At 49.9% G+C, this 54638-nt stretch carries 46 protein-coding genes, 1 other RNA gene and 1 pseudogene; 14 read left to right on the forward strand and 34 right to left on the reverse strand.

Going from position 1 to position 54638, the window contains the following annotated elements; translation table 11 throughout:
- Positions 1 to 388: pseudogene (locus WCN91_RS13895) on the forward strand (IS30 family transposase); the annotation flags it as partial.
- Positions 389 to 497: 109 nt separating this feature from the next.
- Here WCN91_RS13895 and secF read toward each other — a convergent pair.
- The 5 genes from secF to queA all read right to left on the reverse strand — a co-directional run bounded on the left by secF (position 498) and on the right by queA (position 6462).
- Positions 498 to 1442, reverse strand: coding sequence for a protein translocase subunit SecF (gene secF, locus WCN91_RS13900; protein WP_342679979.1), 945 nt, complete (start codon positions 1440 to 1442; stop codon positions 498 to 500).
- A gap of 12 nt (positions 1443 to 1454) precedes the next feature.
- Positions 1455 to 3314: a protein translocase subunit SecD gene (gene secD / locus WCN91_RS13905; RefSeq protein ID WP_342679980.1), complete on the reverse strand. Its 1860-nt coding sequence runs from the start codon at positions 3312 to 3314 to the stop codon at positions 1455 to 1457.
- A 13-nt stretch (positions 3315 to 3327) separates the two neighbouring features.
- Entirely contained in the window at positions 3328 to 3666 is a 339-nt protein-coding gene (yajC, locus tag WCN91_RS13910) for a preprotein translocase subunit YajC (protein ID WP_342679981.1), read from the reverse strand.
- Between the two features lie 79 nt (positions 3667 to 3745).
- Positions 3746 to 4870: a tRNA guanosine(34) transglycosylase Tgt gene (gene tgt / locus WCN91_RS13915; RefSeq protein ID WP_105214796.1), complete on the reverse strand. Its 1125-nt coding sequence runs from the start codon at positions 4868 to 4870 to the stop codon at positions 3746 to 3748.
- A gap of 548 nt (positions 4871 to 5418) precedes the next feature.
- Positions 5419 to 6462 (reverse strand): tRNA preQ1(34) S-adenosylmethionine ribosyltransferase-isomerase QueA, encoded by a 1044-nt coding sequence (gene queA / locus WCN91_RS13920; RefSeq protein ID WP_342679982.1) that lies wholly within the window; start codon positions 6460 to 6462, stop codon positions 5419 to 5421.
- A 140-nt stretch (positions 6463 to 6602) separates the two neighbouring features.
- Here queA and WCN91_RS13925 point away from each other — a divergent pair, with 140 nt between their 5' ends.
- Positions 6603 to 9104, forward strand: coding sequence for a two-component system response regulator (locus tag WCN91_RS13925; RefSeq protein ID WP_342679983.1), 2502 nt, complete (start codon positions 6603 to 6605; stop codon positions 9102 to 9104).
- Positions 9105 to 9393: 289 nt separating this feature from the next.
- Positions 9394 to 9597, forward strand: coding sequence for a hypothetical protein (locus WCN91_RS13930; protein WP_342679984.1), 204 nt, complete (start codon positions 9394 to 9396; stop codon positions 9595 to 9597).
- Positions 9598 to 9704: 107 nt separating this feature from the next.
- Here the strand turns inward: WCN91_RS13930 and WCN91_RS13935 are convergent, their stop codons facing one another.
- From WCN91_RS13935 to secA, 3 genes are all read right to left on the reverse strand, one after another.
- Positions 9705 to 11792 carry a M13 family metallopeptidase gene (locus WCN91_RS13935; protein WP_342679985.1) on the reverse strand — a complete coding sequence of 696 codons (2088 nt, stop codon included), beginning with the start codon at positions 11790 to 11792 and terminating at the stop codon, positions 9705 to 9707.
- A gap of 94 nt (positions 11793 to 11886) precedes the next feature.
- Positions 11887 to 12276, reverse strand: a complete 390-nt coding sequence (gene mutT / locus WCN91_RS13940; protein WP_342679986.1) for an 8-oxo-dGTP diphosphatase MutT — start codon at positions 12274 to 12276, stop codon at positions 11887 to 11889.
- Between the two features lie 56 nt (positions 12277 to 12332).
- Positions 12333 to 15035 carry a preprotein translocase subunit SecA gene (gene secA, locus WCN91_RS13945; protein WP_342679987.1) on the reverse strand — a complete coding sequence of 901 codons (2703 nt, stop codon included), beginning with the start codon at positions 15033 to 15035 and terminating at the stop codon, positions 12333 to 12335.
- A 435-nt stretch (positions 15036 to 15470) separates the two neighbouring features.
- Here secA and WCN91_RS13950 point away from each other — a divergent pair, with 435 nt between their 5' ends.
- Entirely contained in the window at positions 15471 to 15977 is a 507-nt protein-coding gene (locus WCN91_RS13950) for a DciA family protein (RefSeq protein WP_342679988.1), read from the forward strand.
- A 210-nt stretch (positions 15978 to 16187) separates the two neighbouring features.
- Here WCN91_RS13950 and lpxC read toward each other — a convergent pair whose 3' ends face one another.
- From lpxC to WCN91_RS14040, 18 genes are all read right to left on the reverse strand, one after another.
- Complete coding sequence (gene lpxC, locus WCN91_RS13955; RefSeq protein ID WP_342679989.1) at positions 16188 to 17099, reverse strand: UDP-3-O-acyl-N-acetylglucosamine deacetylase; 912 nt, start codon at positions 17097 to 17099, stop codon at positions 16188 to 16190.
- A gap of 86 nt (positions 17100 to 17185) precedes the next feature.
- Complete coding sequence (gene ftsZ / locus WCN91_RS13960) at positions 17186 to 18451, reverse strand: cell division protein FtsZ (protein ID WP_342679990.1); 1266 nt, start codon at positions 18449 to 18451, stop codon at positions 17186 to 17188.
- A gap of 22 nt (positions 18452 to 18473) precedes the next feature.
- Complete coding sequence (gene ftsA / locus WCN91_RS13965) at positions 18474 to 19703, reverse strand: cell division protein FtsA (protein ID WP_342679991.1); 1230 nt, start codon at positions 19701 to 19703, stop codon at positions 18474 to 18476.
- A complete protein-coding gene (locus tag WCN91_RS13970) occupies positions 19700 to 20479 on the reverse strand; it encodes a cell division protein FtsQ/DivIB (protein WP_342679992.1) in 780 nt (259 codons plus the stop codon). Before WCN91_RS13970 ends, ftsA begins: the two co-directional genes overlap by 4 nt.
- Positions 20480 to 21391, reverse strand: coding sequence for a D-alanine--D-alanine ligase (locus WCN91_RS13975; RefSeq protein WP_342679993.1), 912 nt, complete (start codon positions 21389 to 21391; stop codon positions 20480 to 20482). It lies immediately after the preceding gene.
- Positions 21388 to 22860: a UDP-N-acetylmuramate--L-alanine ligase gene (gene murC / locus WCN91_RS13980; RefSeq protein ID WP_342679994.1), complete on the reverse strand. Its 1473-nt coding sequence runs from the start codon at positions 22858 to 22860 to the stop codon at positions 21388 to 21390. The genes WCN91_RS13975 and murC overlap by 4 nt, the downstream gene beginning before the upstream one ends.
- Complete coding sequence (gene murG / locus WCN91_RS13985; protein WP_342679995.1) at positions 22860 to 23915, reverse strand: undecaprenyldiphospho-muramoylpentapeptide beta-N-acetylglucosaminyltransferase; 1056 nt, start codon at positions 23913 to 23915, stop codon at positions 22860 to 22862. The genes murC and murG overlap by 1 nt, the downstream gene beginning before the upstream one ends.
- Positions 23912 to 25132, reverse strand: a complete 1221-nt coding sequence (gene ftsW, locus WCN91_RS13990) for a putative lipid II flippase FtsW (RefSeq protein WP_342679996.1) — start codon at positions 25130 to 25132, stop codon at positions 23912 to 23914. Before ftsW ends, murG begins: the two co-directional genes overlap by 4 nt.
- Positions 25129 to 26463, reverse strand: a complete 1335-nt coding sequence (murD, locus tag WCN91_RS13995; RefSeq protein WP_342679997.1) for a UDP-N-acetylmuramoyl-L-alanine--D-glutamate ligase — start codon at positions 26461 to 26463, stop codon at positions 25129 to 25131. The genes ftsW and murD overlap by 4 nt, the downstream gene beginning before the upstream one ends.
- On the reverse strand, positions 26464 to 27546 hold the full coding sequence (gene mraY, locus WCN91_RS14000) for a phospho-N-acetylmuramoyl-pentapeptide-transferase (RefSeq protein WP_342679998.1): 1083 nt from the start codon (positions 27544 to 27546) through the stop codon (positions 26464 to 26466). It lies immediately after the preceding gene.
- A complete protein-coding gene (locus WCN91_RS14005; RefSeq protein ID WP_342679999.1) occupies positions 27546 to 28931 on the reverse strand; it encodes a UDP-N-acetylmuramoyl-tripeptide--D-alanyl-D-alanine ligase in 1386 nt (461 codons plus the stop codon). The genes mraY and WCN91_RS14005 overlap by 1 nt, the downstream gene beginning before the upstream one ends.
- Positions 28928 to 30397 (reverse strand): UDP-N-acetylmuramoyl-L-alanyl-D-glutamate--2,6-diaminopimelate ligase, encoded by a 1470-nt coding sequence (gene murE, locus WCN91_RS14010; protein WP_342680000.1) that lies wholly within the window; start codon positions 30395 to 30397, stop codon positions 28928 to 28930. The genes WCN91_RS14005 and murE overlap by 4 nt, the downstream gene beginning before the upstream one ends.
- On the reverse strand, positions 30390 to 32213 hold the full coding sequence (locus tag WCN91_RS14015; protein WP_342680001.1) for a peptidoglycan D,D-transpeptidase FtsI family protein: 1824 nt from the start codon (positions 32211 to 32213) through the stop codon (positions 30390 to 30392). Before WCN91_RS14015 ends, murE begins: the two co-directional genes overlap by 8 nt.
- On the reverse strand, positions 32210 to 32536 hold the full coding sequence (ftsL, locus tag WCN91_RS14020; RefSeq protein WP_105188517.1) for a cell division protein FtsL: 327 nt from the start codon (positions 32534 to 32536) through the stop codon (positions 32210 to 32212). The genes WCN91_RS14015 and ftsL overlap by 4 nt, the downstream gene beginning before the upstream one ends.
- The gene (rsmH, locus tag WCN91_RS14025) at positions 32533 to 33471 is read right to left on the reverse strand and encodes a 16S rRNA (cytosine(1402)-N(4))-methyltransferase RsmH (protein WP_342680002.1); all 939 of its coding nucleotides are present in this window, start codon (positions 33469 to 33471) and stop codon (positions 32533 to 32535) included. The genes ftsL and rsmH overlap by 4 nt, the downstream gene beginning before the upstream one ends.
- A 23-nt stretch (positions 33472 to 33494) precedes the next feature.
- Entirely contained in the window at positions 33495 to 33953 is a 459-nt protein-coding gene (gene mraZ, locus WCN91_RS14030) for a division/cell wall cluster transcriptional repressor MraZ (RefSeq protein WP_342680003.1), read from the reverse strand.
- A gap of 499 nt (positions 33954 to 34452) precedes the next feature.
- Complete coding sequence (locus WCN91_RS14035; RefSeq protein ID WP_342680004.1) at positions 34453 to 35433, reverse strand: glutathione S-transferase family protein; 981 nt, start codon at positions 35431 to 35433, stop codon at positions 34453 to 34455.
- A 9-nt stretch (positions 35434 to 35442) separates the two neighbouring features.
- Entirely contained in the window at positions 35443 to 36276 is an 834-nt protein-coding gene (locus WCN91_RS14040) for a pirin family protein (protein WP_342680005.1), read from the reverse strand.
- Between the two features lie 270 nt (positions 36277 to 36546).
- On the opposite strand from WCN91_RS14040, the gene WCN91_RS14045 reads away from it, so the two are divergent.
- Together WCN91_RS14045 and WCN91_RS14050 are read left to right on the forward strand one after the other, a co-directional pair.
- Positions 36547 to 37179: a response regulator gene (locus tag WCN91_RS14045; RefSeq protein WP_342680006.1), complete on the forward strand. Its 633-nt coding sequence runs from the start codon at positions 36547 to 36549 to the stop codon at positions 37177 to 37179.
- On the forward strand, positions 37166 to 38755 hold the full coding sequence (locus WCN91_RS14050) for an MASE1 domain-containing protein (RefSeq protein ID WP_342680022.1): 1590 nt from the start codon (positions 37166 to 37168) through the stop codon (positions 38753 to 38755). Before WCN91_RS14045 ends, WCN91_RS14050 begins: the two co-directional genes overlap by 14 nt.
- Here WCN91_RS14050 and WCN91_RS14055 read toward each other — a convergent pair.
- Positions 38752 to 39306: a hypothetical protein gene (locus WCN91_RS14055; protein WP_342680007.1), complete on the reverse strand. Its 555-nt coding sequence runs from the start codon at positions 39304 to 39306 to the stop codon at positions 38752 to 38754. The two genes, WCN91_RS14050 and WCN91_RS14055, sit on opposite strands and share 4 nt — an antisense overlap.
- Positions 39307 to 39642: 336 nt before the next feature.
- On the opposite strand from WCN91_RS14055, the gene WCN91_RS14060 reads away from it, so the two are divergent.
- Positions 39643 to 40146 (forward strand): DUF2860 family protein, encoded by a 504-nt coding sequence (locus WCN91_RS14060; protein ID WP_342680008.1) that lies wholly within the window; start codon positions 39643 to 39645, stop codon positions 40144 to 40146.
- A gap of 186 nt (positions 40147 to 40332) precedes the next feature.
- Complete coding sequence (locus WCN91_RS14065; RefSeq protein WP_342680009.1) at positions 40333 to 41736, forward strand: MBL fold metallo-hydrolase RNA specificity domain-containing protein; 1404 nt, start codon at positions 40333 to 40335, stop codon at positions 41734 to 41736.
- Between the two features lie 69 nt (positions 41737 to 41805).
- On the opposite strand, the gene rnpB is transcribed toward WCN91_RS14065, so the two are convergent.
- An RNA gene (gene rnpB / locus WCN91_RS14070) (RNase P RNA component class A) lies at positions 41806 to 42190 on the reverse strand.
- A gap of 40 nt (positions 42191 to 42230) precedes the next feature.
- Positions 42231 to 43100, reverse strand: coding sequence for a 16S rRNA (cytidine(1402)-2'-O)-methyltransferase (gene rsmI / locus WCN91_RS14075; protein WP_342680010.1), 870 nt, complete (start codon positions 43098 to 43100; stop codon positions 42231 to 42233).
- A gap of 66 nt (positions 43101 to 43166) precedes the next feature.
- Between rsmI and WCN91_RS14080 the strand changes: the two genes are divergently transcribed.
- The 4 genes from WCN91_RS14080 to dolP are packed head-to-tail and all read left to right on the forward strand — an operon-like array spanning position 43167 to position 46617.
- Positions 43167 to 45119, forward strand: coding sequence for a penicillin-binding protein activator (locus tag WCN91_RS14080; protein WP_342680011.1), 1953 nt, complete (start codon positions 43167 to 43169; stop codon positions 45117 to 45119).
- Entirely contained in the window at positions 45085 to 45456 is a 372-nt protein-coding gene (locus WCN91_RS14085; protein WP_342680012.1) for a YraN family protein, read from the forward strand. The genes WCN91_RS14080 and WCN91_RS14085 overlap by 35 nt, the downstream gene beginning before the upstream one ends.
- Positions 45457 to 46047: an SIS domain-containing protein gene (locus WCN91_RS14090; RefSeq protein ID WP_342680013.1), complete on the forward strand. Its 591-nt coding sequence runs from the start codon at positions 45457 to 45459 to the stop codon at positions 46045 to 46047. It abuts the gene before it with no gap.
- The gene (gene dolP, locus WCN91_RS14095; protein WP_342680014.1) at positions 46048 to 46617 is read left to right on the forward strand and encodes a division/outer membrane stress-associated lipid-binding lipoprotein; all 570 of its coding nucleotides are present in this window, start codon (positions 46048 to 46050) and stop codon (positions 46615 to 46617) included.
- 124 nt (positions 46618 to 46741) lie between these two features.
- On the opposite strand, the gene WCN91_RS14100 is transcribed toward dolP, so the two are convergent.
- The 5 genes from WCN91_RS14100 to WCN91_RS14120 are packed head-to-tail and all read right to left on the reverse strand — an operon-like array spanning position 46742 to position 51584.
- Positions 46742 to 48835, reverse strand: a complete 2094-nt coding sequence (locus WCN91_RS14100) for a type IV pilus secretin PilQ (RefSeq protein ID WP_425416042.1) — start codon at positions 48833 to 48835, stop codon at positions 46742 to 46744.
- Positions 48819 to 49355, reverse strand: coding sequence for a pilus assembly protein PilP (locus WCN91_RS14105; RefSeq protein WP_342680016.1), 537 nt, complete (start codon positions 49353 to 49355; stop codon positions 48819 to 48821). The genes WCN91_RS14100 and WCN91_RS14105 overlap by 17 nt, the downstream gene beginning before the upstream one ends.
- Positions 49355 to 49954: a type IV pilus inner membrane component PilO gene (locus WCN91_RS14110; RefSeq protein WP_342680017.1), complete on the reverse strand. Its 600-nt coding sequence runs from the start codon at positions 49952 to 49954 to the stop codon at positions 49355 to 49357. Before WCN91_RS14110 ends, WCN91_RS14105 begins: the two co-directional genes overlap by 1 nt.
- Positions 49951 to 50517: a PilN domain-containing protein gene (locus WCN91_RS14115; protein ID WP_342680018.1), complete on the reverse strand. Its 567-nt coding sequence runs from the start codon at positions 50515 to 50517 to the stop codon at positions 49951 to 49953. The genes WCN91_RS14110 and WCN91_RS14115 overlap by 4 nt, the downstream gene beginning before the upstream one ends.
- Positions 50505 to 51584 (reverse strand): pilus assembly protein PilM, encoded by a 1080-nt coding sequence (locus WCN91_RS14120; protein ID WP_342680019.1) that lies wholly within the window; start codon positions 51582 to 51584, stop codon positions 50505 to 50507. Before WCN91_RS14120 ends, WCN91_RS14115 begins: the two co-directional genes overlap by 13 nt.
- 133 nt (positions 51585 to 51717) lie before the next feature.
- Here WCN91_RS14120 and WCN91_RS14125 point away from each other — a divergent pair, with 133 nt between their 5' ends.
- Positions 51718 to 54303, forward strand: coding sequence for a penicillin-binding protein 1A (locus WCN91_RS14125; protein WP_342680020.1), 2586 nt, complete (start codon positions 51718 to 51720; stop codon positions 54301 to 54303).
- A gap of 140 nt (positions 54304 to 54443) precedes the next feature.
- A partial coding sequence (locus tag WCN91_RS14130; RefSeq protein WP_342680021.1) for a transposase occupies positions 54444 to 54638 on the forward strand: 195 nt, incomplete at its 3' end.

Raw genomic sequence — 54638 nt, forward strand, 5'->3', positions numbered from 1 at the left:
CCATAGTCAGCCTGGTTGAGCGCAAAAGTAAGCTGTATCTGATACGTAAAGTACCAGCAAAGTGCGCGGCTGATGTGAGCCGAGCTATGGTCGGCATGCTGTGGCGTTATCGCCGTCACGTTCATACCATAACTGTGACCACGAACAGGTTGCAAAGAAACTGAAAACGGATATCTATTTCGCTAATCCATACTCTTCATGGGAACGTGGATTAAATGAAAACTTTAACGGCTTGCTGCGCCAATACATACGCAAAGGCACTGACTTACGCACGGTAACAGACAAGCAAATTGCAGAGATTGAACGCGCGTTAAATGCCAGACCGAGAAAATGTCTGGGGTATAAACAGCCAGCAGTCGTATTCGAAGAATTACGTAAGGCGGCTTAATTTAGCGAGTGGTGCACTTCGGAGTTGAATTCGCGTCGGCCTACAGGCGAAAAAAATGCCGTTGGGAAGCGGCATTTTCTATATCACAGTACAATCGCAAAAAAGACGATTAAGGCATGGCGTCTAGGTCCGCACCTTCTTTTTCTACTTCTACCGGGATCAAATCTTCTTTGCTTACGCCAAGCAGCACGGCAACCGAGCTGGCAACGTACACTGAAGAGTAAGTACCGATGAACACACCAAATAGTAAGGCCGTGGCAAAACCGTGAATGGTCTGTCCGCCCCATACAAACAGAGCAACCAATACCAGGATAGTGGTGATTGAGGTTACCAAGGTACGGTTCAGAGTCTGCGTTAGTGAAATATCGATGATCTCCAAGGTGTCATCGGTACGCACTTTACGGAAGTTCTCACGAATACGGTCTGATACAACTATGGTATCGTTGAGTGAGTAACCTATTACCGCCAAGATTGCCGCTAATATGGTTAAGTCAAACTCAAGACCAAGTAATGAGAACAAGCCCATGGTTAACACCACATCGTGGAAAAGCGCGAATACCGCACCCAGTGCGAAGCGCCACTCAAAGCGCATCGCCACATAAAGCAGAATACAGATAAGCGCCGTTAACATAGCCAAACCGCCCTGCTCTTTAAGGTCTTCCCCCACGCTCGGGCCAACAAACTCGATACGACGCATCTGCGCATCGGCATCCACTTGTTTCATTGCCGTCATCACCTGGTTACCAATAACCTCGGCCTTTACGCCTTCACCCTGAGGTGGCAAGCGTACCAGCACGTCTTTACTGGAGCCAAATAGCTGTACCGAGGCATCGGCAAAGCCATTTTCGGCGAGTACCTTACGCACATTGCTTAGTTCGGCCGGTTGTGAAAAACCTACCTCAACGGCGGTACCGCCGGTGAAGTCCAAACCAAAGTTAAGGCCTTTAACGAAAAGCGACGCTAAAGAAGCAAGGATCAGCAAGATGGAGAAGCCCATTGCCAATTTGCGTGCTTTCATAAATGGCAAGGTGCCCTTTACTTTTAATAATTGCATGCTTAGTTGCTCCTATATCGACAGCTTTTCAATGCGTTTGCCGCCAACGATCAGGTTGATCACTGCACGGGTACCGACAATGGCTGTAAACATTGATGTCAAAATACCAATGGCTAGCGTTACCGCGAAACCGGCAATCGGGCCTGTACCCACTGCAAACAGAATAACCGCGGCAATCAGGGTGGTGATATTGGCATCAAAAATGGTGCTAAAGGCGCTGTCGTAACCGAAGTGAATCGCCTGTTGCGGGCTGCGGCCATCGGCCAGCTCTTCACGGATACGCTCGAAAATAAGTACGTTGGCATCAACCGCCATACCTACTGTTAGTACAATACCGGCAATACCTGGTAACGTCAGGGCTGCGCCAGGGATCATCGACATAACACCGACAATCATAATCAAGTTAGCAGCAAGCGCCAGGTTGGCAACCATGCCGAACCCCTTGTAGTACAGCAACATAAAGGCAAGCACAAAGGCAAAACCAAGGACAACTGCTGTCATACCCGCTTCGATGTTTTCCTGACCCAGGCTTGGACCTACGGTACGCTCTTCAACGATTTGAATCGGTGCAACCAGGGCACCAGCGCGCAGTAGCAAGCTTAGGTTATGAGCTTCGGCCGGGCTATCAAGACCGGTAATACGGAAGCTGCGGTTTAAACGCGCTTGAATGGTAGCCACGTTGATAACCTCTTCCACCTTGATCGGAGGCAGGGCTTTACCATTGGCATCCACTTCACCGGATGGCTTGTACTCGATAAATACCGTGGCCATAGGTTTACCAATAGCACGCTTGGTAAAGGCATCCATCTTGGCGCCGCCTTTAGAATCAAGGGAGATATTTACCTGCGGACGCTGGTATTCATCCAGGCTCGATTGTGCACCGGTAATATGACTACCTTCTAAGATCACGCGCTTTTTAAGCACTACGGGACGACCGGTACGATCCATGATGATCTCTGTGCCCGGTGGCACACGACCTTGCATGGCCAGGCCCGGATCGGCATCTTGATCCACTTCACGGAACTCTAGGGTAGCCGTAGCACCTAGGATTTCTTTAGCACGCGCCGTGTCTTGTACGCCCGGAAGCTGAACAATAATGCGCTCAGCACCTTGGCGCTGTACATTTGGCTCGGCTACACCAATTTGGTTAATACGGTTCCGAATAATGGTTTCGTTTTGCTTGATAGCGTAGTCGCGCAGCTCTTTGATGCGCTGCTCGCTCATGCTTACCACAAAACCATTGTCGTTATTGCTGTCGTCGCTAAACACATAGCCCTGATAACGACCCTGCAGGAATTTCTCCGCCGCGCCTTTATCTTCTTCGTTGCGCATCACTACCTGCACAGAATCACTGCCGGCAACACGACGAATGGTACGATAACGTAACTTTTCTTCACGTAAATCCGAGCGGAAGTCCTGCTCCATCTGGTTAAGTGCATTGTCCATAGCGGTCACCATGTCTACTTCCATGGTGAAATGCACACCACCACTTAAGTCAAGACCCAGCTTCATTGGATTACCGCCGATCGACTTCAACCACTCGGGTTGCGCCGGGGCCATATTAATGGCTGAGATGTAGTCTTCACTTAAATTGTCGCGCAAGATGTCCTGAGCTTTTAGTTGTTCTTCTACGTTCTTAAAGCGAACCAGGATCTGCCCGTCTTCGAGCTTGCTCGATTTGGATTCAATTTTATTTTTACTAAGGATGGTATTTACCGTATCCAGTGCACTTAAGTCTGCGTCGGCACCTTTGGCGCCCGTTACCTGAATGGCAGGGTCGCGACCATAGATGTTAGGGGTGGCATATAGCACCCCTACCGCAAGCACTAAAAGCACGAGTAAATACTTCCATAAAGGATACTTATTTAACACGTATCTTTCCTTTTTATAGTGACTTCATGGTGCCTTTAGGTAGCACTGCAGAAATTGAGGCTTTCTGTACAGTCACTTCAGCTTGGTCGTTTAAAGCGATAGTTACGAAGTCTTTGTCTTCGGTTACCTTAGTGATTTTACCCACTAGACCACCTTGAGTAAGGACTTCATCACCCTTGGCCAGGGCGCCCATCAGGCTCTTGTGCTCTTTTACACGCTTGGCCTGTGGACGGTAGATTAGGAAATAAAATACCAAGCCGAAAATGGCCAGCATGATTAGCATTTCATAACCGCCACCAGCAGGTGCGGCACCAGCTGTGCTGGCATGAGCGTTTGCAATAAATAAACTCATCAGGTGTTCCCCTTCAGTATGTAACTATTAATTTTAATGTCTTAATTTACACGCAAGCCCGCACAAGGCGGGCCAGCAGTTATTCAGTTTCAGCGAGTTCAGGAACCGGCAGATTACGGCGAGCATAAAAGTCAGCTACGAATGCGTCAAGCTCTCCCGCGGCAATGGCTTCACGCAGCCCTTCCATAAGGCGTTGGTAATAACGCAGGTTATGGATGGTGTTAAGGCGCGCACCTAAGATCTCATTACACTTATCCAAATGATGCAGATATGCGCGTGAGAAGTTAGTACAGGTATGACAATCACATTCGCTATCAAGCGGCGCTGTATCGGTTTTATGCACGGCGTTGCGAATTTTCACCACACCATCTGTGATAAACAGGTGGCCATTACGGGCATTACGGGTTGGCATAACGCAGTCGAACATATCTATACCACGGCGTACCGCTTCGACGATGTCTTCTGGTTTTCCCACACCCATAAGGTAGCGAGGCTTTTGCTCCGGCATCTTGTAGGCGCAGTGATCCAGGATATTGATCATGTCTTCTTTTGGTTCACCTACAGACAGGCCACCTAGGGCATAACCGTCGAAGCCAATTTCTTCCAAACCTGCTTGCGATTGTGCGCGCAGCTCTGGATACATGCCGCCCTGGATAATACCGAATAAGGCCGACGGATTGTCGCCATGACCTTCTTTAGAACGTTTTGCCCAGCGCAGCGACAGCTCCATAGAATCTTTTGCCTGCTTTTCGGTTGCAGGATACGGCGTACATTCATCGAAGATCATCACAATATCTGAACCTAGATCGCGCTGCACTTGCATCGCTTTTTCTGGGCTTAGCATGATTTTTTCGCCGTTCACCGGTGAGCTAAACAACACACCCTCTTCGGAGATTTTACGCATGGCACCCAGGCTAAATACCTGGAAGCCGCCTGAGTCGGTCAGAATTGGCTTATCCCAACCCATAAAGTCGTGCAGATCACCGTGCTGTTTGATGATCTCAGTGCCCGGGCGCAACATCAGGTGGAAAGTATTGCCCAGACAAATATGCGCTCCCGTGCCTTTTAGCTCTTCAGGAGTCATGCCCTTAACCGTGCCGTAAGTACCCACGGGCATAAATGCTGGTGTTTCAACTACACCACGGTCAAAAATCAAGCGGCCTCGACGGGCTTTGCCATCGGTTGTATCTAATTCAAATTTCATAGGAACCTCAATCGGTCGGAAAAACAGTCCAACTCTACTTATACCAATTCACTTAAATAGCTAATCATTCTAGCGGGCTAAATATCATGCTAACTGTGTTGGAGTGTTTCTATGTAGAATAACAACATAAGAAAAATTCCACCTTGTTATCATATCATTTATCCAGCGCTATCTCTGATCACATACTTAACAGAATTGGTATTAACTGTTGCGAACTTAGACGCAATTTAACCGTCCGATTCTACCTTTTTTGGCACGGCAATACTATGAATTGGGGCAAATCGAAAAAATAAAAGGGGGCGACGAGTGAACGACGATTAAGTATCGTCGCAGCACGAGAAGGTGGAGGCATGGATGCCGACAGGAACCCGCCTTCATGGATGAATTATTAGCACCCAAGCTAATTCGTTCCCATTTGGGTTCCATCATCTCCACAACAAGAGCTTAATTTTTAGGTCGCCGCTTCGCGTTTTTTAGGTCGGCCTTTAGGCCGACATGGTGGAAGTTGTGCATATTTGTCGGGATAAAATCCCGACCTACAACCCGGCCTACAGCTGACTTGTTTGCTTGGTTAAGAACATGGCATCGCCATAACTAAAGAAGCGATAACGCTCTTTAATGGCCTCGTGGTAGGCATCCATAATATGCGTTTGCCCCGAGAAGGCGCTGACCAGCATGATCAGAGTAGACTCGGGTAAGTGGAAGTTGGTGATCATGGCATCGACCACATTAAATTTATAGCCGGGGAAGATAAAAATATCTGTGTCGCCAAAGTAGCTTTTAAGCTCGCCGCCACCGATTTTCGCCGCCGACTCTAAAGAACGCACCGAGGTTGTGCCCACGGCGATAACTCGACCACCACGCGCCTTGGTAGCCTGCACTGCAGCCACCACTTCTTCTGGTACTTCAATGTATTCCGAGTGCATATGGTGATCGCTAACGCTCTCTACACGCACCGGCTGAAAGGTGCCAGCTCCCACATGCAGGGTAACAAAGGCCATCTCGACATTTTTGTCTTTGAGCTGCTGCATCAGGGCTTCATCAAAGTGCAAGCCAGCGGTCGGCGCCGCCACGGCACCGGGTTTTTCACCGTAAACGGTCTGATAGCGCTGTTTATCTTCGTCGTTATCCGGACGGTCGATATAAGGCGGCAAAGGCATATGACCAATTTGCTCCAGGGTCTCCAGCACTGAACCCTCATCTTTTAATTCCAGTTCGAATAACTCGCCCTGACGGCCAAGCATTTCCATTTCTGCTTTGCCTTCAAGAAGTAGCATGGTGCCAGGCTTAGGTGACTTGCTTGAGCGCACATGGGCCAGCACTCGCTTGTCATCCAATACCCGCTCAACCAGCACTTCCACCTTACCGCCGGAAGCCTTATTGCCGTGCATACGCGCCGGGATCACCTTGGTATTGTTAAAAACTAACAGATCGCCGGGCTCAATAAAGTCGATAATGTCTTTGAAAATATGATGAGAGGTCGCCCCACTGTTACCATCCACTTTAAGCAAACGGCTTTGGCTGCGCTCCTTTTGGGGAAAACGGGCAATTAACTCTTCGGGTAAATCAAAACTAAAATCGGCCACACGCATGCTGGGCTCTCCAAGGTGCTGAAAATCGCGCCAAGTCTAGTGATTCGCCAACCCGAAATCAAGCGCACTAACTTGTCTGCGCTTTTGATTCACTATAACCTACAGCTATTACATAAATTTAAGTCACTTAGGTAGTATCCATGGCAACGCCACTGAGTTTAATGATCATCAATGCCAATGCGGCCGAACGCGAGGTGCTTAAGCGCACCTTAGGGCGCTTGGATGTCTTTGAGGTGATAGAACAAAGTGATTCGCAGCAAGCCCTGCAACTGCTGAAAGAGCGCTCCGTCAGCCTGGTGATCACCGGCTTGAATGTGGGTAAAATCGATGGTTGGCGCTTTTCTCGCATGGTGCGCTCGGGGTTGTTAAAAACACCTAAACATACTCCCATAGTGCTAACTCCGCCTTTTTACTGCGAACGGATCGCAGAAACCACGGCGCGCAGCTATGGCATAGATGCGGTGGTGCCCATAGAGCGTCAGGATCTACTGCCGCAGGCTCTAGCCAAGGCGCTCTCAACACAACTGGAAAAATCGAGCCGCTTAAAACTTTTGCTACTGGAACCCGAGCCTTTCAAAGCCCAGCAAATGAGCGATGCTTTAGCACTTAACTTTGCCGTGCAGGTGTGTACCGATGCCACCCATACTCTCAACACTTACCTACAGGGAAACTATGCCATAGTGCTGCTTGATGCCTCTATTGCCAACGCCGCCTGTGCCAACACCCTGGTGCAGAACATTCTCGCCCATAATCCCAGTCAGGCCATAGTGACCATTATCGATAGCCAAGATGCAAATTATGCCGAGCAATTGCTTTTAAGTGGCGTGACCGACTTTATCCGGCGCCCCTACGATAACGCTTTATTAACTAAGGTCTGCGATCACGCCGCTCGCCGCGAGGACTTTATCGCCAGCTATGGCGAGTTTGAGAAGAAGGTGGCACAGCTGAGTCAAAGTCAGCAAAAATACAAAGAGCTATACTCGGCACACCAGCGCATTTTAATGCATCTCAATACCGTGGTGATGGAGCTCGACGAACAAGGGCGCATCAGCTTTCTAAACCCGGCCTGGGAAACCAATACCGGCTTTGGCCTCAAGCAGAGCATTAGCACGCGCTTAGAAGATTATTGCAGTGAGGCCCACAAACCCAGACTCAATACCGCCCTAGACAGCATTTTTAAGGCGCAAGCAAAGCGGCGTAAAATTGAGCTGCAGCTGCAAGCCAATAATGGCCAGCTTATTTGGTTTGAGTGTCGTTTTCAGCATGTCAGCGATCATAGTCATGGCACTGCGATCACCGCCTCTATCGACAATATTGAAGAGCGCAAACAGGCGGAGCTCAAGCTGCAACACCTGGCTCTTCACGACACCCTGACCGGGCTGCATAATCGTTATTATTTCGACCTGCAGCTTAGTGCCTTGTGCCAGGCCACCATAGGTGACGACCTTCATGCCTTGATCTATATCGACCTTGACCACTTTAAGATCATCAACGACAGCAAGGGCCACCAAGAAGGCGACACAGTGCTAAAGGAAGTGGCCGAGCTGTTCTTACAGCATATAGAAGAGCAGTACCTGATGTTCCGTATCGGCGGCGATGAGTTTGCCATCATATTACCCAACACCCCTTTGCTCGATGCTCATATGGTCGCCGAAAGCATCTGTGTCGCCATTGATGGTCATGAATTTCAATGCCAAGAACAGATTTACTCCATCAGTTGCTCCATTGGCGTGACCCAGATCTCGGCGCAAAACAATGACGCCAATGAATGTTTAAAACAGGCCGATATCGCCCTGTATATTGCCAAGAGTCAGGGTCGCAACCTGGTACATTGCTACGATGCCAGCGATTCGCACAGTAATGCCATGCAATCTGGACTGGAATGGGTTCACAGCGTACGCTCAGCGCTACAACAAGACAGTATCGAGCTGCACTATCAGCCGGTATGGGATATCAAGCGCTCACGCATCGCCTATTATGAGGTTTTGCTGCGCCTGCGTATTGACGGTGAGCTTGTCTACCCCAATCACTTTATTCCCGCCTTGGAAATGCTTAACGACAGCTACTTGATGGACCAATGCGTGGTGCGTTCGGCCATTCGCGATCTAAGCGAACACCCAGAAATTCAACGTGTTGCCATCAACCTTTCGGCGCAATCCCTGCTGGACGATCGCCTGCTTCCGCATATTAAAACCATGCTCAGCGACCATGGTGTTGACCCTAAACGGGTGATTTTTGAAATTACCGAAAGCGCCAGTGTTGGCAACCTGGAGGCTACGCGCGAGATGATCCTTGCCCTGAACGCCCTAGGCTGTGACTTCTCCATCGACGACTTCGGTACTGGCTTTAGCACCTTCGACTACCTTAAACGCCTGCCGGCCCAGCATGTTAAAATCGACGGCTCTTTCGTCCGCGATATGCAGCGCGACCCCATAGATTACGCCCTAGTTAAGGCTATTAATGATATCGCGGCTTCCCTGGATAAAGGCTCGGTGGCCGAATATGTGGAGAACAAGGAGATCTACCGAATGCTCAAAGAGATAGGTGTAGATTATGCTCAGGGTTACTTTATTGCCAAACCGGCACCGCTTCATGCCTTAGAAAACAATCAAAAAATAATTGCTGCAAAAACATCAGACTAACCTCAAGCTGGTTGTTTTTAAGCCAACAAGCCTGTTGCTATGCAGCTGCTTGTCTATACTGAGTAGTTCATGGTCTGTCTGAACCCCTCTGTGCATTTGCCGAGAGTAAAGGCTAAGACGGCCAATACCAAATAATATAAATGCGCTACCCGTGCCAATTAAAACGGCACAACAACAAAACTAATAATGGCCCAACAATGGAATGTGGCAAACCAGGTTACTGGTTCAGGAACTCCGCGTCGCCGCCTGTATTCAGGGGTGTGGAAGACTACAAATAAAGGAAATCGGCATGCTTTTTTTAGTTACTCTACTTTTGTGCGTCAACTTCTTTATAGCCGGGCAATGCTATGTGCATGCCAAACGTAAAGGCTATCCGGTTAAACTCTTTTTGGCCCTGGGTCTGGTGCCCTACTTTAACTTGCTGGTATGGGTATATCTGCTGTTTCTCCCAGCGTTGGAAAAACATCAATTTAGCTCAAAAACAACCCTGTAGATGGTGGCAAACAGGCGTTCTACAAATAACAAAGGCGCCGCCCTGTTATCCTTGCCTTTATTTGGCGAGGATAACAAGACTGGCGCCTTGGCAGTAATTAGCCGAACTTACCAGATCTTAACGCGATCTTCCGGCTTAATGTACATTTCGTCGCTTTCTTTCACGTCGAATGCCTTATAGAACTCAGGCATATTTGGTAGCACACCGATAACACGGTAGTGACTTGGCGAGTGCGAGTCCGTCATCAGGCGGTTGCGCAGCTCTTCATCACGGTACTTACGACGCCAGATCTGCGCCCAACCCATAAAGAAGCGTTGATCGCCGGTGTAACCATCAAGTACCGGTGCATCTGCGCCACCCAGTGATAACTGATAGGCTTTATAGGCTACGGTTAGGCCGCCTAGGTCACCTATGTTTTCGCCCAGCGTCAGCTGGCCGTTCACGTTCGCGTCTTCAAACGGTGCATATTCGTTGTATTGCGATACCAGTTGCTGGCCACGCTCCTGGAACTGTGACAAGTCTTGCTCGCTCCACCAGTTACGCAGGTTGCCATCACCATCGTATTTCGAACCCTGATCGTCGAAGCCATGACCTAGCTCGTGACCAATTACCGCACCTATGGCGCCGTAGTTCACCGCGTCATCCGCTTCCAGGTTAAAGAATGGCGGTTGTAGGATAGCCGCAGGGAACACGATTTCGTTGTTCACCGGGTTGTAGTAAGCATTCACCGTTTGCGGCGTCATAAACCACTCGCTGCGATCCACCGGCTTGCCCAGCTTGTTACGCATATCATCGTATGCCCACTCACTGTAACGAATAAAGTTACCTGCCAAGTCGTCCGCTTTAATCTCTAGCGCCGAGTAGTCTTTCCACTTGTCTGGGTAACCAATCTTAGGCGTGAACTTGTTCAGCTTCTCTTTGGCCGCCACTTTCGTTTCCGCACTCATCCACTCAAGACCGTCGATGGCTTGGTCGAAACCCTTGATCAGGTTGGCAACCAACTCTTCCATGCGTGCTTTTGCTTCAGGTGGGAAGTTATCTTTAACGTACACCTTGCCTAGCAACTCACCCAGTACCGAGTTGGCTGAGTCTACCGCTTTTTTCCAACGTGGTTGCTGCTCTTCAACGCCACGTAAGGTAGTGCTGTAGAAGGCAAATTTACGGTCAACAAATTCCTTGCTTAGCTCATCGGCATAGTTGCTAACAAAATGGAATGCTAGGTAATTCTGCCAAGTAGCCAGGTCGGTTTGCTCAAAGATGCCACCCAGTTTTTCAAAATAAGAAGGCTGACGTACAACCAAATCTTCAGTGTTGATTTTCGATTGCTTTAAGAACTGCGCAAAGTCGAATGTACCTGTTAGCTCGTTTGCTTCGGCAACCGTCATCTTGTTGTATGACTTGGTCGCATCGCGGCTTTCTACTCGGCTCCACTGCGCCGTTGCCAGCTCGGTTTCAAGAGCAAGAATAGCCTTTGCCGCTTGATCTGCGTTTTCAATGCCGCTTTTGGTTAGCATGTCCGTGATATAAGCCAGGTATTGCGTGCGGATGGTAGAGAACTTCTCATCATCTTTAAGGTAGTAGTCACGATCCGGTAAACCTAGGCCAGACTGAGATACATAAAGAGCGTACTGGCTTGAGTTCTTGGCATCGTTATTTACATACCAGGAAAACGGCGTGGTGCCGCCTTGAATGCGCAGATCCGCCATAAGCGATACAAGCGCTGCTTTATCAGCAACCGTAGCAATCTTATCCAGGTAAGGCTTAAGCGGTGCGATGCCCTTTTCTTCCAAGGCCTCGGTATTCATATAGCTGCTGTAGAAGGCGCCCAGCTTTTGCTCATCGCTGCCCGCTGCCGCCTTGGTATTTTTAGCCGCCGCTTCGATCACTTCTTTTAATGCCGCCTGCGACTGATCGTATAGGGCGGTGAAAGAGCCATAGTTAGACTTGTCGCCCGGAATTTCAGTGCGCTCTAACCATTTACCATTGATGTGGTAGTAAAAATCATCTTGTGCACGCACGGCGGTGTCGATGTTTTCTAAATCAATACCCGAGGTTAGTTGTTGCACTTGTTTTGTTTGTTCTGTGGCAACGCTTTGTGCTTGAGTTTCGGTCTTCGCACTTTGTGCTTGCTCACTACAACCGGTAAGTCCTAATGCCAGCGCCGTAGCTGCCGCTGCTAAGGTTACTTTATACATATTGTTATCCCATTAGTAATTATCAAAGAGGTGATCCCCAACTAGCCCATATTAAACCCATGCAGGCATAGCGAGAAACGCAGTTTGTAACAATTTATGAACATAGTTTTTCTAAGATGGCCTGGTTCGCTTTAGGGAAGGCATAAAGGTGTAAATCGCTAATTGCCACCCACCGCCCTTGCTGGCCTTCGGCACCATGAGGCTCACCACTGAAGTCGCTGACCTTATGGATATCCAGGCGCACCTGCTTATCGCCATAGTCATGCTCAATCAGCATAAAGGAGTCACTGCTGTGTACCTCAATGGCGACTTCTTCCAACAGCTCTCTGGCCAAGGCCGCCGTGGTGGTTTCGTCTGCTTCAATTTTACCGCCGGGAAACTCCCATAAGCCGCCCTGATGTTTATCGTCCGGGCGTTTACATATGTAGGTTTGCTCGCCGCGAAGAATAATACCTACGGCAACATTGACCACTTTCTGACTCATTAACTGCTCCATAAAAAAAGCGGCATAGGCCGCTTTTTAATAACTTCTTACATTGCTTAGCTTAGTTTGCCACAGCACTGCTTGTATTTCATACCCGAGCCGCATGGACAAGGCGAATTACGGCCTACCTTAGGCTCGACGTGCGCCGACATAGGCGCCGGAGCTTCACCACCCACCTGCTCGGCTTCTGCGTGTTGATACTGACGCGGTACTTCTTCAGACTTGCGATGTTGCTCTTCAACTCGTTCAACATCTTCCTCGGCACGTACTTGAACCTTGCTTAGGATGTTTACTACATCTGTTTTCAGGTTCTCTAGCATGGCTGAGAATAGCTCGAACGATTCACGCTTGTATTCTTGCTTCGGATTCTTCTGCGCATAACCACGTAAGTGGATACCCTGACGCAGGTGATCCATGGCAGCCAGGTGATCTTTCCAGTGTTGATCCAGGCTTTGCAGCATAACCGCTTTTTCGAACTGGCGAAGTACCTGAGGACCCACCATTTCTTCTTTCGCCTTATAAGCGTTAGTAGCTTCTTCAACGATGCGCTCACGCAGTTTTTCTTCAAATAGCTTGTTATCGTCGGCAAGCCATTGCTGGATAGGCAATTCAAGCAGGTAGTCCGCTTTCAAGCGATCTTCTAAGCCAGGCACGTCCCACATTTCCGCCAATGATTGCGGTGGAATGTATTGGTCGATAACGCCGTTGATCACGTCGTTACGGATAGCATCGATAGTTTCTGAGATATCACCCTCTTCCAGCAGCTCGTTACGCTGAGCGTAAACCACGCGACGCTGGTCGTTGGCCACATCATCATACTCAAGTAATTGCTTACGAATATCGAAGTTACGGGCTTCAACTTTACGCTGGGCGTTTTCAATGGCACGGTTAACCCAAGGGTGCTCAATGGCTTCGCCACGTTGCATGCCTAGTTTACGCATCATGTTAGTCATGCGCTCACCGGCGAAGATACGCATCAGGGCATCTTCCATTGACAGGTAGAAGCGGCTTGAACCGGCATCACCCTGACGACCCGAACGACCACGTAGCTGATTATCGATACGGCGAGACTCGTGACGCTCGGTACCGATAATGTGCAGACCACCGGCGGCAATAACGTCGTCATGACGCTTCTGCCATTGTTCTTTGATTTTTGCGATTTGCTCTTCGCTTGGGTTATCCAGCTTTTCGGCTTCGCTCTGCCAGTTACCGCCTAGCATGATATCGGTACCACGACCGGCCATGTTGGTGGCGATAGTCACTTTACCTGGTAGACCCGCATCGGCAACTATGTCGGCTTCCTGAGCGTGGAATTTAGCATTCAATACGTTGTGCTGAATTTTCTCTTTACGCAGGAACTGCGACAGGTATTCCGAGCTTTCAATTGAAATAGTACCCACCAACACCGGCTGACCGCGCTCTTGGCAGTCTTTAATGTCGGCCAAAATCGCTTCGTATTTTTCTTCCTGGGTCAGATAAACCAGGTCGGCACGATCATCACGGATCATCGGCTTGTTGGTTGGAATAACAACCGTGTCTAGGCCGTAGATAGACTGGAACTCGAACGCTTCTGTGTCCGCCGTACCCGTCATACCAGCTAGCTTGTCATAAATACGGAAGTAGTTCTGGAAGGTGATTGATGCCAGAGTTTGGTTTTCGTTCTGGATCTTCACGCCTTCTTTGGCTTCTACCGCCTGGTGCAGACCTTCAGACCAACGACGGCCTTCCATGGTACGACCCGTGTGTTCATCAACAATGATGACTTCATTGTCTTTAACCACGTAATCTACGTCTTTTTGATACAGCATGTGAGCGCGCAATGCGGCGTACACATGGCTTAGCAGAGTAATATTACCCGCTGAATACAGAGAGTCACCCTCTTCAATCAAACCGCGCTCGGTAAGTAGCTCTTCAACTTTAACCTGGCCGCGCTCGGTCAGGTGAACCTGCTTGCCTTTTTCGTCGATAGTGTAATCACCGTCGCCTTCAACGCCTTCTTCATCTTCTTTTTCCTGCTGTACCAGCTCAGGCACTATCAGGTTGATTTGCGTGTAAAGCTCAGATGAATCTTCCGCAGGACCAGATATAATCAGCGGCGTACGGGCTTCATCGATAAGGATGGAGTCAACCTCATCCACTACCGCAAAGTTAAGTGGACGCTGCACACGCTCGTCGATGCTGAACGCCATATTGTCGCGCAGGTAGTCAAAGCCGAATTCGTTGTTGGTACCATAGGTGATGTCGGCCGCGTAGGCGTCTTTTTTCTGCATTGGCATCATGCCAGGCACGTTACAACCAACGGTTAAACCCAGGAATTCAAATAGCGGACGGTTGGTTTCAGCGTCACGCTTGGCCAGGTAGTCGTTCACGGTAATTACGTGTACGCCCTTGCCCGATAAGCCATTAAGGTAAGCTGGCAGGGTTGCGGTCAGGGTTTTACCTTCACCGGTACGCATCTCGGCGATACGGCCTTGGTGCAACACCATGCCGCCTATCATCTGCACATCGAAGTGGCGCATGCCGTACACACGCTTTGATGCTTCGCGTACTACCGCGAAGGCTTCTGGTAAGAGGTCATCTAAACTTGTGCCGTTGTCATAACGCTCACGAAATTCAGCTGTTTTTGCTTTTAGTTCTTCATCGCTGAGTGATTCTAGTTGGCCTTCTAAGGCATTGATTAGCGCGACCGTTTTACGTAAGTTTTTAATTGTGCGGTCATTGCGACTACCAAAGATTTTGGTAAATATTTTCGTGATCATGATTTAACCGTTACATTCTCATCTGCGTTAAGCGCTCTGGATCATCCCTTGGGACGCTGCCAAGTCACTTGCGAACTTCGTTTATCCCATTTATACCGCACTCAGGTTACATAAGAGCGACTAATGTGTGGAACTGTTGAGTGTGACTGCTTGAGCGGTGTACTTTTGAGCGACATCATAACAAACTCAATGAATTGCAGCACCTAATAATACCAATTCCATAAGCACTTGCGGTAACTTGCCTTTACAACAAGCTGCCGAGTAAAAACTAATGGCATTGGTATTATCGCTGGCCTATCATAACGTTCAGAGAAATCTTTGCAAACTTAGCAATATAAAGCGGGTCTAAATACAGCAGCTGTACCGCAATCAAGACTCAAGCATTGCAATATAAGTGGTGACGATTCGGTCAAATTCAAGAGGTGGATGCCGTTTATGGCTAAAGATCGCTATGCGCCAAAACAACTCACCGAGGTGCTGGGGCAATTAAACCCGAGATTCGGTTCGCGCATCGCCAACTATGGCGCCAAAACTCGGGAGTTGGCTTCGCAGCAGCAGACCCTGCACCAGGCGGTGGGGGAAAACCTGGCGAAGAAATGCCGGGTTGCCAATATCCGCGATGGCGCCCTTATTATCGAGGCTCACAGCGCCACTGTGGCCATGAAGCTAAACTATATCAAGATGGATATTCTCTCAGCCTTTCGTCAACAGGGCTTGGTGGACTTATGCCAGGTAAAAATTGTTACCTCTCCCAATGCGGCGCAGCGCGCACCTTTGGCGCAGGCACAAGCGCAAGTTAAAAAGGCCAGCCAGGAACCCAGTAACAAGCGCGCCATGAGCGAGCAAACAGCCCACAATTTAGAATTGATTGCCGAGCATGCCCCACCCTCATTGCAGCAAAAATTAATACGCTTGGCGCAACACGGCAGGCAAAAAAAATGACGCTCTAAAGCGTCATTTTTTTATTCAATAGTTTTCTATCTGCAGGCTTATACCAATTCTGTTAAGTATGTGATCAGAGATAGCGCTGGATAAATGATGTGATAACAAGGCGGAATTTTTCTTATGTAGTTATTCTACATATAAAAATTACAACACCGTTAGCACGATATTTAACCCGCTAGAATGATTAGCTATTTAAGTGAATTGGTATTAAGCCGTATGCAGTGCCAGAGCCGGAGCTGGCATGGTCACTGACTCTTCAAATGTTGCCCATTCCCATGCCGACTCGGTCGCCATGATTTTACGCAACAATTTGTTGTTCAGGTCATGACCCGACTTATAAGCGGTAAGCTTACCAAGAATGTTGTGGCCGGTCATAAACATGTCGCCCACACAGTCCAAGATCTTATGCTTAACGAACTCGTCAGCGTAGCGTAAACCGTTTGGATTTAGCACCTTAAACTCGTCAAGAACAACGGCATTGTCCATGCTGCCACCTAGAGCCAGGTTATTGGCATGCATGTACTCTATGTCTTTCATAAAGCCGAAGGTACGGGCACGACTGATCTCTTCGATAAAGTTCTGTGGCGTAATATCCAGGCCAATGCGCTGGCGACTGTCGTTAATAGCCGGGTGATCAAAGGCGATTTCGAAATCGATATGAAAACCATCATAAGGTTCGATCTCGGCCCACTTGTCACCCTCTTCTACACTTACCTTTTCTTTGATACGAATAAAACGCTTGGCTACATTCTGCTCGGCGATACCGCCTTTTTGCAGCAGATAAATGAATGGCAAGGCACTGCCATCCATAATAGGTACTTCACCGCTATCAAGTTCAACAATCAGATTGTCGATGCCTAACGCAGCTACCGCAGCAATCAAGTGCTCGGTGGTAGATAAGCGAACGCCGTCTTTATTAGTTAAACAGGTACACAATTGCGTATCGCCCACCGCTTCCGGGGTCGTTTCGAAATCCACAACCGGATCAAGGTCCACGCGACGAAATACTATCCCAGTATTCGCGCTCGCTGGTCGGAGAGTTAAGGAAACCTTCTCACCCTTGTGGAGACCAACACCCGTGGCTTTGACTACTTCTGCAATCGTACGCTGTTTGATCATAGGCTTTCGCTCACTTACTAAACTAAAATTAGACGGCGGATTATACCACACATCGCACCAGTTAACAAATTAGTTTGTTTTTCAAACTAATCTGCTTGCTTACGCAGAAATGCCGGGATATCAAAATAATCACCCGACTCTTCCTGCTTCTTAGGTGCGGCGCTGGTCTTGCTCTCTTGGCTAGGCGCTACACTTGCCTGGCTTGTAGCCGCACTGCTGCTATAGGATGGCTCATCTACCGGCTTTGACTCTTCAAAGCTGGTTTGAGTTCCTTGCGTAGCAAAGCTTGGCACAAACATAGAAGTGCTTTGTGTACTTTGCGTTCCTTGAGCGTTCACATCAGAACCAGCGGCGCGCTTAAAGCCGTTGTCTACAACACCGAACTGAGGACGACGATCACCACCTAGACCGGTTGCTACTACGGTTACGCGCAGCTCATCGCTCATTTCCATATCGATTGCGGTACCCACAACCACGGTGGCATTCTCAGAAGCCAGAGCCTTAACATGGTTACCAACAATCTCGAACTCTTCGATAGACAGGTCCATACCCGCGGTAATATTAACCAGGATACCCTTGGCACCGGTCAGATCCACGTCTTCAAGCAGTGGGCTTGAAATAGCCGCTTCCGCCGCTTCTTGCGCACGGTCAGGGCCCGATGCCGAAGCAGAACCCATCATTGCCGTACCCATGGCCGACATAACAGTACGTACGTCGGCGAAGTCGACGTTGATAAGGCCAGCGCGAGTAATTAGCTCGGCAATACCTTGTACCGCACCGTAAAGTACGTCATTGGCTTTGGCGAAGGCATCAAGCAGGGTTGTACCCTTGCCCAATACTTTCAATAATTTGTTGTTAGGAATGGTGATCAGTGAATCAACGATTTCCGACAATTCGGTAATACCCTGATCCGCTGCCGCAGCGCGCTTTTTACCTTCGAAATCGAACGGACGCGTTACTACAGCTACGGTCAAAATACCCAGCTCTTTGGCAATGCGAGCCACAACTGGCGCCGCACCTGTGCCCGTACCACCGCCCATACCGGCTGCTATAAAGACCATATCCGCACCTTGCAGGGCGTTTTTAATGGTTTCCGCATCTTCCTCGGCACTCTTCTTACCGATTTCCGGGTTGGCTCCGGCACCTAGACCTGAAGTGATCTGTGTACCTAGTTGCACCGTGACATCAGCCGATGACTTACGTAGTGCCTGCGCATCGGTATTGGCAGTGATAAATTTCACCCCTTCAATGTGCTGCTGCACCATGTGTTCTACGGCATTACCGCCGCCGCCACCAACACCTATTACCTTGATAACAGCTTCTTCGCTGTGCTCTTCCATCATATCAAACATAGTTTACTCTCCGACTTGAGTACTAAAACTCACCTTGGAACCATTTAGTAATACGGCTCCACCAGTTACCCTCGTCTGCTTTCGCTTTTGTTGCGTTGATCGACTGCATGGTCCGACCATATTGTAACAAACCTACGGCGGTTGCAAATGAGGGATCGCTTACATAATCAGTTAATCCCGTTATCCCTAATGGACTACCGATACGTACCGGCATTTGGAAGATGTCTTCTGCCACTTCCAAAGCACCGGTCATCTTTGCACTGCCACCGGTAATAACCAATCCGGCGGCAATTTGATCTTCAAAACCGGAGCGACGAATTTCTTCGAGCGCCAGTTCAAATAATTCTCTAAAGCGCGGCTCAACCACCTCAGACAAGGTGTGGCGCGACATAATACGAGCTGGGCGTCCGCCCACGCTAGGTACTTCAATTTGCTCTTCATTGCTGGCCATTTGGCTGCTGGCACAAGCGTACTGCACCTTGATGGCTTCGGCATGAGAAATCGGAGTACGGAAAATCTTGGCAATATCGCCAGTTACCTGGTTACCGGCCACAGGGATCACCGCAGAATGACGTAAAGCGCCATTGATATAGATGGTGATATCCATGGTGCCACCACCTATATCCAGTACCGCTACACCCAGCTCTTTTTCGTCTTCGGTCAATACCGAGTAACAAGACGCCAAAGCATTGAAGATAAGCTGGTCAACCTGCAGGCCACAGCGCTCGACACATTTTTCAATGTTCTTCGCCATGTCGTTGGAGCAAGTGATGATATGGGCCTTGGCTTCCATACGCACACCGCTCATGCCCAGAGGGTTCTTGATGCCCTCTTGCATGTCGATGCTGTATTCTTGCGGTAAGGCATGAAGCATTTTGCGCTCTGCGGAAATAGGCACGGAACGAGCAATGTGGATAACGTTGTCTATGTCTTCATCGGTCACTTCGGTGTTGTTAATTGCTACCACACCGGTTTCGTTCTGACATTGAATATGCTTACCGGAAATACCCAGGTACACTGAGCTAATGCGGCAGTCGGCCATCAGCTCTGCTTCGTCTATGGCGCGACGGATCGACTCAGAAACCAGGTTCAAGTCATTTACGCCACCTTTATCCATACCATGAGATACCTGGCGGCCTACGCCGACAATGCTAAGCTTGTTGTCATCGGTGATCTCACCGACCGTAGCCACCACTTTCGAGGTGCCCACATCCAAACCGATAACAAGGTTACGTTCTACTGACTTGGTCATACCTTACTCTTTTGTTCTTCTTCCGTTACTGCCAGCGGCTTAAATTGCACCGCAAGCCCGGTATCATATCGCAAATCAACAACATCTACCTGCACATCTTGACGTTTTTTCAAGTGTGGGTAGACATCAATAAATCTTTGTACGCGTTTTGCTTTGTCATCACGCCCTAAATTAAGGCGAATGCCGTTCTCTAACCATAATTGCCAGGCAAAACGCTCCGACAGCGCCAGGCTGGATAATTTCAAACCGTTAACCGCAAACAGCTCCTCAAAGCGATTAAAGGCCTGCCAGGCTTCCAGCTCGCTGCCTTCGGGACCGAACAAGCTAGGCAATTGCTCCTTTATGCCCTGCTGTGGCGCGGTGAATACCTGACCCTTGCTATTAAGCAGTTGGTCGTCATTCCAAAGCGCCACCGCCTGATGCTCTACCACATACACCTGCAGGGTATCCGGCCATTGCTTGCGCACCGAGGCGCTGGCAACCCAAGGTAAATCTGTAACCAGCTCCTGCACCTGCTTTACATCGAGCTCAAAAAAGCTGTTCAAATCCGCCTGTTTAATGGCGTCGATAATGGCGCGCTCGGCGGTGTATTTGGGCTCACCCAAGACCTGCAGCTGCTTGAGCTGGGCGTCATTATCACGAACCAGCCAGTCGGAGAAGTTGAAGGCCAACTTCAACACCATAAACACCACCAGCAGAAAAAAGCCCAAGCCAAACAGCAAGGACCTATTGGTTCCCTGTTTTAGTCCGCTTAGCTTTTCCCTTAATGTCGCCATTTACAGAGTTTGCTCCAAAATCTTCACTACCAGGGCGGTGAAATCTACGCCCGTGGCCTTGGCCGCCATAGGCACCAGGGATTTCTCCGTCATTCCCGGTACGGTATTCACTTCAAGCAGGTAGAACTCGCCGTCATCGCCTTGCATGGCATCAACGCGTCCCCAACCCTTAGCGCCCACAAGCGCAAAGGCCTGCTCCGCCATCTCTTGCAATTGCGCCGTTTGTGCTGCGCTGAGATCCGCTGGGCAATAATACTCAGTGGTGCTTGATTGGTACTTGGCCTGATAGTCATAGAAACCGCTTGGCGTGCGCATTTCAATGACAGGCAAGGCCTTATCACTCAAGATAGACACGGTAAATTCGCGGCCGCTTAGCCACTGCTCTACTAAAACCTCGTCGTCAAACTTAAAGGCGGCTTCCAGGGCTTGTGCCAGCTCTTCGGCATTGTTGGCCTCGGCCATACCGATACTTGAACCTTCGTGCGAAGGTTTTACCATCACATGGCCCAGCTGCGCCATAATCTCAGCACAATCAAAGCCTTGGCTTTGCGACACAACTTTATAAGGAGCGGTGCGCAGGCCAGCCACCTGAAACAAGTGCTTACAGCGGATTTTATCCATCGCCAGGGCCGAGCCCAGTACGCTTGAACCTGTGTAGGGCAAGCCCATAAATTCCAGTGCCCCTTGCAGGGTGCCATCTTCACCACCGCGACCATGCAGGGCGATAAAAACACGGTCAAAACCCTCTTGCGCAAGCTCATGCAGAGGGCGCTCAGCCGGGTCAAACAAGTGTGCATCGACACCGGCCTGAACCAGAGCCGCGTGCACGGCTGCGCCTGATTTAAGCGATACTTCGCGCTCGGCAGATGACCCACCTAGTAAAACTGCTACCTTGCCAAATGCCTGACTCATGATGATACCTGCTGTAACTTTTCAATCTGTAATTCGGTTGCGGCCAGCTTTTTCACCAACTGACCTATGTTGCCCGCACCTTGGGTGATCACCAGATCATCATCGGCCAAGGTGGTGGCTAATACGCTTGCCAACTCGTTGTTATCCGCCACATGCAGGGGCTCTTTACCGCGCTGGCGCAGGCTGCGACACAGGCTTTTCGAGTCGGCACCGACAATCGGCTCTTCACCGGCGGCATAAACATCAAGCAAAATAAGCTGGTCAACCTCGCCCAGTACCTTAACGAAGTCTTCGTACAGGTCGCGGGTGCGGCTATAACGGTGCGGCTGATAAATCATCACCAGGCGCTTTTGTGGCCAGCCATCGCGGGCGGCCTTAATGGTGGCGGCAACTTCGCTGGGATGGTGACCATAATCATCCACCAGCATCACCTTACCGCGCTCATTGGTAAACTCGCCGTAGTGCTGGAAGCGACGCCCTATGCCTTCGAACTTCTCCAGCGCTTGTAAAATCGCGGTGTCACCTATGCCTTCATCCTTAGCAACGGCAATGGCCGCGGTGGCATTCAGGGCATTATGTCTACCCGGCATATTCAGGGTCACCTCAAGGCGCTCACCCTGCTTCGAAGTCACGGTAAAGGAGCAGGTGCTGGCATCCTGGCTGAAATCAGCCATGCGATAGTCCGCATCTTCATGCTCACCATAGGTGATCACCTGACGAGAAAAGCGCGGGATCAGCTCACGAGCCACAGGCGAGTCGATACAGACCACGGCCAAACCATAAAACGGCAGGTTGTGAATAAACTCTACATAGGTGTCCTTCATCTTTTCCAGGCTGCCCTCATAGGTATCCATATGATCTTCTTCGATATTAGTGATCACAGAAACCATGGGCTGCAGGTGCAAGAAGGAGGCATCACTTTCATCTGCTTCGGCAATTAAGAAACGACTCGAACCCACGCGGGCATTACTGCCGGCGCTATTAAGCAAACCGCCGATAATAAAGGTGGGATCCAGTTTTGCCTCGGCAAAAATACTGGCAACCAAACTGGTTGTCGTGGTTTTACCATGGGTGCCTGCAATGGCGATACCATGGCGAAAACGCATCAGCTCGGCCAACATCTCCGCGCGGCGCACAATAGGAATACGGGCGTTGCGAGCGGCGATAATTTCCGGGTTCTGTTCATTGATGGCGGTAGAAACCACCACCACGGAGGCGTCTTTGACATTATTCTGATCATGGCCGATAAACACCTCGGCACCGGCTTTAATCAAACGCTCCGTCATCGCACTTTGGGCGATATCAGAACCTGTGATGCGATAACCTTCGTAGGCCAGAACTTCGGCAATACCCCCCATACCGGCACCACCTATGCCGATAAAATGAATGGTTTCAACGCGGCGCATCGCCGGTCGTTGCCCTTGTTGTTGCGTGCCCTGCTGTTGGGCTGTGCCTGTTGATACTGTCATTAACTATACTGCTCACATTGTTTTGCAACCGCTGCGGTCGCATCGAGTTTGGCCAGCGCCTTAGCGCGCTTACCCATCTCGGTAATTAATTGGGGCTGCTGAAAATACGGCGCTAGCGCCTCAACCACGGCGGCTTGATAAAAATCCCCTTGCTGCATACACAAGGCTGCATCGCCACCGACCAAATACTGGGCATTGGCGGTTTGATGGTCGTCCACTGCATGTGGAAATGGCACAAACAGGGCCATACGGCCAGCCGCTGCTACTTCGCTCACGGTCAGCGCGCCGGCGCGACAAATAACCAGATCAGCCCAGTCATAGGCAGCATCCATATCGTCGATAAAGTCGCTCACCTTGGCTTCAAGCTGCTGCGCCTGATATTGCTCCTGCACCTTGCTGGAGCGGCCCTTGCCGGTTTGGTGCCACACGGCTAATTCATGCTTTGTCGCCAGCTCGGCAAACACAGTTGGCAAGATGTCGTTTAATACCTGAGCTCCCAACGAGCCACCCACCACCAAAATATTGATAGGCGATCTGACCTCAACCGGGGCTATATTCATCAGCGACTGACGTACCGGGTTGCCCACCACCTGAAAATCACTTTGTGGCAGAGCACCGGGAAAAGCGCCCAAACAGCTGTTGGCTAGCTTGGCCAAAAGCTTGTTACTCATGCCAGCCACGGCATTTTGCTCATGGATCACTAAAGGGATCCCTAAACTTTTCGCCGCCAGGCCCACAGGCCCGGTAACATAGCCACCCATGGCCAACACCGCCGCCGGACGACGTTGCTTTAAAATCTTACGTGCCGCAAAAAACGCCTTGGCTATCATCAAGGGCGCTTGGAACAGGCGTTTTAAACCATTGCCACGCACGCCCTGAGCACGAATAAAATCGATTTCTATGCCATGCTTGGGCACCACATCCGCTTCCATTCTGTCATCCGTGCCAATCCAAGAGACCTGCCAATCCTGCTCGCGCAGGTATTGGGCCACGGCGATGCCGGGAAAAATATGTCCGCCTGTGCCACCGGCAACTACTACCAAGGATTTGTTCATACTGCCTCCTGTACTGCTGCGGGGCTAGGTGTAGCGCGACGCTGACTGCGGCCGTGACCTCTGGAGGTCGCCTGCTTGGTCGCCATCTTGGTTTCAAAGTCGATACGGAATAACACCCCTGCGGCAATGGCCATTACCAACAAGCTGGAACCACCGTAAGAGATAAAGGGTAAGGTCAGTCCCTTGGTAGGTAAGATCCCGGCGCTGGCGCCGACATTAACCATGGACTGGAACGCAAACCAAATACCGATTCCCAGAGCTAAATAACCCTCATATTCTTTATTGGCCTTAAGCGCACGCTGACCAATAAGCAAGGCTCTAAATACCAGGGTGCCCAGTAGCACCAAGACGGTAAAGACGCCGACAAAACCCAGCTCTTCGGCCACCACGGCAAAAATAAAGTCGTTATGGGCGTGTGGCATATATTGCAGCTTCTGTACGCTGTTACCCAGGCCCTGACCAAACCAGCCACCCTGACCGTAGGCCATCAGCGACTGTACCAATTGATAACCTTTACCAAAGGGGTCGTCCCAAGGCTCTAAAAAGCCCACAACCCGGGCCCAACGATAGGGTTCAAATACGATTAAGGCGATCACCAGACCTATACCAGAAAGCATCAGGACAAAGAACTGCCACAACTTGGCACCGGCCAAAAACAGCAGGCCAACCGTGGTCACAAACATGACTACTACGGTACCAAGATCCGGCTGCAATAAAATCAAACCTGCGTACAGAACAAAGACGCTAATGGGCTTCACAAAGCCTTTAATATTCTCCTGCACCTCGTCGCGCTTACGTACCAGGTAACCGGCGAGGTAACTAAAGAAGAACAGCTTGGCCACTTCCGAGGCCTGAATATTGATGGGACCTAGGGGGATCCAGCGCTTCGAACCATTGATTTCACTACCCAAGACCAATACCGCAACCAAGAGGCCTAGGCCTAAAAACAAGAGATATGGGTTGGCGACCTTCCACCACTGCATTTTCAAACTGGTTGCCAGAGTAAACAAGAGCAGTGCCATCCCCATAAACACCGCCTGGCGCACCATAATATGGTAAGGGTTGTCGAACAGGCGCTCGCCTTCAGGCATGGAGGCACTGGTTACCATAACGAACCCCACGCCCACTAAACACAGCAGGGTATAAAGCAAGGGCACATCGTATAGCTGACCCGAGGGCTTCAGATGCAGCAGATCTTTAATGCGATCCCAGCTCATGCCTCCCCCTCATGCACTTGTTGTGCAAAGTCGTTACCGCGCACCATGTAATTGACATACATGTCCAGGCTGGCACAGGCTGGCGCTAGTAAAACTATGTCGCCATCACGGGCGCAGGCCTTGGCGCAGCGTACCGCTTCGGCCATATCACCGACCAGATGACTACCGGGCTTGAGTGCGGCAATGGCACCGCCATCTTTACCCAGGCAAATCAGCTCAGCAACCTGATTGAGTAACGGCTCTTGCAAGGGCGTTAAATCGGCACCTTTGGCATCGCCACCGGCAATTAAAATCAAGCGTCCCGGTTCATCGGCAAAGCCGTTAATCGCGGCTATGGTGGCGCCGACATTGGTGGCCTTGGAATCGTTGAAATAGCGCACCCCGTTTAGGGTATCTACATACTGACAGCGGTGATCTAAACCTGGGAATTCCTGCAGCGCCCGCTCATACACACCGGCGTCAAAGGCAAAGGCATGACACATGGCCATCACAGCCAATACATTCAAACGGTTGTGACTGCCTGGCAGCAAGCTACTGGCGCAGGGCAAAATAGGCTGCTGACGAAAAGCAAAGTAGGCTTGGCCCTGGTGCATCATAATATGGTAATCGCCCTGCTCTAAAGCAAAGCTGATACGTTCGGCGCTATTGCTTTGCAGCGGCGCCGTGTCGGCGTCTTCACTATTGAAAACGGCCAGCTCACAGCCCTGATAGATACGCTGTTTGGCATCAATATAGCCACCCATATCCTGGTATCTGTCCATATGATCTTCACACAGATTCAAAATACAGGCGCTTTTGGCCGCCAGACTGGAGGTGGTCTCCAGCTGGAAGCTGGATAATTCTAAAACATAGGCATCGGCGTCCAGGGCCAGTAAATCCAACACTGCGGTGCCGATATTACCACCCAAGCCAATCTGCAGGCCGCCGCGCTCAAGCACCTTGGCGAGCAAGGAAACCACGGTTGACTTGCCGTTTGAGCCGGTCACCGCCAGCACAGGCTTGGTATTGATGCGGGCAAACAACTCAACATCGCCTATCACTTCCACGCCGGCGGCAATGGCTTGCTGCACTTCTGGGGTGGACAATGCCAGTCCGGGGCCGATTAAAATTAAATCAAACGAGGTTAGGTCGGCATCATTCAAGGGGCCAAAACGTTGCTCCAGATGTGGCACATAAGAGTCTAACCACAACTGAGTAGGCACCTGCTGACGCGAGTCGATAAGCACTGGCGCCAATTTATGGGCATGCAAAAAACGCACAGTGCCCAGACCGGAAACTCCCAGCCCAAGCACAGCGATACGTTTATTTTTAAGCGTCTTTAAATAGCCCATTTATCTGATCTTCAATGTTGCCAATCCAGCAAGTACCAGCACGATGGAAATAATCCAAAAGCGCACGATCACACGCGGCTCCGGCCAGCCCTTTAATTCATAATGGTGGTGAATAGGCGCCATGCGGAAAATCCGCTCGCCCCGTAACTTGTATGAACCCACCTGCAGGATCACAGACAGAGCCTCCATCACGAAGACACCGCCCATAATCACTAAAACCAGTTCCTGACGTACCAGCACGGCAATAATGCCAAGCGCACCGCCCAGAGCCAATGAGCCCACATCGCCCATAAAGACCTGCGCCGGATAAGTGTTAAACCACAAGAAACCCAGGCCGGCACCAACGATGGCGGTACAGACCACAACCAGCTCACTGGTCAGTGGCAGATGCGGCAGATGCAGATAGCTTGAGAAGTTCGCGTTACCGGTCACATAAGCCATGATGGCCAGCGCTGAGGCCACTAAAATGGTTGGCACTATGGCCAGGCCATCAAGACCATCGGTAAGGTTTACGGCATTGGACGTACCCACCACCACAAAATAGGTCATGATGATGTAGAAAAGCCCCAGTTGCGGCATTACATCCTTAAAAAAGGGCACGATTAATGCGGTTTCCGCCGCCTGTTGCGAGCTGGCATACAAAGCAAAGGCAACGATCAAGGCAATCACCGACTGCCAAAAGTATTTCCATTTGGCAATCAAACCCTTAGGGTCTTTGCGTATAACTTTACGATAATCATCGATAAAGCCGACAACGCCCAAAGAGCCAATCACAAACAAGGTGGCCCACACATATTTATTGCTTAAGTCGGCCCATAACAGGGTACTGATAAAAATTGCGCCCAGAATAAGCAAACCACCCATGGTAGGGGTACCCGACTTGCTTAAATGAGACTGAGGACCGTCATCACGTACGGTTTGACCTATCTGCATGCGCTGCAAGGCGGCGATCAGTTTTGGACCAAAATACAAAGACAGCATCAACGCCGTCAAAATTCCTAAGATGGCTCGAAGCGTCAAATAAGAAAATACATTAAACCCGCTGTAAAACTGGGTTAGGTATTCAGCCAGCCACACTAACATTACTTCTCTCCCTCGCTGGCTAACTGCTTGCCATGCGCCACTAAATCTTCCACTAAAAGCTCCATGCGAGAACTGCGCGAACCCTTCACGACTACCGTTATTTTTTGATGTGTCTGATGTAAGTCCTTCAGCATTTGCTCAAGAAGTTGGTCGCGCCCAGAAAAGTGGCGTCCGGCTTGTTCATAGACATCGCTGGCGTAACGGCTTAATACGCCCAGAGAATAGACGGCTTCAATGCCTTTTTGCTTGGCATATTCACCTACTTGTTGGTGGTATTGTCGCGCACCTTCGCCGAGTTCATTCATATCGCCAAGGGCCAATACCCGGAAACCTGGCACCTGAGCCAATAAATCAATGGCTGCTTGTACCGATCTCACGTTGGCATTGTAAGTATCATCAATGACTGTAAGCTGACTTGTTACCTCGATAATGTTCACTCGCCCTTTGACCTGCGCCATATTGGCAAGACCGCTGGCCACATCCGCCAGGCTGCAGCCCAGGCTGCTGGTTAATGCCGCGGCGATAAGCACATTAGTGACATTATGCTGACCCGGCATGGCCAGAGTTACAGCAACGCGCTCATCCTTATTGCAAAGCATAAAAGAAGCACGAGCCAAGGCATCCAGGGTCACTTCTTCGGCCCACACATCCAGATGTTCTTTGGTGGAAAACTGTTTTACCTGACGAGTACCCAGGCCATCGAGCCATTGCTGTTTAAACTCGCTGTCGGCATTAATCACCGCCACGCCATCCTCGGCCAAACCAGAGAAGATTTCGCCCTTGGCGGTGGCCACCCCCTGCAGGGAGCCAAAGCCTTCCAGGTGCGCTTCGGCCACATTACAGACCACGGCCACATCCGGTTTGGTCAACGCCGTGGTATAGCCGATTTCGCCAAGGTGATTAGCACCGAGTTCAATCACAGCATATTGATGCTGCGGCTCAAGACGTAATAAAGTCAGCGGCACGCCGATGTCATTATTGAAGTTACCCTTGGTAGCCAGCACCGGACCTTTTTGCGCCAAAATAGCAGCGCACATTTCTTTGACTGTGGTTTTGCCCACGCTGCCGGTGATGGCGATAGTTTTCGGGGCAACCTCGGCTTTTACCGCGGCGCCTATCTGCCCAAGGGCAATGCGAGTATCGGCCACCACCAATTGAGGCAAGTGGGTTTCTACCGGGTGCGCTACTATCACAGCCACCGCGCCTTGGCGCTCGGCTACATCGATAAAGTTGTGTCCATCAAAATTAGGGCCTTGCAGCGCTAAAAACACCTCGCCGTCACACAGGGTACGGGTATCTGTATTGATATTACTCAGGCTGCTATTACTGCCCTGATAGCTAATACCTAAGGTTTTGGCTAGCCAATCTAAGTCCATACTGATCATGATCTTGCTCCCTGTGCCAATAACTGCTGCACCAGGGTGCGATCACAAAACGGCAATACTTGATCGCCGATAATCTGGTAATCCTCATGACCCTTACCGGCGATAAGCACTATATCGCCTGGCTGCGCCTGGGTAATGGCCAAGGCAATGGCCTTGACGCGGTCAATTTCATACTGCACATCGAGGTTAGCGCTAAAGCCGGCGCGGATATCATCGAGTATGGCTTGTGGGTCTTCACTGCGCGGATTGTCACTGGTGACCACAATACGGTCGGCGTACTTTTGCGCCGCCTTAGCCATTAGTGGGCGCTTGCCCTTGTCGCGGTCGCCACCACAGCCGAATACGCAGATGACCTTACCATGGGCATGTTGATGCAGCGCCTGCAGGGCCAGCTCGATGGCATCTGGAGTGTGAGCATAATCAACCACACAGGTCGGGCCGTTAGCAGCGCTATAGGCCTGCATGCGACCGGCAATAGGTTGCAGATGCTTGCAGGCAGTCAATAACTGCCCCAAGGGATAACCCAGCCCCAGCAAGGTCGCCAGCGCGGCACCCAGGTTATAGAGGTTAAACTCGCCAAACAGAGGTAAGGTAACTTCGCCCTCGCCCCAGCTGCTGTCGATATGCGCCTTTAAGCCGTGCGGCAGAAATTCCACCTTACTGAAATACAAATAACGGCCATGGGTTGGTGGCAGCGTTTTACGACCATACACCACCAACTCGGGGAATTCATATTTTTCCAACCAGGTTTGCGCCACCGCATCATCCTGGTTAAGCACCACCAGCTCGGCATCGCAATCACGCATCAGGATCAGCTTGGCATCGCCGTAGCTTTGCATATCGCCATGATAGTCCAGATGGTCGCGAGATAGGTTAGTAAACACCGCGGCCTTAAAACGGCTGTTAGCAACACGCCCCTGGATCAAGCCATGAGAGGATACTTCCATCGCTACCAGCTGCTTTTGTTGCTCTTTTAGCTGAGCAAAAATCTGTTGTAACTCAACGCTTGACGGCGTGGTATTAGCCAGCTCGTTAAGATTATCCAGCTCACCCCAGCCCAAGGTACCGATAATGGCACTGGGGCGTTGGCAATGCTGCGCCAGAGTAGCGATCATCGCCGTGGTCGAGGACTTACCATTGGTGCCGGTCACCCCGACCAAATCAAAGGCGTGACTGGGCTGGCCATAAAAACTCGCCGCCAGCTCGCTCAAACGCAGACTGAGGCGCTCAATGACGATAATGCGCTCATCGTCGCAATTAAGTTCACAGCGACTGTCGGCAATCACAGCACTAGCGCCTTGGGCGATGGCTTGCTCGGCAAACTGACCGCCGTCGAGTTGGTGACCTTTAATGGCCACAAACACATCGCCACGTTGAACGCGGCGACTATCTAGTTGTAATTCGTTAACCAAGCCTATCTCGGTATCTATTCCCCAAGGGGCGAGTACTTCGCGAAGATTACGCATCTCCACCTCCCTTTACTGCTAGGTTGGCTACCGGTTCTAAGTCTGGCGCCACGTTAAGGATACGCAGCGCATTGGAAATGATTTCGGCAAAGGCCGGACCCGCGGTGGCACCGCCATAATACACATCGCCACCGGGTTCATTGACCATAACTACCACGGCCAAGCGCGGATCGCTGACCGGGCCGACGCCGGCAAAATAGCCGACATATTCGTCGCCATAACCACCGGCGACCGCTTTCTTAGACGTACCTGTTTTCGCCGCGACGCGATAACCATCGACCTTCACCTTGGATGCGGTGCCGCCTTTTTCAAATACGCTTTCCATCATTTCGACAACGGCTTTGGCGTCTTGTTCTTGAAAAACGCGCTCTCCGGGTAAGGGTTCTTCTTGTTTTAATATAGTCAATGGGCGTGAAATGCCGCCGGCACCCAAGGTCGCGTAAAAGCGCGCCAATTGGGCCGTGCTCACCGAAATGGCATAACCGAACGACAAGGTGGCAATTTCAAAATCAGACCAGCGACGGTTAGGATAAAACAAACCACTGCTTTCGCCTATCATGCCGGTGCCGGTGTCGCTGCCAAAGCCAACGCGCTCGAACAGGCCGACAAAATAGTCTTTAGGCAGATCTTGTGAAATTTTCGCCACCCCCATGTTACTTGAGACTTTGAGGATCTCACGCAGCGACATCTCGCCACGGTTACGGGTGTCTTGTACCAGACTGCCACCGACGCGCATCCAGCCCGGGTAGGTGTCTATGGTGTCCTTGGCGTCGATATTGCCATAGTCCAAACCGGCCAGGATAGTCAGTGGCTTAATGGTTGAACCCGGCTCGAATAAATCGGTAATGGCGCGGTTACGACGTTTGTGCGGCGCCGCATCTTCTAAATTATTGGGGTTAAACGAAGGGCTGTTTACCATGGCGAGGATCTCGCCTGTTTTCACATCCACCACCATGGCAGAGCCTGATGTGGCCTTGTAGGTCAAGACCGCAGACTTAAGCGCTTTGTAGGCAATAACCTGAATACGCTGGTCGATAGACAGCTGAATATCTTCCGGTTCCACGCGCTGACGCTCGTCCAGAACAGCCACTTCGCGGCCACGGGCATCCTTACGTATGGTGCGACGCCCTTCGGTGCCGGTCAACGCTTCGTCATAGAGCTTTTCAATGCCCTCGATACCATGGCCGTCGATATTGGTAAAACCGAGCACATGGGCGGTCACCTCACCGGCCGGGTAATAACGTTTAGACTCGTCAAGCAGGTGCACGCCGGGCAGGTTCAACTCATCGATATAATTAGCCACAGCGGGTGTTACCTGACGTTTTAGGTAGATAAAACGACGGTCTTTATCGCCGGTTAAACGGGTATCGACATTGGTGCGCTCCAGGCGCAGCACATCGGCCAGCTCACGCCAGCGCATATCCTGTTTGTAAAAGGCAGATTTAAGTTCGGCCAGATGAGCCGGACGGTCGAGAATATCCTGGGGATCTTCACCCTGCTTTTTAGCGTGCTTAACCACCTTACTTTGCAGGTACTTGTCGATGGCCTTAGGGTCGGCATAAACGCTGACCACGGGCACGCTCACCGCCAATTCTTTGCCCTGACGGTCGAAGATCATACCGCGCTGCACATGGAGCTTTTCTACCCGCACGGTGCGCTTGGCGTTTTCGCTGCGCGCCTTATCCGGTTCAATGACCTGCAAATAGGCGGCGCGGGCTACCAGGGTTACAAAAACCAGCAGCACAGCAGCGCATACCAGCACAAAGCGCCAGGTAATCAGGTTGTTTGCATTGCTTTTGCGTTTCGCTGCTCTCATGGCACTATCACCACTTCTTCATCTTCGCTGGTTGGTCTTTTCATATTCAGCTGCTCGGTGGCTATTTGCTCAATGCGCGCATGCTGAGAATAAAATTCTTCTTCTACCAATAAATAACGCCAATTTAGGTCAAGCTCATCACGTTCTTGCAGCAGCTTGTCTTGAGCAATCAGCTGCGCCCGCGATAAGTGCGTTACCTGGACTATGGCTAACGCACTGAACAGAATAGAAAAAAGCAGCCCCAACGTTAGCTTGTTGTCAATCAATCCCCGTATTATCTCGACGAAGAGGTTTGGTTGGCGTTTTACTGGTTGTTGGCTCATCCCAATCTCTCGGCTACACGAAGGACGGAGCTGCGCGCACGGCTATTGCGAGCGATCTCTTCATCGCTCGGCTTAATGGCTTTGCCTACTGCCTTTAACGTCAGTTCTTTATTTAATTGTGCTTCGGTTAATGGCAGACCTCTAGGCACAGCCTCTCCCTTGCTCTGCTTCTTGATAAATTGTTTGACGATTCGGTCTTCCAACGAATGGAAGGAAATCACCACCAGGCGCCCACCGGGCTTAAGCACAGACAGAGACGCCTGCAGCGCGGTTTGAATCTCTTCCAGTTCGCTGTTGATATAAATACGAATGGCCTGGAAGGTACGTGTCGCCGGGTGCTTGTGTTTGTCTTTCACCGGCACCGCTTCATCGATTAACTGCGCCAATTGCGCCGTAGAGTTAATCTCTGTGTGCGCTCGGGTTTCGATGATCTTGGTGGCGATGCGACGGGCGAACTTCTCTTCGCCGTACTTTTTAAACACAAACACCATGTCTTCTAATTCGGCTTCGGCCAACCATTGAGCGGCACTGCGCCCTTGGCTTGGGTTCATACGCATATCCAGCGGGCCGTCTTTCATAAAGCTGAAGCCGCGTCCGGCATCATCTAGCTGCGGCGAAGATACGCCAATATCCAGCAAGATGCCGTCCACCTGACCTGTGATCCCAGCCGCCTCGGCTACCTCGTCCAGACGCGAAAAACGGCTATGGGCAATGCTAAAGCGCGGGTCATCGGCAAAACGCTCCGCGGCGGCAATGGCCGTCGGGTCCTGATCTATGGCCTGTAAGCGGCCCTTTTCTCCCAAACGCGCTAGAATCTCGCCGGAGTGGCCGCCACGGCCAAAAGTACCATCGATGTAAATGCCGTCAGGCTTAATTGCTAAGGCATCGATGGTTTCCGTCATCAATACGGAGATATGTTGAAATTCTTCGCTCATGCGTATGCTCGCGCCCTATAGAGTTAGAATGAAAAATCGCCTAGATCTTCATCCTGATCAAAATCTTGTTCTAATTCGATGGCAATGTCTTTGGCCATTTTCTCTTGCCACAAGGCCTCATCCCAAATTTCAAATTTGTTCGATTGCCCTACCAAGACTATTTTCTTGCCAAGCTTTGCATAATCGCGCAAATGCGGCGCCAGTAACACACGGCCATTCTTATCCAGCTGATAATCCATGGCGTTACCCAGCACCAAGCGCTGCATACGTTTGGCTCGTTCTTTCATGCTTGATAGAGCGGCGAGGCGTTGTTCAACGATTTGCCATTCACTGAGGGAGTAAAGCAACAAACAGGGGTCGCCAATATTGATGGTGCATATAATTTCGCCGCCATTATCCGCAAGCAGGTGATTACGATACTTGGTTGGTATCGCAAACCGGCCCTTGTCATCAAGGCTGAGTGTGCTTGTGCCGCGAAACATAAGTAAAAAATGCCGTCCGTTTGTTACTTGTTATTGTTTGTGGGTTAGAGATCCATATTGATCCACTTTTACCCACAATTTCCCACTGAACTACAGTCTAGGGCTTGACAAGGCTTTTTGTCAAGCAATGAAAGTGTTGAAAATGACGTCTAACCCTAGATAAAATGCGGCTTTAAGGGAAGTGCCTGAATTAGGTGGAAAAAAGTGGAGCGGATGATTAGAGAGGCATCTTTCGTTCACTTTTCATTCAAGTTTGACACCAAACAGCTCAGGCTACCCGCCCTCTAGAGCGGATAAAAGCTAGGTATTTTGTATTAACAATTGAGCGTTTAAAAGACAAAAAATGGCTGTGATTAGTCGCCATTTCTTCCCTTGCCGTTCCTTTATAAGGGACAGGGTTAGATGTGAATAATGTTACTCTCACTGGAGAAAGTGAGTAAAAAGCAGGCAAGAAAATGTCGCGCCGGACTGTTCCGACACGACATAGGTTATCACCCGCCTAAGCGAAAAAGCGGCGGTTATGAGGGCGGGTAAAGTCTAGTCTGGGTCCCTTAGGCACCACGCGTGTGGGGTTAATTTGGCCATGGCTAAAATAATAATGACGCTTTATATGGTTGAAGTCTGTGGTGTCGGCCACACCCGGGTACTGATACAGCTCACGCACATATTGAGATAAGTTCGGATAACTCTCTATGGTGCGCAAATTGCACTTAAAGTGGCCGAAGTACACGGCATCAAAGCGGATCAAGGTGGTAAATAAACGCCAGTCCGCCTCGGTAAGCCTATTGCCCACCAGATAGCGCTGTTTACTCAAGCGCAGCTCCAAAGCATCTAGGGCCTGAAATAAAGCATCAAAGGCTTGTTCATAGGCGCGCTGCGTGGTCGCAAACCCAGCACGATACACGCCATTATTGATATTTTCGTAAACAAAGGCGTTTATCTCGTCTATTTCACTGCGCAACTCTTGCGGATAAAAATCCTGTTCGTCCCCGGTCAGGGCATTAAACGCCGAATTAAACATACGTATGATTTCTGCCGATTCATTGCTGACGATGCGGTTGGTTTGTTTGTCCCACAGCACCGGCACGGTCACCCGGCCACTGTAGTCGGCTTTATTGCGAGTGTAGATCTGGTGCATAAACTCACTGGCAAACAATGCATCGCCGCTACTACCCTCTCCTCGATTGAAGGTCCAACCGTTTAAGAGCATATCCGGGCTGACCACAGACACATCTATGTAGTCTTCCAACCCCTTAAGCTGGCGAAATATCAGGGTACGATGAGCCCAGGGACAGGCCAAAGACACGTATAAATGATAGCGCCCCTTTTGTGCCTTAAATCCCGCCTTGCCACTTGGGCCCGCTTCACCATCGGCCGTCACCCAGTTACGTAACTGGGCCGCTTCCCGGTTAAATTCCCCCTGACTCGATTCGGTGTCATACCATTGATCGCGCCATTGACCTTGTACTAATAACCCCATATTGCTCTCCTATTCAATTGTGCCAAAACGCCCGGCCTGATAGTCACGCACCGCTTGCATCAACTCATCTTGCGTGGTCATCACAAAGGGCCCCATATGGGCGATCGGCTGCTGCAAAGGCTCACCGGCCAAGATCAAGGCGCCACCGCCGTGCTCCGAGCTAAGAGCAAGGTCACTGCCCGGCTCAAGGATCAAGAGATCACCCGATTTATATTGGCCCTGCGCCAAGCTGCCCGTATGGATATAGACCATCACCTTAGACTGATCTAGTGGCGCTAAATCCAGCCGCCCGCCCGGTTGCAACTCCACATCGGCCAACGCTGCATCTGCCGCCAGATTATTAAGCGGCGACTCGGCAATTTGCTCTGCCACTTGCCAGCTACCACCAAGTGCACGTAAGCGGGCACCAGTGCCATTTTCAATGACCGGCAAGGGTGTAGAGGTAGAGTCCTGGTAGCGAGGCGGACGCATTTTCTCGGCACTGGGCATATTGATCCAGATTTGAAAACCATGCAGGCCATCGCTTTCGGCGAGGGGCATTTCACTATGCACCACCCCACGACCCGTACTCATCCACTGCACATCGCCACTGCGAATGGCCTTTTTATTACCCAGGTGATCCCTGTGCTCAAAGCCACCTTTTATCAGATAGGTAAAGGTTTCGATACCACGGTGGGGATGCGGTGGAAAGCCGCCCATATAGTCTTTTCTGTCGTCGGACTTAAGCTCATCTAACATAAGAAATGGGTCAAGATAACGCCCATCGAACCCGGCCACGCGGCGAATATTAACGCCGTCACCATCCTGTGTCGGCAAGGCCTGTAATACTTGTAAAACTTTCATTGAGTCTCTCCAAAGTGCTGTTACAGCCAGTTTAGTGTGCGTTTTTACTAAATGTAATGCGGGAAATAAGCATTGTGGATGCTAATTTTTAGCAAGCTCAGGCCAGCTTTGGCTCCAAGGCTTGTTCAATCTTTATCCGCTCCCCGCCTGTTTAATATCCATTGCACACTCCCGGGCCAAAGCTAAGCCCAGACCTAAGCCCAGGTTAAGAATTTTTCCTAGATCTCAGAAGCTGATTTCGATATATAATCACCGCAAATGGAGGGATACATGCAGATCGGTATCATTGAAGATCACCTGCTGGTCAGGGATAGTTTTAAAAAGCTTTTGGAGTTGCAAGATGACTGGCAGGTCACTATAGAGGCATGCTCGGTCGCCGAAGCCAAGCTGGCGGTGGCATTGGAGCAGCCCGAGCTCTTTATTGTCGATATTTCCTTAAGCGATGACGAAACCGGGCTGACATTTCTATCCTATTTGCAGGAGAAGTATCCCCATATCAAGTTGCTCGTCGCTTCCATGCACGACGGCGAACCCTATGTTAGTCAGGCCCTGCGCCTTGGCGCCCTTGGCTATGTGTCCAAACGCTCGGCGGCGGAAGAGCTGATCGATGCGGTGCAAAGCGTTGCCGCCGGCAAACGCTATATCAGTAAAGACGTGCAATTTACCACCGCCCAGCCATCCCAAGCTGCGGTTGAACAACTCACCAAGCGCGAGCTTCAAGCTCTACCTCTGTTTGCCAAAGGCCTCAATGCCAAGCAGGTGGCACAAGAACTGGGAATGATGCCGAAAACCGCCCATGTCCATAAGGCCAACATCTATGCCAAGCTCGAGGTGTCGACCTCATTTGAGCTGCTAAAAATTGCCATAGAGATAGGTGCGGTGCAGCTTGATGAACTTGCTTAGCGAACGTGCGGCAATCCCTCGACTTATCACCGAGTCGGCGCAGCAGCTACTCTGTTCCTGTGCCTACTTTATTCTGCTCAGCGCCACCTTTTGGCTTAGCGGTTATTTAGAAACCGCCCCCCAAAGTAGCGCCATCTTCCTTCCCGCCGGGGTTAAACTTGCCTTTGCCTTAGTGCTACCTTATCGTTTCTGGCCTAATTTATGGCTGACCTCCAGGCTGTTCGCCGCCTCTTTAGGCTTGCACTATGACCAGCAGTGGCAGTTTGAGTTATGGCATGGCTTTTGGCTTGAAGCCTTTTTCTTCACCACCTTATGGGTATTTAGACGCAGCCCTTGGCAGGTTAACCTCAATAGCAGTCAGGGTGTTTTGGCCTTTTTACTGCTCGCCACCCTGATTTGCTTTAGTAAATGGCTGCTCTTTGGCAGCGCCTTTGAATTTACAACCTGGCTTGAGGGCAAACAACTCCTTCAGTATCAGATCAATATGAGCCTTGGCGATCTCACCGGGGTGATCTTACTAACGCCGCTGTTAATCACCCTGATCACCGGCAGCCGGGATCGGTTTTCCCTCGCCAAGCACGAGCTTGCCCACCTGTTTCTTGCCCTCGCTTGCCTGTTCGCCTTGGCCTTGAGCATTTACCTGCTGCGCCCGGATACCTACGCCTTGCTGCGCCTGGCCTCCTTATTGCCAATTATCTGGTTCTGTTATCAATTCGGTACCCTGGGTGCTGTCAGCAGTGCCACCTTGATCAACGGCCTCTTAATTGTCGAAGCCAGTGTCACCCAGCACAGCGACAACACCTATATCAGCCAACTTTTTATGCTGGCCAACGGCATCACCAGCTTGGTACTTGGCGCCGCAATCAGTGAATTAAAACGCAACAATCAGGCCTTGCAGCAAAACAACCTGGAACTTAAAGGCTTGCTACAAAAAAATATCCAGCTCGCCGGAAAAATGGTGCGCGTCCAGGAAAGTGAACGCAAGCACCTGTCGCAAGAACTACATGATGAATTGGGACAAAACCTCACCGCTTTAAAAACCGATCTGGCGATCTTATCTCGCCTTGGTAACGACGCCACCCGGGCCATAGTGGGTGATTTAAAGACCAATGCCAACAGCATGTATGACTCTGTGTATCAGCTAATGCACTACTTGCGTCCACGGGAATTGGACGAACTCGGCCTGGCCGCGGCTTTAGATCAGGGCCAGTGTGCGACCCTGCTGCAAAAAGCGGGGATCAGCTATAGCTGCAACCTAGCGCTACCACCCCAACTACCCGATGACTATCAGGTGGCCATTTACCGCATCAGCCAAGAGGCGATAACCAACTGTATAAAACACAGTAATGCCAGCACGTTAGCCTTAAGTATCAAACAAGTCGATGAACAAGTTCTATTGCATATTCAGGACGATGGCACGGCTGTGCGTCCAAGTGAGGATTCAGGGCGCTATGGTTTGGCCTTTATCGAGGAGCGTGCCCTGGCGCTGGGAGGGCAATGTCAATTCAACACGGAAGCGGGCTTCGCCATCTCAGTCACCTTGCCCTATAAGGTCACATGCAGCGCCGGCGCCTAGCGCAGATAAACCTGCTTGGCATAAAACCTCTGCCGCTTAGACGCCGCGGCGGGCAAGGCGAAATCTGAGTCGGGATGTAACTGCACTTCGGCTTGATTCCCTACCAGCTGCAATAAGACACCGGTGGCAATATCTCGGTCGCCCAGCTTTGCTTTAATCACCACATCCTTGCCAATGGCGCCTTGTAACCTAGGTTTAGGAAACACGCATTTGGTAATGGGCTGTAACCCTTCATGAGTAGTAAACAGGCTGACACAATATTGTTTTGCCGCCAACACCCGCTCTTCTTTGGCCTTGATCACATCGACATTATTAAGAAAGTGGATCAACGCCTGATTACGCCTGTCAAATGCACAGCTAACATCGGCCATATTACGAATCATCGCCCATTTGCGAGTGACTAGGTATTTACCCTCCTTGAGTCGTGTCAGGCTAACGCTGGCTCCGGTCATCCTGCTATACCATTCAATACGATAGCTGGATGATCCTAAGCTATGCAGCAACACCTGGGTGGCACCGAACTCCTTGGTACTGGCTTGGATCAGACTCATTATGCTTCCTTAATAACATGACTCACTTCCATACTAGCGCCAAACGCCCCCCAGCAAATCGCAGCTTTTCCTAACCCGATATAGGAAAAATTCCTAGAGGCTAGTGCCGCTAAGCTCAACAACAGTAAAACCCGTTACCCGCCGTTGTTGAAACTGACAATTTGTAACCTGAGTTTGCCATGCCGGTGTCGGCCGTTGATAGCACCAGACGCGAGGGATCATAATCCGCCTCGCCTTAAGTGAACGTTCGTTTGGTTATGAGATTAAAAGACGATAATAAAAAGCAAGCCATCTATCGCGCTGCCATGAGTGTGCTTACCGAGCAAGGACTCGTCGGTGCATCCATGTCGAAAATTGGCCGGTTTTAGCCGCAAGGTGGACGATGAAGATTCAGGCCTCAACAGCTACTCGGCGTTTCAGGAGCAGCTAGAGCGTGAAGGCGACGGTTACTACCTTGAAGCCGGCTATGTATTTGATTTGGGCCCACAATCGAAATTGAAGCTAGGCGCCAACTATAACGACTTTGATGCCGATGGCGATGCCATGTCTTTGGATGGTTATGGTGTAGAGCTTACCTACACCGCGGTATTCAATAATCACTCTTTAGCTCTGTCGGCACGCTACCGCAGCACGGAAAACGATGAAATAAACCCGATCTTCAATCAGCTACAAGAAGACGACAGGTACTCAGCGATCCTGGCTTACAGCTACGACAAAATTGAGGGCTGGGACAACTGGTCAATTGTCGCCTCAGGTGGTACGCGTCGTACCGACTCCAATATTGAGTTTTACGATGAAACCGAAAACTTTGCCGCCATGGGTCTGCGCTACCGTTTTTAAAGCTAAGAGCGATGCACAAGGACGTGACTTTAAGCGAGCGACATGCTCGCTTTTTCCGTATTTTCAGCGGCAATACGTTTTCTTTTTCCGCAAAACCTAAGACCCAGCTCACACTTAGTCATTTTCCTCACTAAACTCATACTAGGTTCAATGGCGACAAGCTGGTACTTTTGTAGGTTTATTATCATGGCAAAGATTACATTTCATGGCGCAGCGCAAGAAGTAACGGGCTCATGTCATCTGCTCTCTACACCGGCACTCGGTGAGGTGTTACTCGACTGTGGCATGCAGCAAGGGATGAGAACGAAACACAAGGTATCAAGAAAACAGTTTAACTTTAATCCGCACACCATAGATGCCGTTATTTTATCCCATGCTCATTTAGATCATTCCGGCCGCCTGCCCTCTTTAGTCCATGACGGTTTTCAGGGCCCTATTTATTGCACCGAAGCCACCTCACAATTACTTCCTGTAATGCTCTTCGACTCCCTGAGTCTGTATGAAAATGACCTGATGCGGGAAAACCGTAAATTAAAGCGCAAGGGCAAACCAGAAATTGAACCCATGTACTCCAAAACCGATGTGTTACAGGTATTGGATTTACTTAAACCCATAGCTTATAAGGAAAAGAAGCAATTAGCTGAGCAAGCCTCACTGTGCTTTTACGATGCCGGACATATTCTCGGCTCGGCTATTGTGGAATTAAAATTCGATGATGAGGGTATACAAAAAACCTTGGTTTTCTCTGGGGATTTAGGCAACAAGGACACCCTGCTGATGAATGATCCCACCTTGCTTGAGCATGCCGATATAGTTCTTATGGAAGGCACCTATGGCGATCGCGAGCATAAGTCACTCGGCGATACCCTAACCCAGTTTAAAGAGGTATTACACCAAGCGTTTGAAAATGGTGGGAATGTGATGATCCCTGCCTTTGCCGTTGGCCGTACCCAGGAGCTATTGCTGTACTTGGGTAAGCTGCAGATGGCCGGTGAGCTGGATAACTGGCAAATCTTTTTAGATAGCCCCATGGCCATAGAGGTCACACAGATTTACGACCAGTGGCTGCCTACCTTGGATTGCGAAGGCGTTAAACCCTTGTGTACGGGGGAGCAAACCCTGTTGAAAAACTTTCTCTCCACCTTGCATTTGATGGTGACCGCCGATGACTCCATGTCCATTAATAAGATCAGCAAGGGCGCGCTTATTATTGCCGGCAGCGGCATGTGTACCGGCGGGCGCATTACTCACCACTTTAAACACCGCATTTGGGATAGCCGTAATACCTTAATTTTTGTCGGTTTTCAGGCCTATGGCACACTCGGACGCATACTGGTTGAAGGCGCGCAGCATATCAAACTCTTTGGTGATGATTTTATTGTGAAGGCCCAAATAGAAACCCTGGGCGGTTTTTCGGCCCATGCCGGACAAAGGGAGCTGATTAACTGGGTTGCCAATTTTAAAAGCTTTCCCAAGGTGGTGCTGGTCCATGGCGAACCAGATGCCCTCGCGGCTTTGTCGGAGAAACTGCAGCAAGAGCACAATATTAAAGCCGAGATACCCATTTTAGGGCAAAGCATCGAGTTTTAGCGGGATTGTAATTTGTCGAACTAAGGAAGGATCCCAAAAGCCGCCTGAATAATCAGGCGGCCATGGAATTTGTTGAGCCAGCATATAAGCCGGGTTCTGTTCTTTCCCGAGGGAAAGCGATAATCATTCGTCTAGGCCTAAGATCGCTCTTAGGCTCAAGCAACCTACCCGGTTCTCATGTGGGCCACACGTATACTATTTAAAGTATTAGAACCCTATTTGGTCTTGCTCCGGGTGGAGTTTACCCTGCTGCCAACTGTTACCAGCGGCCCGGTGCGCTCTTACCGCACCCTTTCACCCTTACCGGTCCCGAAGGACTTAGGCGGTCTTCTCTCTGCTGCACTTGTCGTAGGCTCACGCCCCCCAGCCGTTAGCTGGCACCCTGCCCTATGGAGCCCGGACTTTCCTCCCCCTGATCATTTTCGTCACAGGCAGCGATTATCTAGCCGACTCGGGCGCTATTATACCTATTTACGCCTAACTAGCCAGTACCATCACTCCTGCTCTAGCATGCTTTTATAGAGGGCATTTTTCTTAAGGCCAAAATAATCGGCGGCAACGCCGCAGGCTTTTTTAAGCGGCATATCCGCTTTTAACAGTTCGATAAGGCGAATGGCCTCAGGGTCGATATCTGTTTTGTCCGCCACCTTGCCCGGCAGCATCAGCACTATTTCCCCTTTTTGACGGGCTGGATCTTCTTCTAAGAAGGCAATCAGCTCAACCACGGTGCCACTGAAAAAGGTTTCAAAGCTTTTGGTCAGCTCCTTGGCCAATACAACCTGCTGCTGCGCGCCTAGAGCCTCCTTAAGATCGTCAAGGCTGGCCATGATCCTATGGGTGCTTTCATACATTATGCTGGTGATACCTGTGCCATGAGCCTGCTCGTAAAACTCTTGGCGAGCCTTACTCTTGGCCGGTAAAAAGCCAACGAACTGGAATTTATCCGTAGGTAATCCGGAGCAGCTAACCGCAGCAATGGCGGCGCAGGCACCAGGAATAGGCGTGACCTGAGCACCACTGGCGCGACACAGACTCACCAGGGCATAGCCGGGATCGCTAATAAGCGGCGTACCGGCATCGCTGACCAGAGCAACGTTAAGCCCCTCTTCCAGCCACTGCAAAATTTGCTGTGCTTTTTGCTTTTCATTATGGTCGTGCAGAGCCATGGTGCGCTTGCTGATCCCCAAGTGCGACAACAACTTAGCGGTATGGCGGGTGTCTTCAGCCGCGATTAAGTCGACCTCGGCTAGGGTTTTGATTGCACGCTGGCTGATATCATCTAAATTACCTATAGGCGTGGCAACTATATATAAGGTGCCGGCGTTTGTGTGGGGATGATGGGTTGAAATATCCGCATTGGACATTGAGCTCTCCTGCATCAGTCAGTAAGATAAGCGAATCACACTATGGCCAATTGGAACATAAAGACTGTGCGACTCAAATCGATTGCTGGTTTAGTGCTATTGTCAGGCTTATCCGCCTGTAGCACAACACAAAAGCCCCAAGAAAATATAAATACCACGACAAATATCAGCGTCCCGGCCGAACCCGAAGTTTTGTCGGCTCAGCAGCTCTATAGTCAGGCGCTGGAATTAAAGGGTGACCAGCAGCGATTTAAACTGGTGGCAGCACAGAAGCAAGCCCTTGCCGAACAAGATTGGCAAACCTTAGAAGATGTCAGCGATACCCTGCTGAAGAAGCATCCACGCTGGCATACACAAGCCTTACTGGTCCGTGCCTATGCGCAAATAAAACAAGGCAATCCGAATAACGCCTTAAGCGACAGTGCCTCGGTGCAATCCCAGCTCAGCACCCCGGAGCACTTTTATTGGCATCAATTGGTGCAGGGCGCAACCTATGCTTATATGCGTTTAAATAATCAGGCCGTACCTTTTTTACTACGCGCATCGGAAAGTGCCGAGCGTTACGGCCTTGATAACACCGAGGTTAACCCACTGCTGTGGCAAAGCCTGCAAGGACTCACCTCGGAACAACTGCAAGGCCTAAACAAGGGCTCCAACATTCAGCAAGGCTGGATACAACTTGCGCTTATTAAACAGCTTTATCTCGGCCAGCCGATAGAATTACAAACTGCCTCCAATAATTGGCAGCGTCGTAATCCAGAACACCCGGCCAGCTTTGCCCTGGATGAAAAAGTTGCCCAGCTTATGCAGGTCGAGCCTTATAAAGTTGCTAACCTTGGCGTTTTTCTTCCCCTTAGTGGTGGTAACCGCACCCTGGGTGAGGCGGTTAAAAACGGCGTGATTGCGGCGCTGGACAAGCATCAATTCAGCGATGTGTATTTTATTGATGCCAATCTTAGCAACGAAGAAATTCAAGCGACCATCAGCGCTAATAATATCGACTTTGCCATAGGCCCACTATTAAAGGGCAATATCAATCGCTTTGAACAACAGGCGCTGCTCGAAGGCATACCTAGTATCTACCTAAACCGCAGCGATTATCAGCGCCAGTCATCGCAGCACTTTTATTTTGCCCTAGCGCCGGAGCACGAGCTGGATCAAGCCTTGCAACACTTTATGGCTCAAGGCTTTAAAAAGCCGCTGGTTTTGGCCAGCAGTGATCGCTCGGGCACGCGCTTAAGTGAACACTTCAGCAGCCAATGGCTGCGTTATAACGAGCAGGCGCCCTTGGTGGGCCTGTTCGATGACAATAAGGCCATGGAGCAGGTGATCAGCGATATCCTTGAAGTGGGTCAAAGTGAGGCCCGCATCGAGCTTATTGAAAGCCTGTTTAAACAAAAAGTGGAAAGCGAAACCCGTTCACGCCGTGATATCGACGTGATCTACCTGCTTGCCGATGCCACGCAAACACGCTTGTTAAAACCTTATTTAGATGTCAATGTCAGCACCTTTGTCGAGCGCATCCCCCTGTATGCCAGCTCTAAGAGTCATAGCACGCAAATAGACACCAGCGACAAGCGCGACCTGAACGGCTTATACTTTACCGAGCTGCCCTGGATGCTGCCGACCACAGGCGTAAATAATATGACCAACCGCCAGCTTAAAGAAACGGTGCAAGGGCTGTGGCCGAATCAGGCAGACATAGAACAGCGCCTGTTTGCCATGGGCTACGATGCTATCACTGTTATTCCAGAGCTGCGCCAGTTAAGTATGCTACCGGGTAAAAGCCTGCCAGGATTAACAGGACAATTAAGCGTAAACAGCGAGGGCGAGGTGGTACGTCGCCTGGCTTGGGCTCATTATCAGTCGCGGCAAATTGCCCCGGTGAATCTTGAGCATATCAGCCCAACGCCCCTGTTAAGACAAGAACTAAGGCAAGAGCTACAGCAAGACCCAGAGCAACAGCCGCAAGAGGAATCAAGCGATGTTTTGGCTACCGAAGGAATGGCGCAACACTAGAGCAAAAGGACAACACTACGAGCTGCTGGCCGAGGACTATTTAAAGAAACAGGGCCTGACGCCGGTCGCTCGTAATTATAATTGTCGCTACGGCGAGTTAGACCTGATCATGAAAGAAGGGCTAACCTGGGTGTTTATCGAAGTTAAGTTTCGCCGCCAAGCTGGGTTTGGTGGCGCACTTAACGCCTTAACGCAGCGCAAACAACAACGACTAAGGCGCACCATAGCCCATTTTGTACAAAAGCATAACTTGGCGCACTGTATACTCCGCGCCGACTATGTGGCCATTGAAGGCCAGTCGGCACCCCAATTTCACTGGATAAAAAACGTATTATAAATGCAGGAACAAATTAAAGAGCTTTTTACCGAAAGCATCCAAGCGCAAATTGCCGCCGGAGAGGTATTACCCGGAGTTTTGGAATCGGCCTCCATTAGCATTGCCCAGGCCTTGATCAATGGCAATAAACTGCTCTGTTGCGGCGCTTCCAGCTGCCATATGCTGAGCGATCATTTTGCCGCCTTGCTGGTAAACTTTTTCGAAACCGAACGCCCTTGTTTGCCGGCCATTTCCTTATCGCCACAGGCATTAAACCTAAGCTCACAGCCCAGCACTAACCGCAGTCGGGATATTTTTGCTAGGCAAATACGAGCTCTGGGTGAGCAAGGTGACTTGCTGCTGGTGCTCGCCATTAATGGCAATGAAAAATCTGTGATCAGTGCCGTTGAAGCCGCCTTAACCAAGGATATGACGGTGATCGCCTTAGTTGGGGTTGATGGTGGCGAATTAGCCGGACTACTGAGCGCCAATGACGTGGAAATTCGTATCCCCGCCAAGCGTCCAAGCCGTATTTTAGAATCACACCTTGTCAATCTGCACTGTCTTAGTGAGCTTGTTGACATGACGCTGTTTCCTCAGGGAGAAAACTAAATGAATAATAAGAGTCTTATCGCCGTTCTCGTTGGCACCTTATTGCTGCAAGGCTGTGCCGCCGCTGTAGTCGCCGGTACTGCAGGTGCTGTCACCGCTGCTAATGATCGCCGCACCATAGGCAGTCAGATAGACGATAACAATATAGAAATTAAAGCCACCTTGGCCATTAAAGAGCAAATCGGCCAACGAGATGACGCCAATGTCACAGTGGTAAGCTATAACGGCATCGTCTTGCTACTCGGCCAGGTGCCCAGCGAGCAGATAAAGTCGCAGGCCCAAAGTGCCGCCGAGGGTGCCGATGGCTTACGTCGCCTGCATAACCAGTTACGTCTGGGCTCACCGACCAGCATCAGCACACAAAGCCACGATGCCTGGCTCACCTCTAAGGTGAAAACTCAGCTGTTGGCTGCAGACGATGTCAGCGGTAACAATATTAAGGTGGTCACAGAAAATGCCGAGGTCTTCTTAATGGGCCTGGTTAGCAAAACCGAAGCCGAGCGTGCGGTGCAAATTGCCCGTAATATCTCCGGTGTTGAGCGCGTGATCAAGGTGTTTGAGTACATCTAATAGCCTCTAAAATATTCGCCATATTAAAGGCCACTGCAAAGTGGCCTTTTTCATGTCTAACGCTTTATAACGGGCATAAAAAAAGCCACCTCTTAAGAGGTGGCTTTTTACTAAGCTGTGAGGTTTACAGCGTGCTCTCTACCATGATTTTAGGTGTTACGAAGATAAGCAATTCACGCTTCTCATTGCGCTCACTGGTTGAGCGGAACAAAGCGCCCAAATAAGGAACGTCGCCCAGTAGCGGTACCTTACGAGCCGAGTTGATGATCTGCTGCTGATAAATACCACCTAGCACCACGGTTTGACCGTTTTCAACCAGCACCTGAGTCTCAATACGCTGAGTATCGATAGCCACCGCCGGACCCGTAGCCGTGTCTACAGTATCGCCTCGGGTATCCTGAGTGATAGCCAGGTCAAGGATTACCTTGTTATCAGGCGTAATATGCGGAGTAACTTCCAGGCTTAGCACTGCCTTTTTAAAGGTAACCGTAGTTGCACCACTTGAAGCCGACTGCACATAAGGGATTTCAGTACCCTGCTCAATACGCGCCTTTTTCTGGTTGGCCGTAGTGATACGCGGACTGGCAATAATCTCACCCTTGTTCTCTTGCTCTAGGGCTGACAGCTCTAGGTCAATCAATTGGCCATTTGCTAACTTAGCTACGTGCATACCTATGCTACCCGCTGGGTTGGCTACTGGTAAATTAACATTGAGTCTATCGCCAATACTTGGGATAACACCATTGGCTATATCATTCGCACCAATAAGGTTACCGGCTACACCATCTGTGCCCTGCTGATCACTAAAGCCCCAACGAATACCCAGGTCTTCTTGTACGTTATCGCGTACCGTTACCATACGTGATTCAATAACAACCTGCTTTACCGCTACATCTAGAGTCTCAACCATACGGCGCACGTTTTCTATGCTCTTAGCCGTATCCTTGATTAACAAGGTGTTAGTACGGGCATCTACCGACACGCTACCACGGTTAGATAGAATACTGTTTACATCGGTTTGCAGTAGGTCAGCAAATTCCTGTGCCTTAGCATAGTTAAGCTGAATATACTCGCTGTATAGCGGCTCCAGGTCTTCAACCTGTTGCTTGGCTTTTAACTCTTTCGCTTCACGAGCAGCCAATTCTTCGGTTGGAGCAACCATCAGAATCGAGCCTTCCATGCGCTTATCCAGACCTTTCACTCGTAGTACGATATCAAGGGCTTGGTCCCAAGGAACACCGTCTAAACGTAGCGTGATATTACCTGATACTGAGTCGCTTACTACCAGGTTGAAACCATTGTAATCAGCGATAATCTGCAACACAGCACGGATAGAAATATCTTGGAAGTTCAGTGACATAGGACGACCTTGGTACTCTTTACCTGCACCTAGGAAGCTGCGTTTCGACTCATCTTTTTCCAAGGTAATGGTAAAGATGTTGTCCAGCTGCTGATAGTTGTAATCGAACGCACCCGTGGTGTCGATTTCGATGCGGCTGTTAGAGCCTTCTTTAAAGGTCTCTATCATGCTCGCCACGGTACCGAAGTCCATAACGTCCAATTGATACAAGAGGTCATCGATGATATCGGTATTGTGGAACTCCACAACTACCTTACCTGCTCGCTCCTGAACATCAATAGCAGCCATGTTTTCTTGTAAGAAAACCAATACCCGTGCTTCACCCTTCTCGCCGCGGCGGAAATCCAGGGCTTGAATACGGTTGATATAGCTAGCGCCTTCGTTTTCTTCAGCGATAGTTTTCGAGGCATCCTGCACAGGGTTATCGGAAACATGTAGATAGAACAAGTTCTTATCGATACGCGTCTGATAAATTTTCAAGTGATCTAGGAATACAGTTACCTTAAAGCCGTCATTAACGAACTCGCTGGTGACCTTCTCCACGCCGGCCTTATTGATCAGCACTTCTTCCAGGCTTTGCTCATAGTCGGCTTCATCAAAGAAAAGCTCAATACGCGCCGGTTCACTGAACACCTGAATCTGCGGTTCGATATAAATCTCTTCATCGAATACAAACTCAACCTCAGTTTCACCTTCCAGCAATGGGTTATAACGAACGTCGTACAACAAGGGTACGGCGGTCGCAAAACTCGACATAAACAGGGTAGCTACTGCGAGTACCAAAGAATAGATACGATTCATTTTGAATGCGTTATTTTGCATTGTGCTGTTACCTTGATTTTTATGAACTGGAATCATCACCTGCCTCCAACATTTCTAGCTTGGTCAGGCGTTCTTTCCAACATCCTGCTCCATCAGGGATTAACTCTAATAATTCTATGTAGTTACTGCGTACCTGAGTCACTTTGCCGTGATACAAGCCAACGTAATTGCCTATTGAAATACGGTGCAATGTTGCGTCCGATGCCTTGACCAGAGCCCAAGTTAACGGCCCTGAACCGAGTGTGCCTTTCATTGACAGGTTATCTAACGGATAACGCTCCAAAGGCTCTTTCTTACGCTGCGGATCCGGGTGTAAACAGTTTTGCACCTGAATCAATTTATCCTGAATCAGCTCAGGTTTGGGCGCCACAAAAGGGCTACGTAAGTCGGATGCGCTGTAAGCAAAATGCTCAAACTGGGCAATTTCAGGAATTGGCTCCACCTTGGGCTGCGTACTGGCTTTTACTCGGTTAATAAACTCTCTTTGCTCGGTCGTGTCATCAAAACACCCACTCACTAACAGTGTTAACGAGGCGACTGCGAGGAGTTTTTTCATTATTCATCCCCCTCATAACGGTAAGTCTTGGCGATCACACTAAACACTAGCTGGTCATCACCCGTAGCTTCAATTTCAAAGTCGTGCAAGCTGATAATACGTGGCAGCTGCGCAACCTTACCTACGAATTCACCAAACTCGTGGTAACTTCCTTCAACTTCGATCTTGATGGGTAGCTCGGTATAGAACTCTTTTTTAATCTCTGGTAACCAACCGATTTTAACAAAGGTCAGGCCACTGGTTGTACCTACATAAGAGAGGTCATCCAGTAATCCGGGAGTTTCGTTCGAGGTCGGCAACTTTTTCAATAGCTGGGAGAATTTCTCTTCCATCTCTTGCATCTGCTGCTTATAAAGCTCCAAACGACTGGCTTTGGAATACTTCACTCGGTAGCTGTCGCGCAATTCAACTTCTTTCTTTTGCACGCTTTCAAAGCCACTGACTTTATCTTCCACCAGTAGTTTATAGCTAAAAAACAACACTAAACCGGCGGCTAATAGACAGACCAAACCCTTTACCAAGGCAGGCCATTCGCCTATGTTGTCAAGCTCCAGCTCACCCCATTCGATATCACTAAAGGCTTTAAAACCTGAACTCATTGTTGCACCTCGCCAATCTCATCGAAGGACTTCACACTGAATTGCATATTGAAATCACTCAACAAACGAGCTTCTTCTTCCCCAGCAACAATGCCTCGCAGGGATGCTCTCTCTAGTAGGTATGAGCCTTCAACTTGACGAATCATGGTTGATAAGCGGTTATTAGACTCACTTTTACCCGATATCTGAATTGCATCACCGCGACGCTCCAGCGTCTTAAAGTAAACGCCCGAAGGTACGATTTTGGCTACTTCGTCCATAATTCGAGTACCTAGGTTACGGTTACTCTGCAGCTCTTCAATCAGGCGCATACGCTGTTGCAAACTTGCTTTTTTCTTATCCAGCTCACGGATTTCGGCGATACGCTTATCCAGTACCTGGATTTCTCGTACTAGAAAGTTGTTACGCACATTCTGACCATCGATCATGGCGCCGTAGACTTGGCTAAGCGCAAACATGGAAGCAAAGGCAATCACAATCACCATCACCAGGATGGTGACAAAGTTTTGCTGCGCTTCCTTTCGTGCGGCTTCGCGCCAGGGCAATAAATTTATATGTGGCATGCTGAGAAGCTCCTCAATGCAAGACCCGTAGCAACGGCAAATTGGGCCTTATGCTTGTCGAGCAGTTCCTGGTCAACACGCGAACCCATTTCCATGTCCTTAAAGGGGTCCACAACAACGGTATGAATACCCAGTTCATCGACTAGCAATCTATCCAGGCCATCGATCATGCTCGTACCGCCAGACAAGACAATGTAATCCACCTGCTCCTTACCACTGGTAGTCAAAAACATTTGCACCGCGCGACGAACCTGCTGCAACAAAGAGGTTTGGAACGGAGCCAATACCTCAAAGGTGTAGTTAGGCGGTAAGTCGCCCGTGCATTTAGCACGCTCGGCTTCGTCAAAGTTTTTGTTGTAGTAGGAGACTATGGTGTTGGTGTACTGCTCACCACCGAATACCTGGTCACGGGTGTAGACTGTCTCACCTTTTTGCACCACGCTGACCAAGGTCATCATCGCACCGATATCGACCAAAGCCACCACCTTGTCCTTGGCATCTTCTGGTAATGCCCCGTAGGTCACATCCAGGCTTCTGCTCAAAGCATAGGTTTCAACATCAACCACCTTGGGCGTAAAACCACCGGCTTCAACCGCACCAGAACGCGCTTCCACACTTTCCGTACGCGCTGCCGATAGCAACACATTGACCTTTGACGGGTCGGCTTCGTTGATGTCGAGCTTTTCGAAATCAATGCTGACTTCATCCAGGGGGTAAGGGATTAAGCTATCCGCCTCGATTTCGATCTGCGATTCCAATTCAGCATCACTTAAGGAGACATCCATAAAGATCACCTTGGTAATCACTGTCTGGCCAGACACAGCAACAACAGCATGACTGATAGACTTTGGAATGCGTCTTCTGAGCTTTGCAATAACGCGGCCAATCGCCTCAATATCTTGTATGTTACGCTCGGCCATGGCCCCTTTGGGCATAGGTTCGATTGCAACCGCATCAAGACGATAACCCTGATCATGCTGTGTTAATAACACGGCTTTAACAGAGTGTGAGCCGATGTCTATGCCCACCATGGCGGGCACTGACTTTTTGATAAGTCGATTTAACATAAGAGCTACGTGAATCCTTTTTTTATAATTATAATAGACTTATAAATTATGGATGAAAAAATTTTATTCACTTTCTATTCAAGATATACTAGCAATCTCTGCGCTCAATTGGGAGTCCAATAGGAAATTATCCGTGAAAATATTCAAAAAATTTTTACAAATCCTTTTCATATGTGGCCTCTTGGGCTGTATTACGCTGGTTGCTTTATACCTGTACGTGAAGCCTGACATCCCCAGTGTAGCGGTATTAAAAGATGTAAAGTTACAAACACCGATGCAAGTTTTTACGCGGGACGGCAAACTGATCAACCAGTTTGGTGAGAAGCGACGAATCCCTGTAAAAATCAACGACGTTCCTGACCCTCTCTTAAAAGCATTTCTAGCCACCGAGGATAATCGTTTTTATGAACACTACGGCATAGACCCTATAGGTATAGTCCGTAGTGCTTTAGTACTAATATCCACTGGCGAAAAACGCCAGGGTGCCAGTACTATTACCATGCAATTGGCCCGAAACTTCTTTTTAACTCGCGAAAAAGCATATATTCGAAAAGTTAAAGAAATATTTATCGCCATTCACATTGAACAATTATTAAGCAAAGATGAAATTTTCGAGCTTTATCTCAATAAAATAGAATTAGGAAACCGCGCTTTTGGTATTGGTGCAGCGGCCCAAGTTTATTATGGTAAATCGCTCGATGAATTAACTCTAGCACAAATGGCGATGATTGCTGGTTTACCCAAAGCACCTTCGGCATTAAATCCAATTCGTAATCCTGAGCGAGCAAAAGCGCGCCGAAACGTGGTGCTCTCCCGTATGTTGGATGAAGGTTATATCAGCACTTCTGAATATACACAAGCAACTAACGCTCCGATCACTGCCACTTTCCACGGTGCCGAGATTGAGCTCTATGCACCTTACATCTCCGAGATGGCCCGTGCCGAGCTGGTTGCCATGTACGGCACCGAGCAGGCTTATAATTCCGGCATTAAGGTATATACCTCGGTAGAATCGACCATGCAGGCAGCGGCACAAACCGCACTAAGGGATAATCTTTATGCCTATGATATGCGTCACGGTTATCGCGGCCCAGTTGCCTACCTGTGGCAAAATGACAGCGAAGAAGCCGTAGCCGAACAAGAATTAGTGCAATTCCTCAAAGGGGTAAGTACACAGGCAGATCTTCATGCTGGTGTTGTCATGTCTGTTGAAGAGCAGGCTATAACTGTCCTAACCAAAGACAGTGAGCGCCTCACCATAGATTGGGAAGGTCTAAAATGGGCACGTACCTATATCACTCAGTCGCGCCAGAGCTTTGCCCCCAAAACCGCGGCGGATATTTTGAATCCTGGCGCGCAAATTTGGTATCGCTTCGATGCCGATGGCCTGCCCTTGCTAGCGCAAATTCCCGATGCGTCCAGCGCCTTGGTATCTATCGACCCTAAAGATGGCCGTATCAAGGCCATAGTCGGCGGCTACAGTTTTGAGCAAAGCCAGTACAACCGCGCCGTACAGGCTAAACGCCAGGTCGGCTCAAATATCAAACCCTTTATTTATTCTGCAGCGCTGGAACATGGTTACTCACTGGCTACCATACTCAATGATGCGCCAATCAACCATTGGGATAAGAGCCAAGGCGTAGCCTGGCGTCCAAAAAACAGCCCACCCAAGTATGTAGGCCCTATTCGCGTACGCCGTGCCCTGGCTCAATCTAAAAACGTGGTTTCGGTGCGTCTTATCCGCGGTGTAGGTGTCGACACCACAGCCGATCACCTGCTTAAATTTGGCTTTAAGGACGAAGATATTCCGCGCAATGAAACCCTGGCTCTAGGTAGCGCCTCGTTAACCCCGCTGGAATTAGCGCGCGGCATGAGCGCCTTCGCCAATGGCGGTCACTTGGTGGAGCCCTACTTTATTAGCTCCATAGTCACCAGCGAAGACGAAGTGCTTTATCAGGCCCAACCTTTGCTTGCCTGTAGCAATGAGCAAAGACGCAAAAATGAAGTGTTGGCCGAGTTTGCTGAGCTTGAAAAAATGCTCGCTGATGAAAGCAACACAGATACACAATTAGCAATCGACCCGCAAATTGATGGACTAGAGTCGCAGCAAGAGCAAACCATGCCTAGCTGTGCGCCACGGGTGATCTCAGAGCAGAATGCCTTTTTAATTGCCGATGCCATGAATAGCGCCATTTGGGGTGGCGGCAGTTGGCAGCACGGCACAGGTTGGAACGGCACGGGTTGGCGCGCCACCAATTTAAAACGTCGTGATATATCAGGTAAAACCGGTACCACTAACAACTCGGTCGATACCTGGTTTAGCGGCTTCAATGCCAATGTGATGACCACTATCTGGGTTGGTTTTGATAACCCTGGCAACCCATTAGGGCGCACCAGCTATAACAATAATCTCGACCGCGGTCAGATTTTTGGTGCCGAGTCCGGTGCCAAGACTTCACAACCTGGCTGGATCGACTTTATGCGTGTGGCCCTGGAAGATCAGCCCTATGCCGCGGTCGAGCCACCCGAAGGCTTAGAGTCGGTACGGATCGACTTAAAAACCGGACTGCTTAGCCATAATAATGATCATACCAGCCGCTTCGAGTACTTTATTAAGGGCACGGCACCGACACGCTATGTAGAGAAGAAGCCGCCCGTGCTGTTTGAAACTCAAACGCCAGGAGATAAATCCCAGCCCACCGAGGATGAGTTGTTTTAACCAGACGTAAAAAAGCCAGCAAGAAATGCTGGCTTTTTACTTCTTAACTAAGGCGTGTTGATCTTTCGTGACTAGTTTTTGAGCGGCATGGTAAAGGGTTATAATTTGCTTCGCCAAAAGTAAAAAAACAACTCAATACCATGCCGAGACTAATGCTAACTGATAAGCGGTGGCAAAAGCTACTTCAACTAATGAAGAGTACAGGCCGCATTTACAATAAACCAGAACACAGAATGACGTTTGAAGGGATACTCTTCCGGCTGAGAACAGGTATTCCGTGGCGTGATTTACCCACAGAATTTGGCAGTTGGAGCGCCGTTTATCGCCGCTTCAAT

The sequence above is a fragment of the Pseudoalteromonas qingdaonensis genome (assembly GCF_038739665.1).
Taxonomy (GTDB): domain Bacteria; phylum Pseudomonadota; class Gammaproteobacteria; order Enterobacterales; family Alteromonadaceae; genus Pseudoalteromonas; species Pseudoalteromonas qingdaonensis.

What these genes read in the sequence shown, in the direction of transcription:
- WCN91_RS14005 (WP_342679999.1), bottom strand. Translation starts at nt 28,931, where the DNA reads ATGATCAGTATGGACTTAGATTGGCTAGCCAAAACCTTAGGTATTAGC.
- WCN91_RS14015 (WP_342680001.1), bottom strand. Translation starts at nt 32,213, where the DNA reads ATGAGAGCAGCGAAACGCAAAAGCAATGCAAACAACCTGATTACCTGG.
- WCN91_RS14115 (WP_342680018.1), bottom strand. Translation starts at nt 50,517, where the DNA reads ATGCCACATATAAATTTATTGCCCTGGCGCGAAGCCGCACGAAAGGAA.
- WCN91_RS14120 (WP_342680019.1), bottom strand. Translation starts at nt 51,584, where the DNA reads ATGTTAAATCGACTTATCAAAAAGTCAGTGCCCGCCATGGTGGGCATA.
- WCN91_RS14040 (WP_342680005.1), bottom strand. Translation starts at nt 36,276, where the DNA reads ATGAAAGTTTTACAAGTATTACAGGCCTTGCCGACACAGGATGGTGAC.
- murC (WP_342679994.1), bottom strand. Translation starts at nt 22,860, where the DNA reads ATGACAGTATCAACAGGCACAGCCCAACAGCAGGGCACGCAACAACAA.
- murG (WP_342679995.1), bottom strand. Translation starts at nt 23,915, where the DNA reads ATGAACAAATCCTTGGTAGTAGTTGCCGGTGGCACAGGCGGACATATT.
- WCN91_RS13925 (WP_342679983.1), top strand. Translation starts at nt 6,603, where the DNA reads ATGGCAACGCCACTGAGTTTAATGATCATCAATGCCAATGCGGCCGAA.
- WCN91_RS14035 (WP_342680004.1), bottom strand. Translation starts at nt 35,433, where the DNA reads ATGGGGTTATTAGTACAAGGTCAATGGCGCGATCAATGGTATGACACC.
- queA (WP_342679982.1), bottom strand. Translation starts at nt 6,462, where the DNA reads ATGCGTGTGGCCGATTTTAGTTTTGATTTACCCGAAGAGTTAATTGCC.
- dolP (WP_342680014.1), top strand. Translation starts at nt 46,048, where the DNA reads ATGAATAATAAGAGTCTTATCGCCGTTCTCGTTGGCACCTTATTGCTG.
- WCN91_RS14105 (WP_342680016.1), bottom strand. Translation starts at nt 49,355, where the DNA reads ATGAAAAAACTCCTCGCAGTCGCCTCGTTAACACTGTTAGTGAGTGGG.
- murD (WP_342679997.1), bottom strand. Translation starts at nt 26,463, where the DNA reads ATGGGCTATTTAAAGACGCTTAAAAATAAACGTATCGCTGTGCTTGGG.
- mraZ (WP_342680003.1), bottom strand. Translation starts at nt 33,953, where the DNA reads ATGTTTCGCGGCACAAGCACACTCAGCCTTGATGACAAGGGCCGGTTT.
- WCN91_RS14050 (WP_342680022.1), top strand. Translation starts at nt 37,166, where the DNA reads ATGAACTTGCTTAGCGAACGTGCGGCAATCCCTCGACTTATCACCGAG.
- WCN91_RS13970 (WP_342679992.1), bottom strand. Translation starts at nt 20,479, where the DNA reads ATGGCGACATTAAGGGAAAAGCTAAGCGGACTAAAACAGGGAACCAAT.
- ftsL (WP_105188517.1), bottom strand. Translation starts at nt 32,536, where the DNA reads ATGAGCCAACAACCAGTAAAACGCCAACCAAACCTCTTCGTCGAGATA.
- secF (WP_342679979.1), bottom strand. Translation starts at nt 1,442, where the DNA reads ATGCAATTATTAAAAGTAAAGGGCACCTTGCCATTTATGAAAGCACGC.
- WCN91_RS14045 (WP_342680006.1), top strand. Translation starts at nt 36,547, where the DNA reads ATGCAGATCGGTATCATTGAAGATCACCTGCTGGTCAGGGATAGTTTT.
- lpxC (WP_342679989.1), bottom strand. Translation starts at nt 17,099, where the DNA reads ATGATCAAACAGCGTACGATTGCAGAAGTAGTCAAAGCCACGGGTGTT.
- WCN91_RS14065 (WP_342680009.1), top strand. Translation starts at nt 40,333, where the DNA reads ATGGCAAAGATTACATTTCATGGCGCAGCGCAAGAAGTAACGGGCTCA.
- ftsZ (WP_342679990.1), bottom strand. Translation starts at nt 18,451, where the DNA reads ATGTTTGATATGATGGAAGAGCACAGCGAAGAAGCTGTTATCAAGGTA.
- murE (WP_342680000.1), bottom strand. Translation starts at nt 30,397, where the DNA reads ATGCGTAATCTTCGCGAAGTACTCGCCCCTTGGGGAATAGATACCGAG.
- WCN91_RS13935 (WP_342679985.1), bottom strand. Translation starts at nt 11,792, where the DNA reads ATGTATAAAGTAACCTTAGCAGCGGCAGCTACGGCGCTGGCATTAGGA.
- WCN91_RS14055 (WP_342680007.1), bottom strand. Translation starts at nt 39,306, where the DNA reads ATGAGTCTGATCCAAGCCAGTACCAAGGAGTTCGGTGCCACCCAGGTG.
- yajC (WP_342679981.1), bottom strand. Translation starts at nt 3,666, where the DNA reads ATGAGTTTATTTATTGCAAACGCTCATGCCAGCACAGCTGGTGCCGCA.
- WCN91_RS13950 (WP_342679988.1), top strand. Translation starts at nt 15,471, where the DNA reads ATGGCTAAAGATCGCTATGCGCCAAAACAACTCACCGAGGTGCTGGGG.
- secA (WP_342679987.1), bottom strand. Translation starts at nt 15,035, where the DNA reads ATGATCACGAAAATATTTACCAAAATCTTTGGTAGTCGCAATGACCGC.
- tgt (WP_105214796.1), bottom strand. Translation starts at nt 4,870, where the DNA reads ATGAAATTTGAATTAGATACAACCGATGGCAAAGCCCGTCGAGGCCGC.
- mutT (WP_342679986.1), bottom strand. Translation starts at nt 12,276, where the DNA reads ATGAGTCAGAAAGTGGTCAATGTTGCCGTAGGTATTATTCTTCGCGGC.
- mraY (WP_342679998.1), bottom strand. Translation starts at nt 27,546, where the DNA reads ATGTTAGTGTGGCTGGCTGAATACCTAACCCAGTTTTACAGCGGGTTT.
- ftsW (WP_342679996.1), bottom strand. Translation starts at nt 25,132, where the DNA reads ATGAGCTGGGATCGCATTAAAGATCTGCTGCATCTGAAGCCCTCGGGT.
- WCN91_RS13975 (WP_342679993.1), bottom strand. Translation starts at nt 21,391, where the DNA reads ATGAGTCAGGCATTTGGCAAGGTAGCAGTTTTACTAGGTGGGTCATCT.
- rsmI (WP_342680010.1), bottom strand. Translation starts at nt 43,100, where the DNA reads ATGTCCAATGCGGATATTTCAACCCATCATCCCCACACAAACGCCGGC.
- WCN91_RS14085 (WP_342680012.1), top strand. Translation starts at nt 45,085, where the DNA reads ATGTTTTGGCTACCGAAGGAATGGCGCAACACTAGAGCAAAAGGACAA.
- WCN91_RS13930 (WP_342679984.1), top strand. Translation starts at nt 9,394, where the DNA reads ATGCTTTTTTTAGTTACTCTACTTTTGTGCGTCAACTTCTTTATAGCC.
- WCN91_RS14110 (WP_342680017.1), bottom strand. Translation starts at nt 49,954, where the DNA reads ATGAGTTCAGGTTTTAAAGCCTTTAGTGATATCGAATGGGGTGAGCTG.
- rsmH (WP_342680002.1), bottom strand. Translation starts at nt 33,471, where the DNA reads ATGAGCGAAGAATTTCAACATATCTCCGTATTGATGACGGAAACCATC.
- ftsA (WP_342679991.1), bottom strand. Translation starts at nt 19,703, where the DNA reads ATGACCAAGTCAGTAGAACGTAACCTTGTTATCGGTTTGGATGTGGGC.
- WCN91_RS14090 (WP_342680013.1), top strand. Translation starts at nt 45,457, where the DNA reads ATGCAGGAACAAATTAAAGAGCTTTTTACCGAAAGCATCCAAGCGCAA.
- WCN91_RS14100 (WP_425416042.1), bottom strand. Translation starts at nt 48,835, where the DNA reads ATGATTCCAGTTCATAAAAATCAAGGTAACAGCACAATGCAAAATAAC.